We start from the raw sequence: 57671 nt of genomic DNA on the forward strand, positions 1-57671 counted from the left end.
GCAATGCTCGTTCGGCCGGCGATGCGGCCGCGTCGCGCGATCGCGGTGCCGCCGCCGGGCGTCCGCGCACTCCCGCCCCGAAGCCGAAGAAACGCAAGACCCCGCCGACCGTGCTGAGTTTCGCGAAGCCGGCCCGCCACCAGCATGTCGAGATCGAGGAAACGGGTCCGAAGAAGCTGCCGTGGGGCGAGGGGGAGCGGTTGCAGAAGGTACTCGCCAAGGCGGGTGTCGCCTCCCGCCGCGCCGCCGAGGAACTGATCGAGCAGGGCCGGGTCGAGGTCGACGGCGTGATCGTGCGCGAGCAGGGCCTGCGCATCGACCCGGAGACCGCGGTCGTGCGGGTCGACGGCGTGCGCGTCGTGGTGCGCGACGAGCAGGTCTATCTGGCGTTGAACAAGCCCAAGGGGTTCCAGTCGACGATGTCGGACGAGCTGGGCCGGCCCTGTGTCGGCGACATCGTCGCCGAACGCGTGATGGCGGGGCAGCGGCTGTTCCACGTCGGCCGCCTCGACGCCGACACCGAGGGGCTGCTACTGCTCACCAACGACGGCGATCTGGCGCACCGGCTGATGCATCCGTCCTTCCAGGTGTCCAAGACCTACCTCGCGACCGTGCACGGCGAGGTGCAGCGCGGAGTCGGCAAGCGGCTGCGCGACGGTGTCGAACTCGACGACGGTCCGGCCAAGGTCGACAAATTCCAGGTGCTGGAGGTCGGCGAGGGCAAATCGCTGGTCCGCGTCGTGCTGCACGAGGGCCGCAAACATATCGTGCGCCGGCTGCTGGCCGAGGTCGGCCATCCGGTGGTGGCGCTGGTGCGCACCCATATCGGGCCGGTCGCGCTCGGCGATCAACGGCCGGGCACCCTGCGGGTGCTGGGACGTGACGAAATCGGGAAGTTGTACGAGGCGGTGGAGTTGTGAGTGGTGTGGACATGCTGGACGATCGGATCCGAGGAGGCCGCAACGTGGTGGAATCCGGCACCGATGGCGATGTGACCGCGAACTCGGCGCTCGTCGTCGCCATGGACGGCCCGTCGGGCACCGGCAAGTCGAGCGTGTCGCGGCGGCTGGCGACCCGGCTGTCCGCCCGCTACCTCGACACCGGCGCGATGTATCGCGTGGCCACCCTGCGCGTCCTGCGCAGCGGTGTCGAGCTGACCGATCCGGCCGCGATCGCGGCAGCGGTCAAGGATCTGCCGTTGACCATCGGCACCGATCCGAGCCACGAAGTCATCGAACTCGACGGTGAGGACGTGTCGGCCGAGATCCGCGGCGACGCGGTCACCAAAGCGGTGTCTGCGGTGTCTGCGGTGCCCGACGTGCGTACCCAGCTGGTCGCCCTGCAGCGTGAGATCGCGGCCACCTCGGGGCGGATCGTGGTCGAGGGCCGCGATATCGGCACGGTGGTCCTGCCCGACGCCGATGCCAAGATCTATCTGACCGCGTCGGCGCAGGCCCGCGCGGCGCGGCGCAATCAGCAGAACATCGCCGAGGGACGCGGTGACGACTACGAGGCGGTGCTGGCCGACGTCCAGCGGCGCGACAACCTCGACTCCACGCGGGCGGTGTCGCCGCTGCGACCGGCCGAGGACGCGGTTCAGGTCGATACCAGTGATCTGACGATGGAGCAGGTGATCGACGAGCTGTACCGGGTTGTGGCACAGCAGATTACGGTGGGAGAGCGTAGATGAGCCCGAGTGTGACGCCGAGTTCGAACTCCGACACCGTTGCCGGGGACGGCATCTGGACCGACGAATCCGATTGGGAGATCGCCGATCTCGAAGGCGATGCGGAAGCCCACGAGCATGTTCCGATGCCGACGCTGGCCGTGGTCGGCCGCCCGAACGTCGGCAAATCGACGCTGGTGAACCGGATTCTGGGTCGTCGCGAGGCCGTCGTGGAGGATGTTCCGGGTGTGACCCGGGACCGAGTCTCCTACGAGGCGAGCTGGGCCGGGCGCCGATTCCTCGTGCAGGACACCGGCGGCTGGGAACCGGACGCGAAGGGGCTGCAGCAGTCGGTGGCGCGCCAGGCGGAGCTGGCCATGCAGACCGCCGACGCTATTCTGCTGGTCGTCGACGCCACCGTCGGTGCGACGGCGACCGACGAAGCGGTGGCAAAGGTGTTGCGGCGCTCCAAGACTCCCGTGATCCTGGTCGCGAACAAGGTCGACGGCGAGAAGGCCGAGGCGGACGCGGCGGTGCTGTGGTCGCTGGGTCTGGGCGAACCCCGGATGGTGTCGGCGGCCCACGGTCGCGGCACCGGTGACCTTCTCGACGATGTGCTGGACGTCCTGCCGGAAACACCCCGCGAAGGGGGCGGCGGCGGGGGACCGCGCCGGGTGGCGCTGGTCGGCAAGCCCAATGTCGGCAAGTCCAGCCTGTTGAACAAGTTGTCCGGCGACGAGCGCTCGGTGGTGCACGATGTCGCCGGAACCACCGTCGATCCGGTCGACTCGCTGGTCGAATTGGGCGGCAAGACCTGGCGTTTCGTCGATACGGCCGGACTGCGGCGCAAGGTCGGCTCGGCCGACGGGACCGAGTTCTACGCCTCGCTGCGCACCAAGGCCGCGATCGAGGCCGCCGAGGTCGCGATCATGCTGATCGATGCCTCCGAGCCCATCACCGAACAGGACCTGCGGGTGATCGGCATGGTCGCCGATGCCGGGCGGGCCCTGGTGCTGGCCTTCAACAAGTGGGATCTGGTCGACGAGGACCGGCGCTACCAGCTCGAGCGTGAGGTCGAACGCGAACTGGTGCGGGTGCCGTGGGCGCAGCGGGTCAACATCTCCGCCCACACCGGCCGTGCGGTCCAAAAGCTGGTTCCGGCAATGGAAACGGCCTTGGCCTCCTGGGATCAGCGCATCCCGACCGGCCGCCTGAACACCTGGCTCAAAGAGGTCATCGCGGCCACGCCGCCGCCGATGCGGGGTGGCCGGTTGCCGCGCGTGCTGTTCGCCACCCAGGCGACGACGCGTCCGCCGACCTTCGTCCTGTTCACCACCGGATTCCTGGAGGCCGGCTACCGGCGCTTCCTGGAGCGCCGACTGCGCGAGGAATTCGGTTTCGCCGGTTCTCCGGTGCGGATTTCGGTCCGCGTTCGGGAGAAGCGGGATCGCTCGAAGCGGTAGGGGAGTCTGTTCGGTGCGGGCCGAATCCGGCCCGCACCGAACGTTTTTCCAGATGGTCCACCGGGCGTGGTGCCCGGTCGAGCGCGTGTCGGCATTCCTACGCGTACCCCGGGGCGCCGTTCATTACCCCACGGCCATATGCGCATCAAAACATGTGTCTTCCGCCCGTCGCGCCGGCCGGTCGTGTCGCCACGCTTCGAATACCGCAACGAGGGGGGAGCCCTCGCCTTCACTCGGTACCGGTTGTCGCCACAGCCTTCAGGCGGTGCCAGCGAGACGCGTTGAGGATGTAGCCCTCTTCACACTGCGGATTTTCCGGGTGCTCAGCGCCCGACGGTCGACCGCACCTCGAATTCCCGGTTCCACCCGTGCCGCCGGTCCGGTCGCGCTACGGTGAATCCGCTTGGCCCACAATCGAAGAGGTTTGCCATGTGGAGCATCGCCGTCCTGTCGGTCATTGCCGCCGCGCTCATCGCCGCCGGATTCTCGTCGTCCTTCCCCGACAAGTAGGCTGCGCGTCTCCGCGCGGCCCGGGCGGCCGCGATGAACGAAACACGCTGCGGGCCTGTGGCCGGCCGTGCCGGGCCTGCGACAGCAGTGCCGGGATGTGCGACGATGCCGACCGCAGGGCCAGAAATCCGGCCGTCAGTCCGGCGAGTTCTCGTCGAGCCGCGCCGCGATGATCCGGATCGCCTTCGCGAGCTCTCGCCCACGCGGGACGCTCTGCGCATCGATGAGCTGATGCGCTGCCAGCCCGGTCAGTAATACCTGACAGAACGCGCCGACCGCCTCGGCGTCGGTAGTGGGACGGGTCGCCGATCCGGCTGCGGCGGTATCGGGTTCGTCGATATCTTCGATCAAGCGGGCCAGGCCGGAACGCGCTTCGCCGAGATTCTGCGCCAGCCGCTCGCGAATCTCCGGCCGGGCGAGCGCATCGAACGTGGCCGACCACAGGCCGTGGTGGGTGGCGATGCTGTCGATCACGGCATCCCAGCGCGCCTCGAAGCGGGGAGCGCCCGCCTCGGTGGCCGGCGAATCCGCCACGGCCGCAGTCAATTCCGCACCCCATTCGCGAGTGGCCTGTGCCAGTGCTTCGCCGAGCAGGACGTCCTTCGACCCGAAGTGATAGCCGATCGCCGCCATGCTCACCCCGGCGGCGGTGGCGATATCGCGCACCGTGGTGCGGTCGTAGCCCTTGTCGAACAGGCATTGCTGGGCGCCGGCCAGTAGATCCTCGCGATTTCCCATGCCCGTCATCATAGCGCAATCGCCTTAGACATTTGTCTTGCGCAGTTGCGCAAATCGGTTGTACGGTTGCCGCATGCAGCAGATGAGCAACCGCACCGTCCTGATTTCCGGCGCCGGCATCGCCGGCCCCACCCTCGCCTTCTGGCTGGCGCGGTACGGGTTCGAGCCGACGGTCGTCGAGAAGTCGCCGTCGCTACGAGCCGGTGGCCAGGCCATCGACGTCCTGGGAACCGCGACCGAGGTGGTTCGACGCATGGGTGTGCTCGACCGGGTGCACGAGCGCGGCACGGGTAAGCGCGGAACCTCCTATGTCGATGCGGACGGACGGGTGCGCGCGAGTATCGACAGCGCGACGTTCAACGGGGTCGGCGCCGACGGTGACACGGAGATTCAGCGCGGCGACCTGGTGGCGGTGCTGTACGAGGCGACCCGGGACGACGTCGAGTATCTGTTCGGCGACTCGATCGCCACGCTGACCCAGGACGACGACGGCGTGCACGTCGTCTTCGAGCGCGCCGAGCCGCGCACCTTCGACCTGGTGATCGGGGCCGACGGCGTGCACTCCGACACGCGCACACTGGTATTCGGGCCGGAGTCTCGGTTCCTCCGGCACATGGGGTACTACATCTCGATCTACGCCATTCCCAACGTGCTCGACCTCGATCACTGGGAACTCGACTACAACTCACCGGGCAAGATCGCCGGCAGCTACAGCGCCCGGGGAAATACGGAGGCCAAAGCGATCTTCGCGTGGGCGTCGGAACGGCTGGACTACGACTATCGCGATGTCGAGCGGCAGCGTGAGATTCTGCGCGAGGCGTTCGCGGGGGAGGGCTGGGAAGTTCCGACCCTGCTCGAACTGCTGCCGTCGGCGCCGGATTTCTACTTCGATGCCATGGCTCAGGTGCGGATGCGGACCTGGTCGTCCGGCCGGGTCGCGCTGGTCGGGGATGCCGGCTACTGCGCCTCACCGCTGTCGGGCCAGGGGGCGGACCTCTCACTCGTCGGCGCGTACATCCTCGCTGCCGAGCTGGCTGCGTCCGGTGATCACCGGGTCGCCTTCGCTCGATACGAGCAACGGATGCGGCCGATGGTGGATGCCTGCCAGAAGTTCGCCGAGGGCGTGGGCGCCTGGTACGCGCCCGCGAGCAAGGCGATGATCGCGTTCCGCAATCTGAACGTGCGGATGTTGCGGTTTCTGCCGTGGCGCGGCCTCATCGGCGGGGCGCCGCAGAAGGTCGCGCGCACCATCTCGCTGGACGACCCGGGCACCCGGCTGCCGGTCGGGGCCTGAGTCGGTTTGTCGGTTATGCGGAACCGGTTGGTCGGAAATAAACATCACATTTCGGTAACGGGACTCCGTGTGCGCTCGATACGGGCATGACATGCGCAGTGCGGCGAACCCGGTGTGGGCCGGGGGTCGGGGCGGCGGCAGTGCGCACCGTCGCGGGCCGGATGGGGGTCACGAACCGCGGCGTTCGATCACGAAAGGTGCTGTTACATGCGAAGATTGCGTCGTCGGCCGAGATCCGGTCGCGCCGGGGCGAGCCTCGGGCGGACCGTGCTCACCCTCGCGCTGGCACTGTTCGTGCCGCTGAGTGCCGCGTTCTCGGGCCAACTGCCGCGCGCGGCCGCCGCCTTCGACCCGTCCGGATTCGATTTCTGGGTCGATTCGAGTATGGGGCCGGTCAAATCCCGGATCTTCCGGGCCGCAGACGGCAATACCGACCGCGTCGTCTACGCCCTCGACGGCATGCGGGCCCGCGAGGATCTCAACGGCTGGGAGATCGAAACCGATATCGCCCACCTGCTGACGTCGTGGAATATCAACGTGGTGATGCCGGTCGGCGGACAGTCCAGCTTCTATGCCGACTGGAATGCGCCGTCGAGCTTCCTGGGCGTGCCGCCCGGCGCGGGATCCTCGTCCGGCTCGTCCTCGGGATCCGGTGCACTGCAGGCATTTTCGGCCGGTCCGGGAAAGTCCTACACCTACAAGTGGGAGACCTTCCTGACCCAGGATCTGCGCACCGCGCTGCGCGATCGACTCGGCTTCCGTGCCGACCGGAACGGCATCTTCGGTCTGTCGATGGGCGGTAGCGCCGCTCTGACGCTGGCGGCCTACCACCCCGACCAGTTCAGCTTCGCCGGATCCTTCTCCGGCTACCTCAACATCTCCGCGCCGGGGATGCGCGAGGCGATCCGTGTGGCGATGCTCGACGCGGGCGGGTACAACGTCGATTCGATGGCGCCGCCGTGGGGGCCGCAGTGGTTGCGGATGGATCCGTTCGTGTTCGCGCCCAGGCTGATTCAGAACAACACCCGGCTGTGGATCTCGGCCGGCAGCGGATTGCCCACGGCCACCGACGGGCCGAATATGGGCACGGTCAACGGGATGGGACTCGAGGCGCTCGCGCTGGTGAACACCCGCTCGTTCCAGGTGCGGATGGCCTCGCTCGGTGCGCAGAACGTCAGCTACGACTTCCCGGCGTTCGGTATCCACGCATGGAACAACTGGCGGGACGAGGTGTATCGGATGACTCCGGACCTGTCGGCGAACATCGGCTGAGGTGCGGGGGGCCCGACCGGAAACGGGCGGTGCGCGTTCACCATCCGAGGATGTGGCCGAGCCGCTCTCCTTCGACCAAGAGGTAGAACAAGCCGTAGTACAACGTGAGCATCACAGCATTGTGCCCTGCCGCGGTGTCAGCCGAGGCGGAGATCGGCGAGTCCGATCCCACTGACCGGTCGTGCTCGGTCCCACTGACCGGGCTCGCCGATATCTCCCCCTTCCGGAATGTGACACGGTTCACGCCATCTTGTTCACCTGTCCCTCCGGAGGGCCCATGTCCACCTCCCTCGAAGCGACGACACCGTCGGAGCCGGCCGATACCACCGGCCGGCTCGACGGTGCGTCCCGTCTGCGCATCTTCACCGTTCTCGCTGTGATCGTGCTGTTCACCGAGGTCGCCCCCATGCAATTCGTCATGGTGTCGGCGGCCCTGCGCCAGATCGCCCCGACCTTCCCCGATCAGGGCGCCAACATCAATTGGGCGATCATCATCTTCGGCGTCATCGGCGCCGCGGCCTCCCCGCTGATCGGCAAGATGAGCGATATCTGGGGCAAGAAACGCATGTTCCTGCTCTGCGGGGTGCTGTTCCTGATCGGCTGCGCCCTGTGCGCCGTCACCAGCAATTGGATGCTCTTCCTGGTCGGTCGTGGTCTGCAGGCCACGGCGATCGCGACCGCGGTGATCTCCTACGGCCTGATCCGCGATCTCATGCCGCGCAAGTACGTGCCGATCGGACTCGGCGTCGCCTCCACGGGGCTCGGTGTCTCGGCGGTCGCGGGCCCGCTCATCGGGGGGTACATCGTCGATCATCACAGCTGGCGGGCGATCTTCTGGTTCCTGTTCGTCTTCACCGTGGTGATGCTGCCGCTGGTGGCGCTGATCGTGCCGGAGTCGCGGCTGCGGACGCCGCAACGCCTGGATGTGGTCGGCGCGGTCCTGCTGGCATCGGGTGCGGTGCTGACGCTCATCTACCTGGACAAGGGTCAGGACTGGGGCTGGTCGAAGCCGTCGACGCTGGCCTGGCTGGTCGTCGGACTGCTGCTGCTCGCCGCCTTCCCGATCGTGGAAATGCGGGTGCGGCAACCGATCATGGATATGAAGCTGCTGTTCCACCCGCGCGTGAGCATCGTGTTGTTCGTCGCGCTGCTCGCCTCGTTCACGATCGGCTATCAGGGCTACGCGGTCGGCTATATGACGCAGTCGCCGCCGGCCTCGGACGTCACCGCGGGGATCGTGCAGGGCACCCTCGCCGAGATCCATGCGCAGACCGGGCAAACCCTGCCGCCCCAGGCCGTGCAGGTGGCCCTGAACCCGGGCTACACCTACGGTGACAATCTGACCCTGCTCGGCTACGCGGTGCACGTCGCCCTGGCCCAGGCGGTGATCGGGATGCTCGCCGGGCTGATCGCGGGATTCTGGATCCGGCGCTCCGGCGCCCGGCTGCCGCTGATGTCGGCCCTGATCGTCATGGTGCTGAGCGGGGTCGCGTATGCGGTCCTCGATCACGGCTGGAGTGTCATCGCGTTGATCAGCGCGGTCTACGGCCTGGCCTTCGGCCTGTACTACGCCGCGACACCCAACCTCATCGTCGAGGGTGTGCCCGCCGAGCAGCAGGGGATCAGCGCCGGCATGCTCGGCGTGATGCAGTCGATGGGTGCCGCGATCGGGATCGCGGTGGCGACCGCCTTCCTCAACGCCAATCCGGTCCGCGCCGACATCTCGGTTGCCGGAAATCATGTGGCCACCAAGGAAATTCCGCTGCTGTTCGCCGACCGCGGCTACGAGCTGGGCTTCTACTTCGTGGCCGCGGCGGCGGCGATCGCGCTGATCGGTGTCGTGATCATGCGCCACGGGCGCACCGCCGCCACCGGCGGTACCGCTTACTGATCGGACCCCGAGCGGTGCGGTGCGCGACAGCGATCACCGCACCGCTCGCCGGGTTCGAAAAGCTCAGCGGCCGTGCGGGTTCGGCAGAATGCCCGCCGGATCGACCGGGACGGCGCCGGGTTCGGTGAGTTCCCGGTCGAGCAGATCGGCGATCAGATCCGCGTGCACGGGATGATGGAAATACCAGCCCTGGGCGGTGTCGCATCGCAGCCCGAGCAGCCGGTCGGCCTGGTGCCGGGTCTCCACACATTCGGCGGTGACACTCAACCCGAGGTTGTGGCTCAGATCGATGATCGTCTCCAGGATCAGCAGATCGCTGCGGCCGACCGTGCCCGCATTGCGGATGCGGTGAATGAACGGACCGGCGAGTTTCACCACGTGCAGCGGAAGCTGGCCGAGATAGGCGAGATTGGAATACCCGGTGCCGAAATCGTCGATGGCGATCCGGATTCCGGATTCGGCGAGGGTGTGCAGTGCCTGGAGCGGTCGTCCGATGGCATGCATGAACGTGCGTTCGGTCAGTTCCAATTGCAAACGGTCCGGCGGGATTCCGGTATCGGCGACCACCTTCTGCACCCGCTCCAGCCAGGCGGGATCGGCCACCTCCTCCGCCGAGACGTTCACGCTGACCACCGGTGCCCGGTCACCGAAGCGGTCGTACCAGCGCCGGCCCTCCCGGCAGGCCTGTTCCAGTACGACGGTGCCGAGCGCGATGATGTGGCCGCCACCCTCGGCCAGGTCGATGAACCGTGCCGGGCTGAGGATTCCGAGCTGCGGATGATGCCAGCGCACCAGGGCCTCCACCGCGACGGGACGGTGATCACCGAGATCCACGATCGGCTGATAGTCCAGGAAGAACTCGCCGCGCGCCAGCGCACCGGGCAGATCGGCGAGCAGTTCGGCGCGGGTGTGTTCGCGCCGACGCCGGCTGGGGTCGAAGACGGCGTACCGGCCGCGGCCGTCGGTCTTGGCCCAGTACATGGTGGAATCGGCGGCCTGCAGCAGCTCCTCGGTGGTGGTTTCCGCGGCCTGCTCGGAGATGACGCCGATGCTCACGCCGATCCGGAGCCGGTGCCCGTCGATATCGAACGGCACGGTGAACGCGTCCAGGACCGTGCGGGCGAGGTCGATGAGTTCGCGCCGGCGCCGGGTGCGGGGGACCAGGATGACGAATTCGTCGCCGCCCATCCGGGCGACCAGGTTGTTCTCGCCGACCGCGCACGCGCACAGCCGCGCCGCGGCGCGGGTGAGCAGTTCGTCGCCGATGGCGTGGCCGAAGGTGTCGTTGACGGCCTTGAAGTGGTCGAGATCGACGTAGCACAGGCCGACCCGCGCATCCGGGTCGGCGAACGCCTCGGTGAGGGCGTCGAAGAAGCGGGATCGGTTGGCCAGGCCGGTCAGCGGGTCGTGGTGGGCGCGGTAGCTCAGCCGTTCCCGCAGTTCCCGTTGCTCGGAGATGTCCTCGACCAGCACCAGGGTGTATTGCGGGCGGCCGTGCTCGTCGCGGATCAGTGAGACGTTGATATTCGTCCACACGGTGTGGCCGTCGCGATGGCGATAGGCCTTCTCCATCTGGGCGTGGTCGTGCTCGCCGCGCAGCACGCCCGCATACAGTTCCCACATGCCCGGCGGATCGTCGGGGTGGGTGAGGTCGGTGACCTCGAGTTCGTACATCTGCTCCGGTTCGTAGCCGAGCATCGCGGCGAAGGCGTTGTTGACCTCGATGATCCGGCCCGTCATATCCGACAGTCCGGTACCGATTCCGGCCTGGGAGAACACCGCCCGCAGCCGGGCTTCGCTGGCGCGCAACTGCTCCTCGACGATGCTGCGTGCCGCGATGTCGGCGCTGCGCACACTTTCCTGTTCGCTGAGCAGCCAGGCCCGGAAGGCGCGGACGTACCCGGCGGCGAAGGCGCCGATCAGATCGGCGGTGCGGCCGGAGGGTACGTCGAGTTCGGCGAAGTAGGTGGCGAGCACGGTCATCGTGCGGCCGAGCACCTCGTCGCCGACGAAATGAGCGCGGGCCAGATCACCGCCCAATTCGGCGACCCGCTCGATACCCCCGGATTCGGCGGCGTCGAGTAATCCGCCGGCCAGGGTCAGCAAAAGCTGGTGGGCTTCGGACACACTCATGGGTACGACGTGATCGCGGACCCCGCCGCCGAGCGCTGTCGCCCATCGGTGCGCCAGGTCGGCGTGCGGACCGTCGTGTTCGGACCCATCCCACGCCATGCCGATGATGGTAGCCGGGGCACGGACTTCATGTGAACCGCGGGAGTTTCGCACAGGTGTCGAATACGATTGCGTTGCTTCGCCTTCCGGCGGGCGGGATTTCGGCGCGGGGACGGCGAGACGTGATCGAGTGGCTGGTCCGGGCCGAGTGCGGTGGCTCCGCACGATACAGAGAGGTTGCGATGACCAGACCGAGTTGGGCGCCCGAAGGTATCGACCTGGATCGGCCCAGCGCATCCCGGGTGTACGACTATTTCGTCGGCGGGATGCACAATTTCGAGATCGACCGGACGCTCGCGCGCCAGATCGAATCCTTCACACCGAACGTCGCCGAGACCATGCGCGCGAACCGAGACCTGTTGCGCCGCTGTGTGCGTTACCTCGTCGATGCCGGAATCACCCAGTTCCTCGATCTCGGCTCCGGCATTCCGACCGTGGGCAACGTGCACGAGGTGGCGCAGGCCCGGAATCCGCAGGCCCGGGTGGTCTACGTCGATATCGACCCGGTCGCGGTCGCGCACAGCCGGGCGATCCTGGACGGTAATCCGCATGCCGCGGTGGTCCACGCCGATGTCGCCGAACCGGAGACGATTCTGGCCGATCCGCTGGTGCGCGAGGTACTCGATTTCGATCGGCCGATCGCCGTATTGCTGTTGGGGGTGCTGCATTTCGTGCCGGACGAGGCTGATCCGGGCGGGTGTGTGGCGCGGTTGCAGCAGGCGGTGGTGCCGGGTAGCTATCTGGCCATCACCCACGCGACCGCCGACGGGCAGCCCGCCGAAGTGCTGGAGGCGCAGAAACTGTCGGGACGCACGTCGACCGAGATCGTGCTGCGCGACAAGGACCATATCGCCGGATTCTTCCACGACTGGCCGCTGCTGGAACCCGGACTGGTCCATCTGCCGCTGTGGCGGCCGGACAACCCGGCCGATGTGGGCCCGCATCCCGAATTATCCGGAGCCTATGGCGGTTTGGCGTTGCTGAGCTGAGCCCGACTGTAGGGTGTGAGCGCCCGTTGTGAATATGGAAGGAATGCGGTGCGTACACCTTTGCTGATGGTTGTGTTCGGTCTGGCGCTGGCGGCCGGCGGGACGACTGCGGTGGCCGCGGCGGCCCCGGTTCCCGCTGCTCCCGGCGTCGTGCACGCCGTGTCGGAGCCGATCGTCGTCGGGACCGATGGCAACGGCCAGACCACGACGCTGTCGGTCGGTGAGGAACTGGCGGTGGCGCTGCCGGACAACCCGTCGAGCGGCTACGTCTGGCAGATCGGCGAGGTCGATCGTGGGGTGCTCAGCCAGGAGGGCGACCCGGTCTTCCGGCCGAACAGCCCGGTTCCCGGCGCTCCGGGAACCAGCGTGTGGACCTTCACCGCCGCGCGTTCGGGCAGCACCACGCTGAGCCTGGTCTCGGTGCGGCCGTGGGATCAGGGCAATCCGGCGCAGCGGTTCTCGATGACGGTCACCGTCCGGTAGTACCCCTCACCGACCGGCCCGCCACCCTAGGGTGGCGGGCCGGTCGTCTTTGCCGAGTTCCGGGAATCCCAGCGGCGCAGACGACTCGGTTCGGGCGATGAAGGGTTGAAGGCGCGGCTACACCGGCGAGTCGGACGCGGATGCTACGCCGCTTTCGGTGAGCCGCCCGTCGGCCAGCCGGAGCCGACGGCTCACCCGCACCTCGGCGAGGAACCGCTCGTCGTGGCTCACCACCACCAGCGCGCCCCGGTAGGCGTCGAGCGCGCCGACGAGTTGCCCGACACTCACCAGGTCGAGATTGTTGGTCGGTTCGTCGAGTAGCAGCAGGTGCGGTGCGGGCTCGGCGAACAGTACGCAGGCCAGGGTGGCGCGCAGCCGCTCCCCGCCGGAGAGCGCGCGCACCGGTAGGTGCGCTCGCGATCCGCGGAACAGGAAGCGCGCCAACAGGTTCATCCGCTCGGCCGCCGGCAGGTGCGGTGCGGCCCGAGTCAGATTCTCGGCCACCGTGCGGTCCGGGTCGAGCAGATCCAGCCGTTGCGACAGGTAGGCGATCCGGCCGTCGGCGCGGGTGACGGTCCCGCTGTCGGGGGTGAGCTCGCCCTCGACGAGGCGCAGCAGGGTCGACTTCCCGGCGCCGTTGGGGCCGGTCAGCGCGATTCGTTCGGGTCCGCGAATGGTCAGGTCGGCGCCCGGCCCGGTGAACAGGTCGCGGTCGCCGAAACGGAACCGGATCCCGTGGGCGGTGAACAGCGTGCGTCCCGCCGGAACCTCGGTATCGGGGAGCTGCAGCACGATCCGCTGCTCCTCGCGCAGCGCCCGGCCCGCCTCGTCGAGGCGGTTGCGGGCGGCATCCAGACGCGCGGCGTGGGTGTCGTTCGCCCGGCCGGCCGACTGTTGCGCGTTGCGTTTCATCGTGCCCGCGAAGATTTTCGGCAGACCGGCACTGCTCAGGTTGCGCTGGGCGTTGCTCGCCCGGCGTGCGGCTCGTTCGCGCGCCTGCTGCAGTTCGCGTTTCTCGCGCTTGACCTCTTGTTCGGCGCTGCGGATATTCTTCTCCGCCACCGCGCGCTCGGCGTCGACCGCCTGCTCGTAGGCCGTGAAATTGCCACCGTAATAGCGGATTTCGCCATCGTGCAGCTCGGCGATGCGGTCGGTGCGGTCGAGCAGTTCGCGATCGTGGCTGACCACCAGCAGGCAGCCGTTCCAGTCCGAGAGCACGTCGTAGAGCCGATGCCGGGAGTCGAGGTCGAGGTTGTTGGTCGGCTCGTCGAGGATCAGGACATCCGGGCGGCGCAGCAGTTGCGCGGCCAGGCCGAGCGAGACGACCTGCCCGCCGCTGAGGGTGTGGAGTCGTCGATCGAATGCCACGGCGCCGAGCCCGAGCCGGTCCAGCTGAGCGCGGGTGCGTTCCTCGACGTCCCAGTCGGTGCCGATGGTGGTGAAGTGTGCTTCGTCGGTATCACCCGATTCGACGGCGGCCAGCGCCGCCAACACCGGCGCGATGCCGAGTACCTCGGCGACGGTGAGATCGCTGGTGAGGGGCAGATTCTGGGGGAGGTAGCCGAGAACGCCGGCCACCGTCACGCTGCCGGAGCGGGGCGTCAGCTCGCCGGCGAGCAGCCGCAGCAGGGTGGTTTTGCCGGCGCCGTTCGGGGCGACCAAGCCGGTGCGCCCGCCGGGCACGCTGAACGACAGATCCTGGAATACGGGTGTGTCGTCCGGCCACGCGAACGACAGATTCGACACGACGATGTAGGTATCGGACATTAGGGGACCTCGGAAGGCTGTGCGGCGCAACGCGATGCGCCGAGGCTGGACGAGTGAACGACGACATGGCCACGGCGGCGGCGCCGTCTGCGCCTACCGGTGGCCGAGGGGGCCGGAGCTATCCGGAGATGTCGAGTTCACCAGCCATGTGTGGTCTCCTTCGTTGCCGATTCGGCCCGACCATAGCAGGCCGGTGCTGCCGCCGTCACCACGGTTTCGGGCGGACGTCCGCGAAGGAACCGTTGACAGGTGGTGACGGCCGGCCTAATCTTGACACTGTCAAGATTAGGCCCGACTCAGGAGCACCACCATGGCGCCGCTCATCGTTCTCGTCGTCGTCACCGCGCTGGCCCGGCTCGCCGGTGTGTTCGGCGCCGGCTGGCTGGATTCCTGGCCGCACGCGCTCCGGATCGGGCTGGCCGTGATGTTGTTGCTCACCGCCACGGCCCACTTCCAGCAGCCGCGGCGGGACGCGTTGATCGCGATGGTGCCGCCGCGGTTGCCCGCGCCGCCCGCCCTGGTCACCCTGACCGGGGTCCTGGAGGCCGCGGCCGCGGTCGGATTGCTGATCCCGCCCCTGGCGCCGGTTGCCGCCGCCGGTCTGGTGGTCTTGCTGCTGGTGATGTTCCCGGCGAATGTCCGAGCGGCCCGCGGGGACCTCGGAATCAAGACGATGCCGCTGCCGTTGCGGACCGTTGTTCAGGTGGTGTTCGTCGCGGCCGCGGTCGTCGCCGCCTTCTGACCCACTCCGGTGCCGGCAGGGGCGAAACCGGCAGGGCGACCACGTCCGGGCGATACGGTGGTCGCCGGTCGCTGGGACATGTTGTCGTCGTGCCGGATTCGGTAACCGTCCGATCAAGGGCGCTGCGGCAGCTTGCCGGTCGGCCATCGGGCGTAGGTGTGTTCCGGTGACACCGTGATCACGTCGGTGATCTCGACAAGTTCGGGCGGTATGACCCGGTCCGCGAAATGTGCGGCGGACGGGACGATTACGGCTTCGGCATCCACCTTCACGACGACGTCCATGAGGCGTCGGATCGGGTCCACGGTGAGCTCGCTCGCCACGATCGTCTTGCTCAGGTTGTAACCCAGACGCCGTGCCAGGGAACGTATATGCGCCTCGTCCCACCGTTGTTGCTGCCGTGACACATCTTTTCGGAGATATCCGAGGGCCACGAAGGTCATCTCAGTCCGTCCTCGAGGTCGACCGCGCCTCAGGTGGCGGACCGGCCGGGTCGGCGGCCGGTCCGAACCGGGCGACAGTGCGGAGGTCCTGCGTCGGGTGATGCAGGGGCTGAAACATCCAGCATCTTTCTAGCAAACATGACTCTACCGGCGGTTTTTCGGTTCCGACAACTACCCGATCAGCTGTTCCGTCGTCCGGTGTCCGCTCCGGTTTGCTGAGCCGGGAAACCCGTGTGTGCAGGTCGTGCGGCCGTCTCGGGGGTGCCGTGGCGGATCCGTGCGGTATAGGCGCGACGACCGCGGTCATCTGCATCGCCGGTTCCTGTCCGGTTGGATTGGCTTCCCTTCGGCAAATAACCGCCCGCTCGACGCTCGGTCACCGCCGAATCCTCGTAAGCCGCTGGGCTCCAATCGGACTCGCGTGCCGAGCCGAGGAACGTCCTCGGGCGGCGGGACCGCGAGCCCGGCTCAGGGGACGGGCGCGGTGAGCATCGCACCGAGCATCACGATGATCTCGTCCGCGGAATCGGTCACACCGGCGTCGTCGGTCTTCTTGCGTTCCCATTCGGCCAGCAGGGCGAACATCGCGGTGGCGACCGCGCCGATCCGTCGCCGGGCGGCGGCGGGGTCGGTGGTCGGGATCGCCCGGGTGAGCTCGCTCAGCACCCGCGGCCAGACCGTCCCCTGGGTGCCGTCCAGATCGGTGGGCAGCAATAAGGCGGCGGCCTGTAGGAAGCGGGCGTAGTAGTCGCTGTCGACCGACATCAGCGGCAGGACCAGCACCCGCAGGAGCGCGTCGACCTCGCCGCGATCCTCGGGCGCGAGTGCGGCCAGCATCGCCGCTCGCTCGTGCTCCATCGGCCCCAGCCGGCGCTTCACCACGGCGTGCACCAACTCGCGTCGATTTCCGAAGTGATAATTGACCGCGGAATTGTTTCGTTGTCCCGCGGCCACCGCGATATCGCGCAGGGGCACCCGGATCCCGCGCTCGGCGATCAATCGTTCGGCGGCGTCGAGGATGTCGGCGCGAGCCTGTTCGCTGCGGGTCACCGGGTTGCGGTTCGCTCGCTCTGATCCGGACGCCCGTGCGCACGGGTCTTCACATACTCGTAGAATTCCCGCATCGGCGCCCCGATTTCGGCGAGCTCGAGGTAAGGAACTCCGGCGGCGGCTCCGTCGACATACGCGAATCGCATTGTCCCACCGACATTTCCGTCCTGAACCACCGGAAGCCCGCGCGCGCCGGCCTCGGCGACGGCGGCGTCGAAATCCTCGGGTTCGAAACAGATGTGATGCAGGCCCGGGCCACTGCGCTCGAGAAATTCGGTGTAGATGCCGGTTCCGCGCACCGGTCGAATCAGTTCGAGCTGCATATCCGCCAGGTACGACAGCGAGATATGCGCGGTGAAATCGGCGGGCTCACCCCGATATCGGCACATGTCCGGACCGAACTCGGTGTCGGGCAGCCGCGTCCAGGTACCCGCGCCGAATCCACCGAGCAACCGCTCGGAGGCCTCGATATCGGCGGTCACCCAGGCGATTTGAGTTATCGGGCCGTAGCCGAGCCCAGTCATGCGCACTCCTTGTCGTGGGTGGTCAACCGGCGGTCTTCCCGTTGTCGGCGAGATAGACGGCCCCGTGGACGGACGCGGCATCGTCTCCGGCCAGGAACGCGATCACCTTCGCGACGTCGCCCGGGTCGCTCAGTCCGCGTGGTGCGGCCACGCGCATGACCAGATTCGGATCGGCGCCCTCGGGCAGAACGAATTCGGTGACCTGCGGAGTGAGCATGCCGCCCGGACAGACCGCATTGACTCGCAATCGATCCGCGGTGTACTCGACAGCCAGCGCCCGGGTCAGCCCGATGAGTCCGTGTTTGGCGGCGCAATAGCCGGCCGAATAGGCTTGGCCCTCGGTGCCGGCGATCGAGGCCACGTTGACGATATTTCCGGCCACCGACAGCAGGTGGGGTAATGCGGCGCGGCACAGATAGAACGGCGCGTTGAGGTTCACCGCGAGATCGTGCTCCCAGTCGGTGTCGGTGACCTCGGCGGTGTGGCGCATGCGGTGAAATCCGGCGACATTGATCAGGGTATCGATCCGGCCGAATTCCGCGACGCAGTGCTCAACCACCGACTCGCACGCCGCCGAGGTGGTGATATCCGCGATCGCGTAGCGCCCGCCGGGGACGTCCGCGAAGGTCGCGGCCAGTCGTCCCTCGTCGCGCGCGACACCGAACACCAGGGCGCCGCGCTGGGCGAATACCCGCGCGACCGCCGCCCCGAGACCGGACGAGGCGCCCGTCACCAGGGCGACTTTGCCTGCGAGATCACTCATTTCGTCTCCTGACCGGGTGTCGCGGGATGCCCGACGGTCGGCGAGCGCGCACCGCCGGCCACCTTAAGCGATTTTGCTTAATTCGTCGACGGCCGGAACGCGGTGCGTGTTACGTTGCCGCCGTGACGAAGCTGATCCTCGCCCTGCACGGCGCCGACCTCGGCTCGCGACTGTGTGAGTCGTCGTTTCGGGAAGCGCTTGCGGGCGTGGGCGCGACCGCTGTGCAGGTGAATCTCGACGACCCCGAGGTGGCATCGGCGACGCTGCGGTTCGGTCCCGCCGAGCAGATCACCGCGCTCGTCTCGGTCTGGACCGCGGGCGATCCGGCGCGCATCGTCGAAGCCGTTGCCGAGGCCGCCGGCGAACCCGTCCCGCACGCGTACCGGGTCAGCGAGCGGGTGCGGCTCGACCCCCTGCCCGTTCCGGACGGCACCCGCTCCGACGTCCTGGCCAACGTCGCGCTGCTGCCCCGGCCGGCCACGATGTCGCGGGCGGAATATCTCGAGTACTGGCACGTCCACCACACCCCGATCGCCATCCGAACCCAGAACACGGCCGGCTACATCCAGAACACCGTCGACGAGGTTCTGACCCCGGGTGCGCCCGATGTGTCCGCGATCGTCGAGGAACATTTCCCGATGGCGGCCATGAGCGACCCACACGCCTTCTACGGCAGCCGCGGTGACGACGCCGAACTCGAGCGCCGCATCACCGAATTGATGGCCAGCTGTGCACGTTTCGGCGCCGACCAGGGTTTGGACCTGGTGCCCACCAGCCGGTACTACTGGGCTTTGTGATCACCGATCGCCGCGCGGGGGAGTGGTGGGCGCCGATGCTAATTCGCTTGCCGTCGCGCCGGCTCGGCTGTTCGATCGTGCGATGTGGAACGGTTTCTGATCACCGGCAGTTCCGGTCACCTCGGCGAAGCGCTCGTTCGCACGCTGCGCGAGCAAGGGCAGGCCGTCGTCGGCTACGACCGCATCGATTCGCCCTACACCACCTTCGTCGGTTCCATCACCGATCGTGAGCTGCTGCGCCGGGCACTCGACGGCGTGACGCGGGTCGTGCACGCCGCGACCCTGCACAAACCGCATATCGGATCGCATCGGCGCGAGGAGTTCCTCGACACCAATGTGAACGGAACCCTGGCCGTGCTCGAGGAGTCGGCGGCCGCCGGCGTCGGCGGTGTGGTGTTCACCAGCAGCACCAGCGCCTTCGGACGCGCACTGTCCCCGGCGGCCGGGTTGCCCGCGGCATGGATCACCGAGGACGTCCGCCCGGTCGTCCGCAACATCTACGGCGCCACCAAGGTCGCCGCCGAAGACCTGTGTGAACTGGCCGCCCGTGATCTCGGCCTACCGGTGGTGGTGTTGCGCACCTCGCGGTTCTTTCCCGAAGAGGACGACCGCGACGAGGTGCGTGCCGCCTACGACGACACCAACCTGAAGGTCAACGAATTCCTCTATCGCCGTGTCGATCTCGCCGACGCCGTCGACGCTCACCTGCTGGCCGCGCGGCAGGCGCCGGTGATCGGTTTCGACCGGTTCATCATCAGCGCGACCACCGCGTTCTCTCCGGAAGATCTGACCGAGCTGGCCACCGACGCACCGGCAGTGGTGGCTCGCCTGTTTCCCGATATCGCCGCGGATTACGAGCGGTGGGGATGGCGCATGTTCCCGGCGATCGACCGCGTCTACGTCAACGAACGCGCCCGGAAGATACTCGGCTGGTCACCCCGCTACGACTTCCGCACCGTCGTCGACCTCGTGCGCGACGGGGCCGTGCCGTGCAGCCCGCTGGCCGCCGCCGTCGGCCGCAAGGGCTACCACTCGACCCCGACCGGGGTGTACACCCGCTGAGGTTCAGCAAAGGTGCCCGGCGACGACCGCCCAGAAGGTCCCGCGATCGATGGTGTCGAAGTCCCAGTCCTCGACGAGGGAGTGCAGGGTCGCCACGATGCCCGGGACATCGAAATCGTCAGCCTGTGCGCTGCCGCCGGACTCCACCATGCCGATCACGTACTTGGTGGCTGTTTCCATCGTGAACATTCCGTGCTCCCCAGATCTCTGCCACGCGAATACGTCCCTACTCGCGCTGTTGGGCCCCGACCCGGCGAGCAGACGCTGGAGTCCGCTGCCGCATCCGAGCTTATCGCACCGACCGGTTGCTTTCGACCGGGATCGACCGAAAGTCGGTGCGCGACAGTTTGTTAGGGACACCGGCTGGATTCGGTCGGTTCACCTCCGGTGCGCTACCCGGGTTTGACCGCGGTCAGAACACCCGTCGAGGGCGTGATCACGCGGTAGGCGATCTCGCCGAAACCGATTTCCTGCAGCGTATTCCGGTACCGGCGAATATCGATCTCGGCCGGATCCATGTGCCGGCTGAGCAGTCGGGTCACCCGGCCGTGGATGCCGACCGGTGCCATATCGGCGAGCAGAATCCGACCGCCGGGCCGCAGCACCCGCCACATCTGCGCCAACGCCCGCGCCCGGTCGTCCTCCGGAATATGGTGCATGGCGAAGGTGCAGGTGACCACATCGAATGCCGAATCCGGCAGGTCCAAGGACTGCGCCACGCCCTGCTCGAAACGGCAGTTCGTCCGGTGGCCGGTGCGCGCGCGGGCGTAGTCGACCATTTCCCGCGCGGCATCGATGCCGAGCACTTCGCCCGCCGGGCCGACGCGGTCGGCCAGCGCGAACGCCAACGTGCCCGGTCCGCTCGCGACGTCGAGCGCCCGCTCGCCCGCCCGGACCCCGCCGGCGGCGGCGACCGCGGCCGCATGCCGTGTGCGTCTACCGCCGAAGAAGACGGTGGTGAACGCGGCGTAAGCCCGCGGATTCGTGATCAATATGCCATGGGATTCTTGTTCGATTCGGAACATGTGTTCATGATCTGGTGGAGCCGCCCCGGCACACCAGAAGCAAAACCCTCGAATCCGTCCGATAGCGCACATCCGGAGCCGAAGTGTCCGATAACGACCGCCGCGTCCGCCGCACCCGCGCCGCCCTCCACCGCGCCCTGATCGAGCTCATGATCGAGCGCGGCTACGACCGAATCACGGTGCAGGACATCCTCGACCGCGCCGATATCGGCCGCTCGACGTTCTACGCCCACTTCCGCGGCAAGGACGACCTGCTCGTGGTAAGCGGAACCGAATTCCTCCGCGCCGCGATCACCCAGCGCCCCGGCGACCCCATTCGCACCCTCTTCGACCTGGCCGACGGTCACCGCGAGGTCTATCAGGCCCTGCTCGGCCGAAAAACCACCATGACCGTCGTCCGCGGCACCCAGCACATGCTCGCCGACATCCTCGCCGACCGGGGCACCGAAGAACCCACCGCCACCTTCCTCTCCTGGGGCCTGGTCGGTCTGCTCGGCGCCGTCGCCGAGGGCCGCATCACCGCAGTGGACGGTTACGCGACGATCCGGCAATCCGAGGCCGGCTGATCGCCGCGGCGAACCACCGATACCGCTGCACCCCAACGACTCTGCACCGGTCCCCCGGATCGCCGGCCGTCGGCCATATCCATCGCACCGCAGGTGCGAACGCGGTCAGTGGTCGGTCCGTCGTGACAGTTCCGAAATGCGCCCGCTACCCCCGGCCCCGGCCCTCCGTACAGCCGATTTGGTCCGACCCCGGGGGTATGGGGTAATCTCTTCGAGCACCCGCAAGCGGGAGCAACGGGCTGTGGCGCAGCTTGGTAGCGCACTTGACTGGGGGTCAAGTGGTCGCAGGTTCAAATCCTGTCAGCCCGACCAGAGCCGCCTTACTTGAACTGGCGTCCTTAAGAACGCCAGCCAAGCTGGGTGGCTCAGGGTGAGCTTGGGAAGCCTCCGCATCGCGGGGGCTTCTTTCGTGTTCGGGTGTGGGTGGTGCGCCGTGTGGGGTGCGGCTGCCGGTCGGGTTGATGCCTGTCGTTGTTGAGTGGTCGGGTGCCAGATAGATCTGTTGGGTCTCGGCGATCTCCTCGAACAGGGGTGTGCGTTGGTCGTCGACGACTTCGGTGTCGTCGAGGTAGAACCGCTCGAAGAAGGTTTGGTTGAGGTGGCGGCGGGTGTTGTTCTTGGCGCCCTCCGCCAATCCCGTTCGATCGCGACTCGTCCCTGCGAAGATGGGAGTTGTCGGGGTGAGGGGCTAGGGTTTGGCGGCAGGATTCGACGAGCGAAGGGGAGTTCATGGCCGGTCGGCTGACGCTGTCATGGGTCAACAAGGACCAGGCGCTCGTGCCCAACGAGCAGAGCGGGTATAGCTGGGTCGACCGTGACGATCCGCGCGTCACAGAGGTGCGCCTACTCCAACCGGCCGGGATCTTCGGTGATGCCAGTGGTACGCCGGATGACAACCTGCTCATCCAAGGTGACAGCTACGACGCGTTGCACGCCTTGACCCGAATTCCCGAGTATGCCCAGCGCTATCGCGGCAAGGTCAAGCTCATCTACATCGACCCCCCGTTCAATACCGGCCAGGCGTTCGAGCATTACGACGATGCCCTGGAGCACTCGGTGTGGCTCGGCATGATGCGCGAGCGGCTGCTCCTACTTCGCGAACTGCTGGCCGAAGATGGCTCCATCTGGGTGCATCTCGATGACGCGGAGATGGCGTACTGCCGCGTATTGATGGACGAAGTTTTTGGGCGTGGCGCATTTATCGCCACCGTCCTGTGGCAGAAATCCTATACCCGAGAAAACCGCACTGCTATCTCGGTGGGGCATGAGTACATACTCGTCTATTCGCCCATGGGCTTGAACTGGAAAGCAGTCAGAAATCCGTTACCTTCCAGCGAAGAGCAGCTTGGTCGATACGTAAACTTTGACAACGATGCTCGCGGCCCTTGGAAGCCTACCCCAATGCACGCCAAAGCGGAAAAAGGCCGACGGCAGTCTCAGTTCTACACTGTTGTGACTCCTTCGGGGCGTGAGGTTAACCCGCCCCCTGGGACGTGTTGGCGATTTACTCGCGAACGGTATGAGGAACACCTCGCCGACGATCGCATCTATTTCGGCAAGAACGGTGATGGTGTACCCACGCTCAAGAAGTTTCTCAACGAGGTGCAGAGCGGACTTGTGCCAAATAGCTGGTGGACGCACGACGAGGTGGGCACTACCGGAACTGCGAAGGCGGAAATAGTCGCCTTATTCCCATCTGGTACTCCTTTCTCTACGCCTAAACCGGAACGCCTGATGCAGCGGATTATTCACGTTGCGACCAATCCGGGAGATCTCGTGCTCGACTGCTTTGCAGGCTCAGGCACCACTGCTGCTGTGGCGCACAAAATGGGCCGCCGATGGATTGCCTCCGAACTTTCATCCGACACTGTTAACGTCTTTACACAACCGCGTCTGCAGAAGGTGACCTCGGGCGAAGACAATGGAGGAATTTCAGGCGACGTAGGCTGGACCGGCGGCGGAGGCTTCCGCACGTTGCAGGTCGGGCCGCCCCTCTACGAACGCGCCGGTCGGCATCTCCTCCTGGCCGAATGGGCCAAAGGCGATGACTTCGCCCAAGCTGTCGCTGCGCAACTCGGCTTCACTTTCGAGATCGACGCGCCCTTCCACGGCCGTAAAGGACGCACCCGGCTGGCAGTGCTCGACGGGGTGGCAGACGATGTGGTCCTGCGGGCGATCGCCGCACAACTTGGTGAGGATGAGCGGGTGACCGTCGTCGCCAAGGCGACGGCGCCCGGCGCGGCGGAGGTGCTGAAAGACCTGAGCCGCGGGTCGCGACTGCTCAAAGCACCACAAGATCTTGTTCGACAGGGGAAGGTTGTTCGATGACGTGGCTGCCCTATGACGATGCCCTGATCGAGGAGATCAAGGCACGCATGGACCTGCGTAAACCCAATGCGCGTGGACTGGCCAAGGTTGCCCAGGCGATTCAAGACGGTGATGGGCGCGAGGTGGTGTGCGATCTTGCCACCGGCGTCGGCAAGACCTACCTGGCCGCCGCGCTGGTCGACTACCTGGCGGCGCAAGGCGCGCGCAACATCCTGATCGTGACGCCTGGCAGCACCATCCAGAGCAAGACGATCGACAACTTCACCCCGGGCCACCCCAAGTTCGTCGCAGGCGCCGAGTACGAGCCGACCCTGATCACGGCCGAGAACTTCTCGCGCGGCCAGGTCGGCGACGCCCTTCACGATCCGACCGTGCTCAAGGTCTTCATCTTCAATGTCCAGCAGCTGACCAAGCCGGGCATCAAGACCTCGCGCAAAACCCGGGAGAACGACGAATTCATCGGGCAACCGCTGTACGAGCACCTGCAGAGCGTCGACGACCTGGTGGTCATCGCCGACGAGCACCACGTCTACCGCGAAAAGGCCAAGGCGTTCGGCGCGGCTGTCCGCGAGCTGAATCCACGGGCGATCGTCGGCCTGACTGCCACACCCGACGAGGCCGACCGCGACAAGGTGGTCTTCCAATACAGTCTGGCCGAGGCCATCGCCGATGGCCTGGTGAAGACGCCGGTCATCGTCTACCGCGAGGACGGCCAGAAGGACATCGAAACCCAGCTGTCCGACGCCTGTCACCTGCGCGCCCGCAAGGAACAGGTGTGGCACGCCTGGTCCGCGCAAAAAGAGCAGCCCCGGATCAGTCCTGTGCTGTTCGTGGTCTGTCAGGAAATCCAGGATGCCGAGCACGTCGCCAACGTGCTGGCGCGCGACGGCTACTTGCCCGGCGACGGGCAGGTGCTCCTGATCACCAGCCAGTCCAGCGACAAGGCGCTGGCCGAGCTGGCCGCCGTCGAATCGCCGGACTCGCCGGTCCGGGCGGTGGTCAGCGTCAACATGCTCAAAGAAGGCTGGGACGTCAAGAACATCGGCGTCATTGTCGGCTACCGGGCACTGGCGTCGAGCACGCTCACCGAACAGGTGCTCGGCCGCGGACTGCGCTTGCCCTTCGGAGCGCGCGTTGGCATCGCCGCGATCGACCATGTCGAGCTGGTAGCACACGACTCCTACCGCAAGCTGCTCGCCAACAAGAATGCCCTCCTGGAGCAGCTGGTCCCGCCGGCACCTGAGGTGTCCCCGACGCCCCCAGCGCCGGACGGCCAGCCGCTGCCGCTGCCGTTCGGTGAGCAGCAACCGGGGCACTCCGAGATCGCGGAGAATGGCGAGCTGCACTTGGTCGGCCCGGCCCGGATCCAAGACGGCGAAGTCGTCGATGGGGCCGAGTTCCTGATCTTGTCCTCGATCGAAGCCACAGCACAGCAGCTCAACAAGGACCAGGCAGCCGCCAGCCAGGTGCTGTACAAGGTGAAGAACGCGCCGTCGATCATCTTCCCGCGACGCGAGCGCGAGCTGGCGCCGGTCGAATTCTCGCTCGGCTGCATCGAGAATGCTGCCGCCCAGGCGATTGGCGCCACCTTCCAGCATGAATTTCCGGTGCACCTCAAGCGCCAGGCACTGATCGCCGAGCGGGACATGCAGGGCAAGGCCGTTGTCCGGACGCAGCAGATCGACGACGAGGATGCCACGCAGCGCTACGTGCCGGTCTCGGACGTGCGGCAGGAGCTGGAGGACGGCATTCTGAACCTGGGGCTTGTTCCCGCCCAGTTCAACGAACTCAACGCCGCCGCCCGCGTGGCCCGGGAGTTCCTGCTGGGCGCGGGTGTCACTGACGAGAACGATGAAGCGCTCTGGAGTTTGCGCCGGACCGATCAGGCGGTCAAAGCCATTGCGGAGCTGATCAAGACCAGCTACAACAACCGCCGCCTGCATCCGAAATGGTCGTTCAAGCCAGTCGAGGTGCCGATTCGCCGGTCGATGCCGAGCGACACCGATACCCGCTGGACCGAGAAGTTCAACAAGAACAAATGGTATGGCGACTGGGACCGGTCCATCCAACCCTATGCCAATTTCGATGCCAAGAGCACCGAGTTCACCCTGGCCCACATGTTCGACAGTTCGCCCAATGTTGATTGGTGGCTGCGCATCTACGAGCCCGGCGACGTCTGGATTGAACGCGACAATGGCAAGAAGTACTACCCGGATTTCATCGTCCTGGACAAGGCCGGCGTCTATTGGGTCGTCGAGGGCAAATCTGATGCCACTGCTCGGGACCTTGACGTGCTGGACAAAAAGAAGGCTGCCGAGGAGTGGGCGCGTTTCGTCCGGGACGACGGGCGGTTCGGGGTGTGGCGGTACGTCTTCGCCACGGAATCTATTATTAGGTCCGCGAAGACGTGGGAAGAGCTGGTCACCAAGGCGAAGCCGGAAATGTAGGCTGACTGGTCCGCTACATCGATAGAGTTACATCCGCTGCATCGAAGCCGCGCTGGTGGAATCATGTTCAAACACCAGAGCCCGTTCGGCAGCATCGACGAGCTGGTCATACGTGATGACTTCAACCCGGTTGAGCCCTGCGGTGTATTGTCGCAGGGTTCGCGCGACAACCTCGCGTTCGGCATCGGCGGGGCGGTGGTGATCAGAGTGACCGATTACCACAGTCGCAAATATGCGACTCATGTCGTACCGTTGGCCAAGTTCATTGTTATACATCGTCGAGAGCCCACTTCCGTGCTCATCGAAGCTACGAAGGTAATTCATGGCCTGCGCGGTCGCCTCGTGTACCGCAGGGCCGACAATCCAATGATTGCGATGCCGAACAAGGAGCTTGTCGATATCTGGGCCTTTTAGCTCCACGATATGCAGCGTGCCATCAGCACCGAGGAGTGGGATATCTGTTTGGTCGAGCGGGATGAACGACCGCCGATCAGCAACTCCTACATAGCGCCCGCCGAATATCCAATATGCGTCGCCGATCAACCTTTGGATTTCCGTTTCCGTGGCCCCGGGCCTATCCACAAGTCGACGCAACTGAGCGACCAGCTTACGTCGGCTTTCGAGCACGACCGACTGCGCCGCAGACCTTCCTATGTCACTACTTGCGATGAGGCTGACGATCTCGGCCACATTGGTGTGCTGGACCAATGCATCCACGATGACCTGTGGATTAACATGACTGCTTTCCAGCAAATCAACCAGAGCGGCGCCGGGCGAGTCTATGTCAACAACCTGGTAGCGACCGGTGTGGGCCACTTCTGTGTGCAGGAAGGCAAGTAACCTCGCTATCTCATCGTTTTCGCAGAACCAGTCATTCTTGTCTGCTGTGAAATCGCCGTAGTCAACTGCCCTGTTACCGCGGACGTCGATCGTTCGGAACCGAAGGGTCCGCTTCTTGACCTCGTTATCGCTCGGGTTGCCGTAGTAGCTCAGATCGACGGTCTTCATAACGTCTCGGCCCTTCTTGATGACCGCGCCTCGTTGACCTAGCTGCGAACGGCGAGGACCGTTAAGCCACATGAGAAAGCCAGCTTCATGGTCGACCGGCTTGCTTGTATCGCTCATGAACCCTCCACTGGGTCCTATCGACAGGCTATGTGACGTTGCAGGTCATTATGCCATCGAGGGCGAAGGCGATACTCAAGATGACGACAGCCGCTGTTCGCGCCACTAAAACTCGGTGGGTCGGCACTGATCACCAATTCAGTTTGGCCACAACGGGTTGCAGTATTACTCCGATCTGATGTTCCCCCGGTTTGCCGGGTCGGTTTGCTCGACTCTTGGTCACGATGTCGTCGAAGGAGACTTGTTCGTGCCCAGGCGTTATCTCGAGGAGTTCCGCCGCAAGGTGCTGGACCTGATCGCTGCCGGTCGCCCGGTTGCGCAGGTAGCAGCCGATTTGGGGATCAGTGACCAGACGATTTATGTCTGGCGGAAGCAGGAATTGATCGATACCGGCCAGCTGCCGGGCGCGACCCGGCTGGAGCAGACTGAGTTGTCGGCGGCGAAGCGTCGGATCCGGGAGCTCGAGCAGGAGGTCGCGATCCTGAAACGCGCCCGTGAACTGCTGAAAGAGCAGGGAGGCGACCCAAAAGGAGATACGCGGCCATAGCCACCATCGCGAGCGAGGGCTTGCCGGTACAGGCCGCGTGCCGGCTCCTGGATGTGTCCGAATCCGGGTTCTACGACTGGCGATCCCGCCCGCCCTCGCAGCGGGCGATCCGCCATGCCTGGCTGATCGACCAGATTCGCGCCGTCCACACCGCCTCCCGCGGCACTTACGGCGTCCCGCGGGCGCACGCCGAGCTCACCCTCGGGCTCGGAATCCGCGTCGGCTACAACCAGATCGAACTACTCATGGCCCGTGCCGCGATCAAGGGCTTGCCAGGAGTGAAACGTCCGCGACCCAAGCATCAGACCCCGACCGCCGGTGATCTGGTCAACCGCGACTTCACCCGAGCATCACCAAATCAGTGGTGGGTCACCGATATCACCGAGCACTACACGCGCGAAGGCAAGGTGTATTGCGCGGTCGTGCTCGATGTCTACTCGCGCCGGGTGGTCGGCTGGTCCATCGACTCGACCCAAACCGCGGCACTGGTCGCCAACGCCCTGGGCATGGCCATCTCCAATCGGTCACCACAGCCCGGAACGATCATTCACTCCGACCATGGCGTTCAATTCACCTCCTGGGCCTTCACCGACCGGGCCCGCAAGTCCGGGCTGGTGCCCTCGATGGGCTCGATCGGCGACTGCTACGACAACGCTGTCATCGAATCCTTCTGGGGCAGAATGCAAACCGAGCTACTCAACCGGCGAAGGTGCAAGACCCGGATCGAGTTGGCCAACGCGATCTTCGAATACCTGGAGATCTTCCACAACCGCCGACGCCGTCACTCCGCCCTGGGAATGCGAACCCCGATCGAATACGAAATGATGCAACCATCCATCCAACCCGTGGCCTGAAGTCCAGCATCCCGACTCCACAAACCGGGGGAACATCACGCTCTCCGGACTAGCAGGGGAACCTCACATCACCTTGAGGTCGGGTGCGGGTCGCGACATGAGCGCTCGACGTCGCTTGCCAGGGGGATGGGACCACGGGTTCGCCACGGGTATGGGACCGTGTTGGCTGGTCGCGGGCCGGGTGGCGATCGTGACGCACGGTCGAGTTGCTGGTCAATCCGGTGGGGCAGACATCTGCTTCAGACGTCGTATGGCCATGCGGTCGCCGGCCTCGGCCATCGTGCGGACCTCGGCTATCCGGCCGAGCCGGATCAACTGCGCTATGCGCTCGGAGTGCGCGTAGAAGCCGTTGTCGGGGTCGCTTTCCATGGCTTCCAGCTCGGCGAGCCCGGTCTCGTGTTCTCCGCGGCGGAAATGCAGGTGCGCCAGCCATAGTCGGGCGCTTGCGTCCTCGGAGGCCTCCGCGCGCAAGCGGTCGATGTTGTCGGAGCGGACCAGATATTCCATGAGTGTCGTCGCCGCGCGGCCATCACCACCGCGCGCCAGGAGCCGCAGGTCATCGACGCGGTCCGCGTCCACCATGATCTCGATCAACCGGATGAAGGCGCAGCGGTCGCCGTTGTTGTAGGCGAGTTCGCGTAACCGTGCTTCATCGGCGGCTGCTTCGAGCTGGTCCATTGCCCGCGTGCAGGCCGAGGTGGCCTCGGGTGTGCCGTGGATGTCGTATCGGTGAGCGGCACCGTAGTACGACCATCCTGCCCATTGATCGGCTGTGTCGGTGCTGTAGCGGCGCTGTATCACGGCCTTCATCCTTCCCCTGGTCTGCGCACCGCGGTTGTGCCATCACAGTGATCAGCAGGTGGCGGCGGCGGACCATGGGGGCGATGGTGCCCAGGACTGCAGGGCTGGGTCAATCCGATTTGCGCATCTCGTCTTCGTAGCCGCGCCCAGCCGCGCGCAGCGGAGCCGTTCGAACGTGTGTCGGCACGCTCGGTGTGGAGGCTACGGGTGTGCGGCGGACCGTAAGGCGTTGGCCAGGAAGGTGTTTCCAACCCGACCGGCCCCCTGCTCAACACGTTGTAGGTGTCGGCGAGCAGCCGCAGCGAGCACGGTTCGGTCCAGGGTTCGCGGTCGAAACCGACCGCGGTGGACCCGGTACGCTCGGCCGCTCCCTCCTGACGTGCGAGCCCAGCGGTACCACGGTTGCTCATGCCCATCAGCTCGCCGAGCTCCACGCACGACTCCACGGCCTCGTGTACCGGGTTCAGCGGTGCCCACTCGAACTGCTTCGTGACCGCCGGATTCGAGTGGCGGCTGAGCCGTTGGGGCGTTAGAGCGGTCGTTCGGCCGGCTGGCCGAACACGGCGAACGGTCCGCGACTACGAAATGCGCCGACTATCGCGAGTCGATCGAGTATCTGGCCCGCCATCCACGCTCTCATCCGGCGGCCGGCCCGCGAGCGCGGGCCGGCCACCTGATCTTTTATGAGGGTGCCACTACGTACTAACGACCCGAGCCGCTCTCGATCAGCTCTCGCACGAAGCAGAAGGGGCAAATGGGGTCGAAAGGAGCTGTCGCCTGTGTTCGAGCAGCACGTTCAGGTTCCTGCGCCGGCCTGTCCGGAGCTGCCACCGCAATCGCCGGCTGTAGACCGAGTGTCACAGAGATCGCTCCGGCGGCAATGATTTTCGGCATGACACGATGCATGAGAGCCTCCACTCTGGTGAGATGAGCGCCCACAAGTCTCGCAACCGAGTCCTGCGCGCCACAAGTTGATGATCGAGAACCGTTGAACCGCAACACGGGGGACCGGTGCGGGTTCGCGCGGTTGGGTGGTTGAGGTGCGGGTGTTTCGAGGGCGGTGAGGTGCCGGATCAGTCGGAATCCGGCGAACTCGAAATCCGGAAGTAACCCGCCCTCGAAACACCTCACCCGGACGGACAGCGGATGTGGTCGAATGATGGCGCGGGCGGCCATCGCCTCGTCTGCGAATTCTAGTGAATTACGTTATGGTCCAGCGGTAATTCTCCAGACAATGAAGGAATTCGGAGGCCCGGCCGCCATGCCGTTGAACCCCATCGAGCAGAACGAGTTGCTCGGCGAAATCACCGAGATCCTCATCTCCGCGGCGCCGCCGAACTGGGAACGGCTGATCTTCGACTTCATGGCCATCGGCACGCATGTGAACGTCGGGATGGGTGCGGCACTGGACAACGGTGCCCGGCAGTCGGTGCCGGCGCCGCGCGAGCTGTCGAAACCGCTGTCGAAGCTGCGTCGTGGGATGTATGCCGAGGGACTCGGCACGTGGTACTCGATGAGTATGGTGATCGACCGGCCCGACCGGTTCCATGCGCGCTTCAACCGGGACGACGAGCCGCCGTTCCAGACATTGCCCGCTCCGGACCAGTACGCACTCGACCTCGAGCGCTTTCCGCGCACACCGGACAATCTGCCGGACTGGTTCCGGGCGAAGCTTCCCTCCTGACCTGAGGACCCGGAACCCGGCGCTCGGCGCCGACTGAGAACCTGAGCCGACGGGCGTCCGAGAGTTTCGCGGGCGGCTTCTCACCCACATTCGGTCAGCCGCCCCAGCATCTTGGCGCCGGACGATGCCGTTCTGCACGCGCGCACCTGCCTCGTGGTGTTATGGGCGACTCCAATTGCCCTCCGGCAGAACCGCGTCCGGATCCATCCGAAGCGCTCGGGGGGAGCGGGACTCGATCTGCGGAAATCGGCTTCGGGTTCACACGGTGGCCCCGGCGGCCCGGTTTCCCCGCCGCCAGCTCGAAGGCGTGGCGTTGCGGGCTCGTTTGAAGGCGACGCTGAAGGCGAACGGATCGTGATATCCGACGTTCTTGGCGACGGTGGCGATGGGAGTGGTGGTATCTCGCAATTGGTCGGCGGCGAGGGTCATTCGCCAATTCGTGAGGTAGGAGATCGGTGGTTCGCCGACGACAGCGGCGAACCGTGCCGCGAACATCGCACGTGACATGCCGACCTCGGCTGCCAGTTTGCCGACGGTCCACGGGAGTTCGGGATGTTCGTGCAGCAGGTGGAGTGCGTTGCCGATGGCGGGATCGGCCAGCGCGCGACACCACGCCGGCAGGCTCGCGTCTCCGTGTGCGCACCACTCGCGGAGGGCGACCACCAGGAGCAGGTCCAAGAGCCTGCGGAGAACGGCATCTTGACCGGGGTCGGTGAGGCGCGCCTCGCGGGTGAGCAGTTCGAGCACCGGCGCTGTTCTCGATCCCGCGGGCACGACCACGAGTTCGGGAAGCATATCCAGCAGCCGAGCAGCGACGTCGCCGCGGAGGTCGTAGGCGCCGCGCAGCATGATGGACGCCTCGGGGGAGTCGGCTCCGAAGGTGCGGCCGGCGACGCCCGCGTGGTCGGCGGGTACTTCGTCTGCTCCGGCGATGTACTTGTGGCCGTTCCGGATGATGTACTGCTCCGGCGTATCCGGGCTGTCGGCGATCGTGTAGCGCGCTGTCCGGCTGATCAGGGCGACGTCACCGGCTTCGAGACGGGTCGTCGCGTCGGCGCCGGGGAGTCGGACCGAGGCCGGCCCGCGCAGTGTCGCCACGAGGGTGAGCGACGGTGCGTCGGCGTAGGTCATCGACCACGGGGGTGGGTGGATGAGTTGTCTTACCTGCGCGTCAGCGGCATGAGCACGGAACAACAGATCGCTCAGAACGTCCACGACCACACGTTAGACGTTCACAAAGAAATCCTCGACGTTCACCCATGGATCGTCCGACAGTTGTCGGATTGCATGGTCGTCATGATCTCTACGCACAGCCACGGAGAGCGTTCGGGAACGGGCTGGATCGTGCTGGTGTTGATGTGCCTGGCGCAATTCATGTGCGTGCTGGACGACACGATCGTCAATATCGCGTTGCCATCTGTCCAGGCCGAGCTCGGGTTCTCCGGCCCCAGCCTGCAGTGGGTGCTCAACGGCTACTTGCTGACATTCGGTGGGCTACTGCTCGTGGCCGGCCGTGCCTCCGACCTGTTCGTCCGGCGTACTGTTTTCCTGACCGGACTGTCCGTGTTCGGACTGGCCTCACTGACCTGCGGGCTCGCCGCGAGCCCAGCGATGCTCATCGTGTCCCGCATCGTGCAGGGGGTCGGGGCCGCGATGTTGTCGGCGTCGGCGTTGGCCATTCTCACCGCGACCTACACCGGAGCGGCGCGGGGTCGCGCATTCGGTGTGTGGGGCGGGCTTTCCGGCGTAGCCGGCGCGGCCGGTGTCCTGCTCGGGGGATTGCTCACCAGTGCCGTCAGCTGGCGCTGGGTGTTCCTGGTCAATATTCCGGTGGCGCTGGTGGTCGGTGTTCTCGTTCCGCGAGCCGTCGGTTCCGCGCGCTCGATGGTGCGTCCGGCGCTGGACCCGTTGGGTGCCGTCACGGTCACCCTCTGCCTCGGGTTGCTCATATTCGGTATTGTCAGCTCGGAGCAGTCGGGCTGGGTTTCGGTGCCGACGCTGTCGACGCTGGCCGGGGCGGTGGTTGCGCTCGGGGCGTTTCTGCTGATCGAGAGAATCCACGAATCCCCGCTCGTCCCCCTCGGAGTATTCACCCGCCGCAATGTCATCGGCGGCGCGATCTGCGCGCTGCTGCTGGCGAGCACGATGCTCGGCACCTTCTTCTTTCTTTCGCTCTATCTCCAGCAGGTACTCGGCTTCAGCGCCATCCGGAACGGGATCGGGTTCCTGCCCTTCGCGATTGCGGTCGTGTTCTCCGCCGCGATGTCCTCCCAACTGGTCGTCAAGTACGGGTTCAAGCCACTTCTCATGGGCGGCTTCGCGCTTCTCGTTTTCGCCCTGCTCTGGCTCGCGCAGATCGGCCTCGACGGCAACTACTGGACCGATGTCCTCGGCCCCGCCCTGATCGCCGGACTCGGCCTCGGAACAGTGCTGGTCAGTTCCGTCACCGCCACCACCCATGACCTGAGCGGCGACGGGGAACAAGGACTCGCCTCCGGACTGGTTACCAGCACCAACCAAGTCGGTGGCGCACTCGGCCTCGCCATCTTGTCGACGGTCGCCTTCGCCCGCGCGGAGCACTCTTCCGGTCCCGCCGCGGCACCGGAGTCACTGCTCGCTGGGTTCCAGCTCGCGTTCTCGGTGGCGGCGGGGTTCGCCTTCCTCGGGTTCGTGGTCGCGGCCGCGGTCACCACCCGTACAGCCGGACAGGCCCTCAGTGAAGCGCAGCAGATGGCGCGTCATTGACCGCAGGCCGGTCACGGGGTGTACCTCGACATCGAGTAGCGAGCACGAATGGAGTGGTCCCGGCCGCGGCCCGGGGACGTGCGATGGAAGGTCCCTGTGGGCGCGGTCGGTTCGCTTCGGCGGCCAGGTCGGCGAGGAATTGCGGGAACCACGTCCGCCGCGCCGGCTTCCGAGTCGGTCTCCACGGCGACGACACCGGGCCTGGGCTTGGCAGGAAACGACTTTCGCGGCTGTCGACGGCCGTCGTCAGCCGCAGGAGATCGTGCTGATCAGACCATCGGAGGTGAACGCGATCGCGATGCGATGGCCCTGCGGTGACAGTGCGGTGATCGAATCCGGGGTTTCGTCCGGTGTCATCCCGTAATGGGAGAGGAACCCGCGAACCACGCGCCGGTGGTCGGCGGGAAACACCTCGGTGGCTGTCAGAAGGAGTCGGGGGGCGGCGACCGGGTCGAACTCGTCGGCGGGCAGTCGGGGGTCGTCGAGGTGGTAGTAGGCGGAACCCTGTCCGTCGTTGATCCGGCACGACTTCACCCCGTTACCTTCGAGCAGGGCCGCGGCGGCGATGGCCATTGTGGACGCGGCCTGATGTGGGTCGCGGAACCGGGACAGGTCGAGGCGGCCGACCGTGAATTCCGGAATATCGTGCAGCTCACCGTATTCCCGGATGCGGCGTAACGGCTCGACGGCAGGATGGTCGGGTGTGAAATTCGGGTTCGCCCACGCCCACAGCCACGTCCGGGTCGAATGGCTGTAGCTACCCAGTACTGTCACGCCGTCGTAATCCGTGGGGCCGACAGTAAGTTTGCGCCCGGTGCCGTCGAAGATCACATCTCCGTGGTCGAGGGTGGCGTTGAGGATATTCTGGCGATGGATCGCAGCGGCCGATGTGGTGGCGGCGAACCGATCGAATTCGACACTGAAATTGCTGAGGCCGTCGATGAATTCGCCCCAGAATGCCGCCTTGGCGTTCTCCCCGCGTTGCCGATAGAGGTCGGTCAGCTGACTCGCCGCCTCCTCGGAGCCGACTTCCGTCACAGCGCGCCGGAACCAGTGGATCGCAGCGGTGATATCGCCCCGGTCTCGATGCACAACGCCCAGCGCATACGCGGCCCTCGGGTGCAGGCATTCGGCCGCGCGTCGCCAGGCTGCCAGGTGACCTTCGCTGTCGCCCAGGTCCTGCCGTACGAAGCCGAGATTGAACGCGGCGCCGCCGTTTCCCCGCTCCGCCGCTCGTCCGTACCAGATCGTCGCGGACTCGGGGTCGCCTCCGTCGTCGTACAACCGGCCCAGGTTGAAGGCGGCTTTGTCCGCACCCATCTCCCATGCCCGCGTGAAGCAGGCGATTGCCTCGGCGTGATCGCCTCGATCCTGCCGCAGGATTCCGAGATTCAGGAGGCTGTCACGGTGACCGTTGTCCGCGGCTCGCCGGTACCAGTGCTCGGCCGCGATCAGGTCGTTTCGGCGCTGTTCGAGGCAGCCGAGTTCGAATGCGCTGTCGGGCACCCCGAGTTCCGCGGCCCGACGTACCCATTCTTCGGCTCCCGCATCGTCACCGCGTGTCGCCAGCAACATGCCCAGGTCGTGCGCCGCAACCGGGTCTCCGGCTTCGAAGGCTTGCCGGAACAGTTCCTCGGCTTCCGCCGCTCGCCCTGTTTGTTCGGCGTGACGCGCTCGTTCGCGCAGCTCCGTTGCTTCCACGGGGTGATCTCTTCCTTCCACGGGGTGATCGCTGTCGTCCGGCTGTTGTCTGTGGTTGCCACGATCGCTGCCGTGGTCGGTGACGGGTGTGTCGCTGTCCGTGCGGGCGAATTCGGCGAGCAGGGCGCCCAGTCGTCCCGTTGTGTCGTGCTGGGCGCCGTGGATGTCCCCGGCCCGCGACAGAGCTTGTTCGCACTCGGCGATGGCATCCTCGGTTCGGCCGGCCGCCTGCAGCGCTGTGGCGAGATCACCACGGGCGTCGAGGGTGTTCGGGTGGTCGGGACCCAGGGTGTTCTCGAGCTGCGAGACGGTGGTCCGGGCATAGTCGATTCGCACATTCAGCAGAGCCGTGCTGTCGGGTTCGAGCAGTCGTGCATAGGCGGCGGCGGTTTCGGCGTAGGCGGCACGGGCTTCCTCGATGCGGCCCACGGATTCGAGGACTTGCCCCAGGCTCGCGCGCATGACGTGCGGATCGGGATGGTCCGGGCCGGCGATCCGGGTGTAGTCGTCGATGGCGGCGGTGTGGCAGGTGATCGAATCGTCCGGGCGGCCGGCCGAGCTGTACGCGCGTGCCAGGCTGTACCGGACGACGCTGGTGTGGACGTGATCGCGGCCCAGAGCGCGTTCGTACTCGGCCAGGGCGGTCTCGTAGGCGGTGACCGCGTCCTCGATTCGACCGGCAGCTTCGTACGCGCGCGCGATATGGCGGTATGTCACAAGGGTTTCGGGATGGTCGGGGCCCAACGCTTCGCGGCGGGCACGCAGGTTCGCCGCACGCATCTCGATCGCTTCCGCGAACATGCCCGCAGCCTCGTAGTCCTCGGCCAGACGGTCGCGAGCCGCAACGGTGTCCGGATGGGCATGACCGAGGTGCTGGGTGCGGGCGGCGAGGACCGCTGAGTCCAGCGGGATCAGGTCGTCGATCCTGCCCGCATCGCGGTAGCAGTCCGCCAAACCGATGCGGGTCTCGAGGGTGAGCGGGTCGGTGGGGCCGTTGACCTGTTCCCGAGCGGTGAGGGTGGCCTCGAAATGGGCGATGGCTCGGTCGAGTTGCCCGATGCTGTGGTAGGTGCGAGCCAATTCGTGGCGGATCGCGAGGGTATCGGGATGGTCGGTACCCAGGAGTTCCTCCGATCCACCCAGCACGACTTCCGACAGGATCGCATGTGTGCGATCGAGCGCCGGGCTCGATACCGCGGTCGCGATGAATTTCTCTGCGGCGGCGAGTAATTCAGCATCCTCGCCGGCGCCGTGCCGCTCCAGGGAAGCGGCCAGTGCGCTACGCTCGGCATCCGAAGCGGCGGCATGCTCGACCGAAATCGGATCGACGCCCGGGTAGTCGCGAGTGATTCGGTCCCGCAGCACGCGGTACGCCTCGGCGACCGCCGGGGCGGTCGTGTCAGCATCTCCGGCCGCGCCGGCAGTGACGGCCAGCGCGATGACTTCGTGGGGATTCATGTCTCGGGCTTCGGCTTTCTCGGTGGAACTTGTCACGAACGCCCCTGGCCGCACGGTAATTCGGAGTGGCCCGCGGTAACTCGGATGTCGGTCGTCGGCCTGTCGAACCTACCGCGGGGCGTCGTCGCTCGGTTGGTTATTGACTATATAGTCATTAATTGTTGACTTTATGGTCAGTACGCTGGCCGGGTCGTCGTGGTGCATCTTGGGCAGCGTCGAGCGTGTGGTTCCGGAATACCTGGCGGCCTCGCGAAGCGGTCGTCAACGGCACGGTGTGGTGGTATCGGCGCCGATCGGGAGGGCGGCGCGTTCGGCCCCGGTGTATTCGCGATCGCTGATCGCACAGAGGCGGGCCAGCGCGTCCGCGCGGGTCAGATCGATCGTCGCCGGGCCGTCCTGTGACATCAGCACCATCCCGGTCGGTGCGCCGACAGCCTCGAGCCCCGGACCTGGAGGGTGGAAGTCGAACAGCCGGCCGCGGTCGGCATCCCAGATCTCGATGGAATCGGACTTCGCCGCGATGATCAGCCCATTCGCGGTGTTTCCCTTGACCGATCCGGGGTCGGGGACAGGGTGTGTCGGCGTGGTCAGCGCGCCGGTGTCCAGATTCCAGATTTTCTGACCGACATAGATTTCCGGCCTGCCTGGTAGGTAGCGATAGGTCGGCATCGGGCTCATGGTTTCCCGGCGCCAGGACCGCAACTCGCGGCGTTCGCGGATATCCCAGAGCGACAGGCCGTCCGGGGACATCAGGATGATCTGCTCCGGGTGGTCGGAGCGCTCCACCGCCTTACCCGCCTGCGCCAGTATGGACAAATCTTCCGGGTTCGCGAATACCGGGAGCGGATTCCCCAGCGGCGTGCCGTCACTGATCCGCCACCGCGTGAGGAGTCCGGCGTAGAACACGGTGGCCTCGTCCGGCCCGGTCACCATGACGTCCTTGCCCGTCACGGGGCCGGTCGCCCGGAGTTCGGTCGGAGCCGGGAGGTTCATGGCCCGGACCAAGCGGAGGTCCTGCGTTGTGTAGACCCGCAATTCGCGTGCCTCCCCGACGGCGAGCAGGTAATCCCCCGTCTTGGTGAAAGCGAAGGATATGTCGTTGTCGCCGAGGTCGATCTCGCCGGGCAGGGTGCCGATCGCGGCGCCCGTTATCCGGGATTGCTCGGGCCGCAGGCGTACGACGTCGAACCATCGCCGCCCCGCGGAGGACCTGTAGAAGGTGAGGACCGTCTTCCCGTCCGGAGCCCAGATGAGATCACCGGGGCGAGGTTCGCTGAATTGGCTGAGGTTTTCGATTCGGATGGCCGGCTTGTACCGCAGCAACCCGGTGGGGTACACCACGTCCACCTCGGGACCTGCCGCGGTGGGACGGATGACGAAGCCGTCTCGCGGCGTCGCGGGCAACTGTTGGTAGCGGAACAGTTCGCCGGTGCGCAGGTCGACCACGTAGCTCATGCCGAATGCGTCGCCCACGGCCGAATCCGTCATCGTCGCGTAGCGCTGAGTCTGATCGACGACCGCGGTCTCGCAGATCGCCGACGGTACCCGGAATCCGGGTGCGCACGCTGCCGTCTTCCGGGTCGGACACCACGAAATCGCTGTAGGGGCCGTCGGCCGGGGCGGTAGTGCAACCGATGATGGCACCGATCGAACCCCCTTTGCCGCGTGGCAATCGGCGCAGGACAGCACCGGAGGCGATGTCGCGCAAGACATTCACGGGCCCGGTCTCGGCCGTCTGTTCGACGAACCACACCGCAGCGCGGTCGACGTGCCGGGGCAGGACATCCGTCGGTTCACCGGTGGAGAACACGGAAAGCCGGATCGGGTGCGCGGTCGAGGTGTCGTAGACCTCGACGAGGTCGGGGCGGTTCGTGTGCGTGTCGCCGCGCCCCGGATCGGTGCTGATCACCAGGCGGGAACCGTCGTCGGAGAACGCCGCCATCGTCGACCACTCACCGCCCGCGGTGCCCGGTTCCCGGATGGTGGCGGGGCCGCGGCGCTCGTGTGGCCACCACACGGTGATTTCGCCGTTATCGGTGATCAACGCCGCCCGACTGCCGTCGGCGCTCAGCGCGGCGGCCGTCAGGTGGGTCGACGCGGGCACCGGCAGCGCCCAGGACTTCGGACTGCCGGACAGAACGTCGGTCCAGATCGTGGCCGTACCGTCTTTGCCGCCCACCAGGAATTCCGTACCTTCCTTGTCGGTGGCCAGGTGATTCGGAGCCGACCACGGGCCGGGTGAGAACGAGTCGACTCCGGCCCACGACACCTGCTGGCGCAGCAGTGCCGCCTCGATCTCGGGACGTCCCGGTGCGTTTCGGGCTGCGGCCTGCGCGAATTGGAGCGCCCGCAGCGGGTCCCGGTCGGCGATCCGAATCGACTCCTGCGCCAAACTGATACCCGCCGACAATCGCAATTGCTCAGCGCGCTGCAGACTGCTGCGGTAGGCCAGTACCGCGGTGGTGGCGGCGACCAGGGCGAGCACCGCCACCACTGCGGTGACCGCACGCCAACGCCGCACCTCCCGGCGGCGCATTCGCCGGCTCGCCTGGATGAACGAGCGATCCGCCGCCGGGATATCGCCGGACCGGCCGGCAAGCCACTCCTCGGCCGTCGACAATGCGCTGCCCCGCAGCAACGCGCCGGTATCGCGTTGTGTCGCTTCCCAATTCCGACGCTCACCATCCACACGCTGCCGCCACGCGCGGAAATCACGGTCGCGTTCGAGTCGTTCGCGCAGCTGCGGCCAGTTGTCGATCAGGGCCTGATGGGCGAGCTCCGCTGTTTCCGTCCCGTCGGACCGGCGGCCGACGACGATGAGCCGATCTCTCGCCAACTGTCCTGCGACACTGCGTAATTCGGGGAAGTCGCGAAGCGAAGCGACGGAACGGACGAAGCCGTCACCGGTGGCGGCCGGCACGGCCAGCATCAGCAGCAGGCGCCACGCGGCCTCGACAGTCTCGGCCTCGCCGAAACCGGCGAGCGCGCGTTCGGCGCGGCGGGTGATCGAGCCACCGACCTGCCCGGTGCGCCGGTAGTCGGCCAAGGTCAGCCGGCCGCCGCTGCGCTGCTCCCACAGTTCGGTGAGCATCGACTCCAGCAGGGGCAGTCCGCCCGGTTCATCGGCGGTGTCGTCCACCAGGCGCTCGACCAGCTCCGGATCGAGTTCGGCACCGGGCGCATGCGCGGCCGGGCCACGAACAACGTCCCGCAGCTGGGCCCGGCCCATCGGAGCCAGCGCGACGGTGGCGCCGTCCAGGAGATGCGCCAGGTCGTCGTCCACCAATTCGTTGAGTGCCTCCCAGCGCAGGGTCAGCACGACGCGCAATCGGCCGCCTGCCCTGTCGGCGGCCGCAACGAGCTCGGCCAGCCAGCGCAGCAGTGCGCGGGCCGATTCCGGAGCGGTGGCCGCTACGTCTTCGAACTGGTCGGGGCATATCACCAAGCCCTCCGCCGGAATACGGCCGGCGAATTCGGCGGCGGCCGAGGCAGGGTCTACGGATTGCTGTGCGACCCGTTCGGCGAGTTCGGTCACGGCGACGGTCAGAGCGTCGTCCGATTTTCCGGCCTCGGCCACTCGGGCAGATCCGTCACCGGTGAGGCGAAAAGCTGCTACGCGCCAGCCGTTTCGCCGTAACCTCGGAATCACTCCGGCGTTCACCAGGGACGATTTCCCGGTGCCCGACACGCCCGCAACGGCCACGACGGCTCGTCGATCCACGGCGGCGAGCACCCGCTCGATATCGGCGTCGCGGCCGAAGAACAGATGCGCGTCGTTCTCACCGAATCGTTCGAGACCACGATAGGGATTCGGCAGCAGCGTCGGATCGATGCCGAGGACCTCGGCGATCGGGATCATGAACGCGGTGCCCGTGTATCGTCGTCGATCCGACGCCACGGCCATCCCGACCACCGCGGCCGAGCCGGCATCCCATACGGCGGCGCCGCTGAAGCCGGCGGTGATCGGCTGTCCGCCGGGCGCCGCCTGCAATTGCAGCCAGCCGACGCCCTGGGGTGCCCGGAACTCGCCCGCTACCCACACACCGTCGTCGTGTTCGATCGGGAACCCCAGCATCCGGAACTCCCGCCCCCACGGCTCGTCGGCCCGCCAGAACGGTGGTGCAGCGACTGTTTCGGGTACCGGTTCGCTCAACTCCAGCACCGCCACATCGCCGGCGCCCGTCGCGGTGATCGGTGCCCAGTGGGTGACGCGCGCGGAAACGAACGTGCGCGGCGATCGCAGCGGAAAGTCGATCGCGACCGCTGTCGCGGGCTGCCGCGCATCTGCCGGATCGAGGCCGAGCGCGTCGGAGATCACGTGAGCACAGGTCGCCACCAGACCGGGAGCGATCACGAACCCGGCGCCGACCACGGTGCCTGATTGCGAGAAGACCCGGACTACGGAGGATTCGGCCCCCTCGGTTCCGGGCGCCGTCCGTGTCATATCGATCGGTCCTCCCTACCGTTGCCGAGACGGCGCTGGGCGGACCGCTCGGCAGGGGACGATGCTACCGGCGAAGGCCTGGTACCCGCAGTGCTGCGCTGCTCGACAAATTTCTCCGTCGCCGGCCCCAACCTTTTCGCCGTGTCGGCAGTTGTCCTCGATAAGCCTCCTCGATAAGCCAAGGAAAGGAAGACCTCATGCACCAGCACCTGCAGCCTGGGCAAGCCCCGCAGCCGAGCGCCGGATCGGCCACACCCTGGCAGATGCCGCGATCGGTCCGGGCCGCGCGAATCATCATCTTCGCGATGGCGGCGATCGGACTCGTGGGTACCGTCGTGCTGATCGCGAGCGGCGATCCCTTCGCGGCGGGCGGGAATACCACCGGCTATTTCTTCTTCTGGGTACTTGCCGTACTCGCCTGCTTCTTCGGTTCCGGTCGCGGCGGGGTGCGGGCCGCGGCAACGACCTTCGCGATTCTGGAGATGTTGATGGCGCTGGGGTCCAGCGGTTTCAACAGCGGTGCCGCGGATTCCCGCTCCGGTGGCGGCGAATTCTTCATTCGGCTCTCGCCCGGGCCGATCGGGGTGATCGTGGCGATCGTCGTCATCGTCCTGCTGTACCAGCGGTCGGCCGCTGCGTGGTTCGGACGGCCGCGGGCACCGCGGCGGTAGCCGGCCCGGCATGAGGGGGCGCTGCCGCAGCGGCAGCGGTCCTCTCGCGGCACCCGGTCTCCATCGTTGCGCTCGATCGGTATCGTGTCGGTACCACTAGTGTGCCGCCCTGGCGGCAACGAACGACACGGGCGAAATGATGGACCTGGAACACGAACACAGCGGACCGTCGGACACTGCTTTGACGAAGCTGCTGGGCGTGATTCTGGCCGACTGCGCGCGAGATCCGCTGTCCCTGCTCGCCGTGCAGTCCGGAGGATCGGCTCTGATCCGAATCGGACGCGGCGCAAACGCGCCGGCCCGCCCGGACTTCGGTGAACTGCTGCTCGAAGCGGTCAACGGAGCCGGCGACGCGCTACTGGCCTGGGCCACACGGCAAGTCGGTAACCGCGCCGATGCCGAAGACATCGTCCAGACAGCCCTCATGCGGGTGTATGCCGCCTCCCCGGACATCGACGACGCCGAGGAACTGCGGGCCTATCTCTGGACGACCGCCAAGAATCTGGTGCGCGATGCCTGGCGGCGGTCCTCGAACGATCACTCCGAGATCCGAGCGGACAGCGATGAACGGATGTTCCAGCTTGCCGATCGAGCCGGATTGCCGCTCGACGACATTGTGGCCTTGCGTCACACGCTGATCGCGGCGCTCAACGCGTTGCCCGCCCGGGAGCGCGAGGCCGTCGTGCTGCGCGCATACGAAGGCAATACGTATGCCGAGACCGCACGGATCATGGGTGTTACCACGGGCACCGCCAAAGGCTATGTCCACGACGGCCTCCGGCGCGTCCGTGCCCAACTGGATGCCGCTGCCTGACGCGAAGAAGACGAACCGAAACGGATAGGTACGTCGTACGGCACCCGTGGACGACCTATCGCATACCGATGCGCCGGTGCTGGTGATCTGGTCTGCTCGGCCACGCCACCACTGATCGAATTGAGCCGCCTGTTTTTCACGGCGAGCTCGGAGCTGAGGGGTAATGGAACAGCAAATGTTGCGCGGAGTCGAGCTACACGGCTCCGTAGCGACCGCATTGCGGACGGCCGGGGCGCAGGTATCGGGGCGCCCGATCGATACGCGCGACCTTCTGGTCGCTCTGATGCGAGTCGACGCCGGTGAGTGGGGGCGATTGTGGTTGCACTGTGGTGACCCGGACCAGATCGCCGGAAAAATCGTGCTCGACCCGGCCACCGGAAGTTCCGCATCCTGGGAGGGCGTGCCACTGACCGACAGTTGCGCAACGGCTCTCGACATCGGTGTACGACTGGCTCATCGCTACCACATGTGGCCGCTTCCCGCCGGGCTCTTGGCGCTGGCATTGGTCGCCGACGAGAGCACCGCGGCCGCCCAGGCGCTCGGTGAGAACCTGGACCGCGCCGAATTGCTGCAGCTGTTGCAGTCCGACATTCTGGGAGTGTCGCTCAGCGGGATCGATACGGTGTTGCCCGCTGTGGTCGCCGAGTCGAACCGGCCCCGGCAGGACAGTGCTTCGCGGCCGAGTTCCTCTGTGTCGCAGTGGTTCCGCAAGCACGCGTTGATCGGATCTCTCGTCCCGATCGGCATCGTGGCGGTGGTGGTCACAGTGGCGATTGCCGTGTGGCGCGATGAATCCGAAAACCCGCAGCATGTGGGATCGGCCGCCGGGGTGCAGTGGGCCGACTGCCTGAAGCGCGACGCCGACTCCTTCCGCCCGGTCTCGTGCACCGCCGCCGATGCCGCCTATGTGGTGCTCGACCGGGCCGGCGACGGGCAACCACACAAGGACTGTATCGATGTCGCGGGCACCGAGTACGCCTATTACGAAGGGGGCAGCTACGTCTGTGTCGCTGCCAAGGGCACGGATGTCGAGCACGCCGTCAACACGGCGCAGGAAGGGGATTGCCTGACCGGTGGCGAGGGCTCGGGCGTACAGCGGGTGGACTGCACCGATTCGAGTGCCGCTTACCGCGTGCTCGCTCGCCGCGGTGCGGGCACGATTGCTACGGACATGGCGTGCGGAGGAGTCAAGGGGACCGAGCGCACCTACACCTACATCCTGAAGAGCGTCGACGGCGTCGCGCGCGGACTGGGGACCGGGGTGGCCTTCTGTCTCGCGGCCAAAGGCACCGATACCTCGCGTACCGCCGACAACGCTCAGGTCGGCAGTTGCTTGAAACGAGCCGGGGGGAACGATGTGCAAGTGGTCGACTGCGGCGCTCCGGACGCTGCGTACAAGGTGTTGCGTACCGGGCCCACATCCGCCTTCTGCACGAGTCTGTCCGGCGTCATCGCGACGTACTCGTACAAGCGTTCCGGTGACATCTTCACCACCTATCTCTGCTTGGGCTCGGCCCACTGATCAACCGAGCTGGATGCCGGCCATCAGGCGTGTTCTTCCGCGAGTGGGCGGGGCGACGGGACGCTTGACCGTGCTTGCTTCGCTCGGTCACCGAAAGGATTCGAAACATGCCGGATTGGCCTCAGCTGTCCCCGCAGGAGCAGGATGAGCTGCTCACGGAGATCACTCGCATGTTGGTGGGGGCATTGGCCGCCACCGGCTGGCAGCGGCTGATGATCGACTATTCCGTGGTCGGACGAACCGTCGATGCCGGCATCGGTCTGACCGATGCGAGCGGGCGGATGCGGCATTGGGAGCCGCCGACCGAGGTGTGGCGGTTGTTTGCTCGGCTGCGCAAGGGCATGTACCAGCAGGATCTGGGCGTGTGGTTCGGCTGCCGACTGACCATCGAGCCGCCGTCGCGGTATCACATCCAGTACAACCGGGAGGTCGAGCCTCGCTTCCCCACGCCGCCTTCCCCGGACGACTTCCTGCTCGAGGAGCGACGGTATCCGCGCAAACGAGAAGCTATGCCCCAGTGGTACGCCCGGCAACTCGACGCCGCCCGGGCTCGCCGATGACGGTGCCGGCGATCGTCGCAGACGCGGTCGGCGACCCCACGACGGTGTGCAGTGTGTCGGCGGTGCTCCGACAACCGGCAACCGGTCGACTCATCCCGGCGGGCTGCTGTCGGTGTGAGTCGTTCGCCGTGGGTCGTGGGTGGCCGTCCCAGGGGCGGCGGGCCGGCCGGGCGCCGTCAACGCCCTTCGGACCTCGTCCCAGGTGGTCGAATCCGCCAGTGTCACGTTGACGCCGGGCACCGGACGGCCGTCGAACCAATGAACCTGCTGGTCGTCATCGATGCCGGCGCCCTGCCCCCAGAACACCGCCTCCACATCGGCGACGAGACCCGCGAACAAATTGTGGAAACCTGTCGACTGGTAGAACAGGCCATGGGTTGTCGTGCTCCAAGACCAGACATGCAAGCGCGCGGCACGGGGGTCGCGATTCGACACGAAATCGACCCGCAGGTAGACACCGACCGAGCTGGTTCCCGCGGGAACGAGCAGGCCCCGGTCGCGTTGTTCGTCTACGTCGAAGTTCCATGCGTACGAGAGACCTTCATCGTCCAGGTCCGCACGGTGCTTGTAGAATTCTCCGTCGACTTCGATGAGACCGCACGGAAACTCGTCGTCCAAGCGGTTTATTCTTGCTATTTCCCAGTCGATGTCGACATCGAGGGACAACCACATATACATCGAATTCTCGCCGTCATATTTGACGCCGGTGAACGGCAACGTTATCTGCTCGCCGCCGGGAAGCTGCACGACAGTTCGAACCGAGGGGCGTGAGGCGTGTTCGGCGAGCCGGCGAAGTGCCCGGACGACGTTACTTTTCGGGACGTAGATGTCGTAGAAAAAGCTCATCCCCATTGCTTGCGCGCCTTTCGGTCGGCCTCGTGTCCCTCGAAAATCAGCGCCACCGCCTCAGCTGTGCAGGCACCCCACGGCAGGGCCGATTCGACACTGCTCGATGCCCTGCTCTGCCGGATGGTCGGCGCAGGGCGGCGCGATCTTGCCGGAGTGAGTTTCGGGGAAGGTATGCGGCGAAGTATCCGGAACGGCTCATTTCGCACGGAACAGGCGGAAGGCGAGTATCGCGAGCAGAACCAGGCAGAGCGTTTGTTCGACAACCATCCACAGCGGTAGCGGAAGGAAGATCAACACCACGGCGAAGGCGATCAGCAGTACCACGACGACGATGCGCAGCCGCAGCAGCGCGCGCGGGTCGCCGGCGTCGGCTCGGCGGGCGATGACGTAGGTCAGGATCGCGGTGATCGCGACGATGACGCCGCGCACCCATGCCTGCTGGGTGACCTGCGCGGGCGCCAGCGCGGACAGCACGGCGAGCGCGACCACGGTCGCGACGCCGAGGGCCAGATAGGTTGCGGCGAGCCGGGATACGGTCATCGCCTGCCGGGTCTTCGTGGACGTGTTCACTGTTGTTTCCCGTCTGTGTTCGCGGTCGCTCGTTCGATGAATCGGACGATCTCGGATAACAGGTGGTCGATGTCGGCGGCATCGGTGTGGGCGAGGTATGACGCGGTGGCGTCGACGATCGCTCGGATGGCGGCCGCGGCGACGAGGGAGTCGAAGGCGGCGAACTCGCCGGAACGCTGCCCGGCGGCCAGCAGCTCCGCCAGCGGTTCGACCAGATCGGGTACGCGGGCGCGATGGTGGGGTGCGTTCTCCAAGATGCGTTGCACCGCACGGATGTGCGCCGCGTGGGCGCGGATGAACTCCAGGTTCGCCCGCAGCCGCGCCGTGAGTCGCTCACCGGCCGGCCCGGTGTCCGGGGTTCGCTGCGCCATGAACGCCGCGCCCTGGGCATAGAGCGCGTCGACGACGGCCGCGCAGATGCCGTCCTTCGTCCCGAAGTGATACAGAACGGTGCCCTTGATCGTATCTGCTTGGCGCGCAATGCGATCCACCGATGCTGCCGCGAAGCCCTCGGTATCGATCACCACGATCGCGGCCGCGACGATGTCCTCGCGTCGCGCTCGTTGGGTACGGGTGAGGTCCGTCTTGCCACCAGCCACGCAACGAGCTTACCAAAGGGTCAAAAATCTGACTACATGGTCAGAATGTGGGGCATGACTTCAGGCGGACATGGGGACACAACGTGCCGCTACGAACATCCGGGGAGATCCCTGATCCTCCCCCGAGAAAGGCACCATCACAGCCGGCCCACCGCACCGACGCCGCGAACCTTCCGACCCCGATGGGATGTGCCGCCGATTTCCCCGAGCCGCCGCCGGGCAGTCGTCTCCACACGCGCACAGGTAGCTGTCTCTGCGGCGAACAAGGTGAGGCGCGATCGCTACGCAGCGTCCGGAATCCGACCGATTCGAATACTCTGGTGGCCGTCCGAACGCCATGTCGGCGAAGCGGTTCGCCGAGGCCGGGGAGTGTAGATGGATTTCGAGGAGTATCGCCGGCACGATGCCACCGGCCTCGCCGAACTCGTTGCGAAAAAGGAGGTTACGGCCGGGGAACTGCTTGCCGCGGCGCGGGAGCGGGCTGCGGAGGTGAATCCGCGGATCAACGCGATCATCGCCGATGTTCCGTGCTCGGCGGATTCGGAGCGCACGGGGCCGTTTGCCGGGGTTCCGTTCCTGATCAAGGATCTCGCGATGGACTATGCCGGGCTGCCGTCCTCGCAGGGGTCGCGCTCGTGGCGGACGACCCCCGTGCCCGAGCACTCGACGATCGTCGAGCGGTGGCTCGATGCCGGCCTGATGATCTTCGGCAAGACCAATACGCCCGAGTTCGGTGCCAAGGCGATCACCGAGCCGGAGGTGTGGGGGCCGACCCGGAATCCCTGGGATCTGTCGCGGACGCCCGGTGGGTCGTCGGGAGGTTCCGCGGCGGCGGTCGCGGCGGGCATCGTTCCGGCTGCCGGCGCGAACGACGGCGGTGGTTCGATTCGCATTCCGGCAGGCTGCTGCGGACTCGTCGGTCTGAAACCGGGACGGGGTGTGACCCCGATGGGGCCGGCGGTCGCGGAATTCATGCACGGCGCCGCGGTTCAAGGGGTCGTCACGCGTTCGGTCCGCGACACCGCCGGGTTGCTCGACGTGATCGTCGGAGGGGAACCGTCGGGGCCGTTTCAGCCGGCAGTCGCCGGACCCTATCGCGATGCCGTGGGCCGCGATCCCGGCCGGCTACGGATCGGCGTGCGCATCCCCGCCGCCATCACGCCCGACCCCGATCCCGAGGCTTACGCGGCGGTCGAGACGGCCACACGCGTGCTGACCGACCTGGGCCATCGGGTCGAAATCCTGGAGGAGGCACCCTTCGACGACGCTGCCCTGGCCCACGAGTTCCTGCTCGCCTGGTTCGTCTACATCGCCTACGAGGTTGCCACCGCACGTCGGCTGACCGGTTGCGGCAACGAGGGTTTCGAGCGTGACACCCTGGTGATGGCCGCGTTGGGCAACGCCACCCGAGGCCCGGAATACGTCGCCGCCGTGGAAGCCCGGCACGGCCATGCCCGCCGCCTGACCGAGTACTTCCGGACCCACGATCTGCTGCTGACGCCCACGATGGCGACACCGCCCCCGAAGATCGGTGAGTTCGAATTGCCGAAGTCGCTTCGCCGCGCGACCGACGCGATTCTCAGGACCCGCACCGCGGGTCTACTCAAATACACCCCTATCGTCGACGACTTGGTCCGGAAGAATCTGGGGTGGGTGCCGTACACCCAGCTCGCCAATATCACCGGCAGACCGGCGATCTCGCTGCCGCTGCACTGGACCGGCGACGGGCTTCCGCTGGGGGTGCAACTCGTGGCCCCCTTGGGTGGCGAGTCGACGCTGATCGCAGTCGCCGCCCAGGTCGAGCAGGCGGCGCCGTGGTTCGACAAGGTCGCTGAGCTGTAAGGCGGCCCCTCGACCTCGTGGGCCGGGCCGCTCATGAGGTCGGCGAGGTGCGTCCCGGTATTCGCGTGGGCGCGGTGCGTGCGCCTCCCGAGCGGTTGCGGCGACAATGGGCAACTGTGGAGGCGACAAGCTGTGTGCTGGCCAAATACGGTGAGATCACGCTCAAGGGCCGCAACCGTTCGCGGTTCGAGCGGACGCTGCTGACGAACCTGCGCGAGAGCCTGAGCGACCTCGAGGTTCGGATCCGGCGCCGGGGTGGCTTCCTGGTGGTCTCGAGCCACGACTGCGCGGGGGAGGAGCTGGCCCGGCGGTTACGGGACGTGATGGGATTCAGCGTGGTACAGCCCATGCTGCGGGTGCCGTGCTCGCCGGAGGCGGCGGCCTCGGCAGCGGTGGAGTTGCTGCGGGCGCGCGGCGGCGAACACAGCTTCGCGGTGCGGGTGCGTCGGCGCGGCACTGCGGTGGCGATGTCGTCGGACGAACTGGCGGCCTACATCGGTGCGCGGGTGTGCGGGGAACTGGGCCGTACCGTGGATCTGCGGACACCGGACACCACGGTGTTCGTCGAGGTGGACCCGCGCGAGATCTTCGTCGGCCTGCACCGCCATCCCGGCCAGGGCGGTCTGCCGGTCGGCGCGACCGGAGCGGCGCTGGTCCTGCTGTCCGGGGGCTACGACTCCCCGGTGGCGGCCTATCGGGCGATGCGGCGTGGATTGCGATGCGATTTCGTGCATTTCACCGGTGCGCCGTTCACCGATGCCGCCTCGGCCTACAAGGCCTACGCCCTGGCCTACGAGCTGACCCGCTTCCAGCCACATGCGCGCTTACATCTGGTCCCCGTCGGCCACGCCCAGAAGGCACTCGCGATCGCCGGCGCCGGCCCGCTCCAGACGATGGCGCACCGCCGGCTGTATCTGCGCCTCGCCGAACGCCTCGCCACAGCGGATCAGCGGGTGCTCCTCACCGGCGACAGTCTCGGGCAGGTGGCCAGCCAGACCCTGGACAACCTGCTGACCGCCGACCACGCCTGCGCGTTGCCGGTGCTGCGTCCCCTGATCGGATGGGACAAGCAGGAGATCCTCGACGAAGCGCGGCGCATCGGTACCTTCGACATCTCCACCCTGCCCGACCAGGATTGCTGCCGCCTGTTCACGCCGCCCTCCGTTGCCACCCGCAGCACCCCGGCCCAGTTCGATCCGATCGATACCCGCGCCGACATAGAGACCCTGATCGACGACGCCCTCACCCGGACCCGCACCCTCGCCGTGCAGCGGGCGGCCGCCCCGCCCCGGCACCGCGCCGCCGGCTGAGCGCCGTCCCGGAGAGCCCGGGGCGAACCAGCGCTGGTCGGCCCGCGATGAAACAACAGGGCGGCCGCCATGGTCGGGTGGATGCCGGTGGCCGGCGGGAAAGTCAATGCGGCGGAAGCGGTTTCTGGCCGAGGAACCGTTCTCCGTCGGCCGCGCCGGTGCGCACCGCGGCGAATCCGCGGTCGATCATGTGTCGTTCGTAGTCGGACAGCGCGGTGTGCAGATCACCGTCGAGCGCCGCGGCGGCCAAGGCGCGGGCCAGGTCGGCGGCATCGCGCAGCGCCGTACACGCTCCCGACCCCGAGGCGGGGCTCATCGCGTGGATGGCATCCCCGAGCAAGGTGACACGGGTGGTGTCCCAAACCGGGATGGGGACGCTGCTCCGCAGCGGCAAGGCGAACAGTGTCGACGGATGGCAGTGCGCGACGATCTCCCGGACCCGGGGATGCCAGTCCCGCACCGCAGCGGTGACGATCTCGTGCAACCGCTCGCCGTCGGCGCCTCGCAGCGAGTGTTCCGCCGCGCCGAACCACTCGCCGCGGGCTCCGAACGAGCAGGTCATGTAGCTCGACCTCGGTGCGAGCAGCGACCCGGGAATCAATCGGGCCGCCGCCGCGGCGGGGTTGTCGGGAAAGTCGACCGGTGCGACCCCGACGAACGAGCCGTCGCCGCCGGTGATCGTCGTGAAGACCCCGAACATGCGGTCGTCGAACAGATCTCGGGTGCGGTCGGTCAGCGGAATCGCGCCGTAGAACTGCCAGACCCCGGTGTCGACGATCCGGGCATGAGGAAGATATCGGCGGCGGACAACGGAATTGATGCCATCGGCACCGACCAGCACATCGCATTCGACCGTGTCGCCGTCGGCGAGGTGTACCGCGACTCTGCCGTTCTCTGCGGTCTGGTATCCGGTGACCGGTGTGCCGAAAACGACGGAATCCCCTATCCCGATCAGGAGTATCGCGCGTAGCGTCAGCCGATCGACCGCGAACGCAGGTCCGTCCGTCTCGCGGACGAGCAATTGGTTCAGATCGCGATCCAGGAGGGTGAACCGCGGCCGCGGGGTCCCGGTGGTGGCGATGAACAGTTCGGCTGGTCCCGGCGGCAGTACGGCGAGCACCGCATCCCGCGCCGCGGCATCCAGGTGCAGCCGATAACCCTGGCGACGTGAGTCGAGCGCGGGGTCGCACTCATAGACGGTGGCGGCGATGTTCCGGCGGCGCAATGCCTGCGCGAGTGCCAATCCGCCCAATCCGGCGCCGGCGATGACCACAGTGAACTTCGACATGACGAGTCCCTTCGCATACACATGAAATGGAAGGGACGCCCAGGTCACACCCGATCAGATGCGGTGTTCAACGGTCGATCGCCGCCGGGACTAACCCATACCCGGCCATGTCTTCGTGCGTCCGGACGTCAGTGTATCGGGCCGGACCCGGTCCGCGCAGCGGTCGTCACCCGAGCCGTGGGCGCGCGGTCCGTCAGTGCCCTGGGCCGGGTTCCGATGGTGGGCGATGCTGAGCCCACGGCCGCAACCGCTCGAATGTCGCTGCCGCACCGAGGACTTCGGCATCGAGATCGCCGGAGCGGTGACGAGGCGATGGGGCCGTGGACGACGAACGTCACGAATCGGCTCGCTGTTCGGGGTCTGCGGCTTCGACCCTGGGGCGTCGCTATCGCGCGCTTCGCTGCGCGAACCACCGGTCGGCCGATTGCCGGCACAGCAGTGCGATGACGATGATCGATGCGATCAGGCCGAACGGCCCCGGCCACCAGTTCAGCAGCTCCGATGCGGAGCCGGCAGTCCCGAGGGCGTTCTCCGTCGCGACCGATGTCGTCACGAACTGCAGCGCAAGGAGAACGGTGGTGCTGGCTCGAATTCCGGTGCCGCCGTGTGGAAAGAGCAGGAACACGGCGGCCGCGACCCAGAAGAAGGAGTACCCGCAGGCCTCGGTTCCGGCCACGCCCGCTTCCTGAAAGGGTGGAATGCCGCAGGTTCCGAGCACGCCGATGCCGGCGCAGCCGCAGACGATCGATCGCGCCGCGCGCACGGCGACCGGCGGACGTGACGTCCGGTCGCTCCGCGTCATCATGGCCTCTCGTCTTCGGTGCCCGGTCGTTTCGCCGCCGTCGTTGACGGCGGATCGGTGATGCACCGCTGAGCATCGCCCAGTAGGTAGTCCGGCCGCATCGGTCGGTGATCGCTGCCACGTAGGTCGCGAGCACACCGGCGGGCCGGTGCGGGATTTTTGTGCCTGCTGCCGCCGCACTCGTCGCCAGCTCGGTGCCGCTGTTCCGGACGTTTCGAACCCACGGACCGCCGGAGTCGGCCGGCGTGCCCGGGCTGGGGTCAGGGCACGGTGATCTCGGTACTCGGGACGGGGAGGCTCAGCCGGTCACTGGTGAGGGTGAGCGCCACCCGGCCCGGCCCGCTCGGCAACTCGAACTGTTTCGAATGCACCTCGAACGAGTTGTTTCCGATGAGCAGGTCGGAGAATGCTCCGGTGGCGCCGCTGTCCAGGTTGCGCCAGCCAACCGTTACTCCCACCGCGCAGGGCTGTCCGAAGGTCGGGGTCCAGCTGTCGAAGGTCACCTGACCCGAAATGATTCCGCTGCGGTCGAACGCGGGTCCGGCGAAAGCGTTCACCCCGCCCCAGCAGATGCTGCCGAGGGTCTGCACCGTGGGGAAGGCCGTCGATTGGGCAGCGGCCGGTCCCGCGATTCCGAGAGTGGCTCCGGTGAGTGCGGCGATTGTCGTCGCACCGCCGACCATCCTCCGTATACGCATTCGGTCCCTTTCTCGTATCCGATATTTCGCCGTGGTGATGCTGTGCCGCCCGGCGTCTGTGGGGTCGCGTCGAACGCGCTTCATTGTCGATGGATAGGTAGATTCCGTGCATCGGTAGCCGATCGGGCGCGAGATGGAACTCGATGCGATGGCGCGCATGGTGCGACTACCCTGCTCGCTGTGGTGGCACACCGTCTTCCGGATAGCGGGATCTTTCCCGCGACGGCCGGTGATTTCGTTGGGCGAGAACGCGAGCTGAACAGAATCGCCACCTCGTTCTTGTCCGGCACTCGGCTGATCACTTTGATCGGCTCCGGAGGAATCGGTAAGACGCGGTTGGCGGCCGAGGCTGTGTATCGCTTTTACAAGGCGAGGCGGGTCGAGGCCTATTGGGTCAGGTTGGCGCGGTTGCCCGCCGGGTCCGATGCGACCGCGGTCGCGGACGAATTCGCGCACGCCGTCATCGATGTCGACTTCTCGGACCGGTCGACCTGGGCGGCGCTGGTCGAGACATTGACCCGCACCGACGGGGCGCACCGCACAATCCAGACGATCCTGGTGGTGGACAATTGTGAGCATGTCCTCGACGGTGCGGCTCGGGTCATCACGGGTCTGCTGGACGCCGTACCCGGATTGACCGTGCTCGCCACCAGTCGCGAGCGGATCGGCTGGGTCGACGAACAATTGGTGCCCGTCCGAGCACTGTCACACGAGCAGGCACTGACCCTGTTCCGAGCCCGTGCCGAGTTGACCGGCCACCCGGTGGAAGGCGAGGAGGATACGGCGATCGCCGGTTCGATCTGCCGGCATCTGCACAATCATCCCCTCTACATCAGGCTGGCCGCGGCCCGGCTGACGCGGCAGTCACTCGCGATGATCCTGTGCGATCTGAGCGGCGAGGAAGGAGACCGGCGGCTGCGATGGTCGACCGGCCCTCGGTTCGGTGCCGACGAAAGACATCGGCGCATCCACGATGTCATCGCGTGGTCGTTCGAGTTGTGCCGCGACGACGAGCGGTTGTTGTTCGAGCGGCTGGCCGTATTCGCCGCCGGTTACGACGATAATCCGGAGGACTCTCGCGCCACGGGGCACGACGTGGGCGCCGAGCTGGAGGCGATCACGGCGGTGTGCTCGGACGGGGACGGCTCCGGGATCGCACCCGAGGCGGTCGAAGGATTGCTCGAGCGGCTCGTCGATCAGTCGCTGGTCACCATGCATCGCACTCCGACAGCCATCCGGTATTCGCTGCTGGAGACGCTGCGCATGTTCGCCGCGCAACGGCTGCGTGCGCGCTCCGACGGCAACGAGTGGGCGCGGTTGTCGGCCGCGCATCGCCGGTACTACCGGGACCGGACCGTTCGGGCCGCGTCCGAGTGGTTCGGCCCGGCCGAACAGCAGGTGCTGAACTGGGCACGCGCGGCGTGGGACAACCTGCTCACCGCGATGGACAGCAGCCTCGCCACGCCGGGGGAGTCGGCAATCGGGTTGGAGATCGCGGTGGGTCTGATCGCGCTGCGCCTTCCCTTCTTCACCGGGTCCCTGCGGGAATGCCGCCGATGGGCGTTGCGGACCGTGGCCGCCACCCGGCAACTCGATCCGCAGCCGGCCGAATTGCAAACCGCCGCACTGGCTCTCACCGCTTGGGTGACGATGTGCCAGGGCGTGCACGACGAAGCGGCGCGGCTGCTCGAGGAATGCGTCATGGTCTGCGTTTCCGACGAGCAGGCCCTTGCGGAGTGGCGACGGGACCCGGTAGCGGATCAGGGACTGCCTGCACCGGTCGATTTCGCGCGGGGCGCCCAGTTGCTGTTCGCCGGCGATCCGCGTTCGGTGCCGGTGCTGGGACGCGCGCGGGAGAAGTTCGGCGACTCCGGCGATGACGGATCCGCGGCGATGAGTGAGCTGTTTCGGGCGCTGGCCGCCGGGCTGCTCGGGTCCGCGTCCCAGGCGCTGGAGATCGCGCGGGCGTATCTGGACCGCGCCGGTCGTTCCGGTGCGGCCTGGACCCAATCCTGGGCCGAGTTGGCGTGGATGGTCGCGCTGATCAAGCACGGCGATCCGCACGAGGCGTTGTCGGTCGGACGGACAACGCTGACGAACCAGCTGGCGATGGGAGACCGCTGGGGGGCGATCTGGGCGGTCCATTTCCGGATGTGGGCGCTGGCGCGCGTCATCGAAGACACCGGCGCCGACTGTGGGTCTCAGCCCAGCGCCCCCGTTCTCCGCGTGGCGTCGGAGATCGCCGCCCTGGCCGGCGGCGCGCGGACGGTTCGCCGGCAGCTGGGTGTGAACATCGGCAATCTCGGACCTTTCGCCACCGAAACGGAAGCCGCGGTGACGATCGCTCGACGTGCGCTGGGCGACAAGGCATTCGCTGCCGCGGAGCGCGAGGGCTCGATGCTTCGCGTCGAGTCCGCCGAGGTCGCGCGGCTCGCCCTCGGCACTCTGCCGTTGAACAGCCTTTCGGTCGACCATCCGATCCGACGGAACCGGCCCTCCCGGTGGAGCGAATTGTCGGCGGCGGAACGGGATGTGGCCGTCCTCGCTGCCGCGGGCTGGGCGAACACCGCCATCGCGGCGAGCCGGGGCAGTTCGTTCAAAACCGTCAACGCCCAGGTCGCCTCGATCTTCACCAAGCTGCAGATCAACTCTCGCGACGACATCCTGGCCTTCGTCCCCGCCGAGGCACGCGACGAGGTCGCCGACGCCGCGGCTCGGAAACCGCAGAGACGGCGAGCGAGGTAGTTGCTAGCAGCCCAGCTGCCGGGCGAGATCCTCGAAATCGTAAGCGTTCAGGTCGAATTCGTCGGAGAATTCGGTGTCGGCGCCGCCGCCGACGCCGAATTCGAGCGGTCTGGCCACGAAGGCGGTGCGGAAGCCGAGCGCGCCCGCGGCCCTGATGTCGTATTTGTGGCTGGCGACCATCATGATCCGCGCCGGTTCCAGTCCGAGATACCGTGTTGCCATGGCGTAGATCGCCGGGTCCGGTTTGAAGACCCCCGCCATCTCGGCCGCGAACACGGCATGCCAGGGCAGGTCGCCCACGCGCGTGATCGAGACGACCGCATGCACGTCGGCGTTGGACAGCGTGGCCAAGGTGAACCGGCCGCGGAGCCGGTTCAGGCCGGGCACGGTGTCGGGCCAGGGCCGTAAAGTGCTCCAGGCACAGGCGATTTCGTCGCGTTCGGATTCGGTGAGTGCGATGCCGCGCTCGTCGAGCAGCTCGCCGAGGGTGGCACGGTAGATGCCCGAGACCGAGATCCACGGGTCGCCGGCCGTGCGTGGGCGCGAGGTTTCGCGAAAGTAGGCGGCTCGCCAGTCGGTGACGAACGCCGCCCAGTCGACATCGGGAAATCGATCCCCGGCGACGCGCGCGGCCGCCGAGCAGACGGTCGTGTGGAAATCGGTCGCGGTCCCCTGGACGTCGAAAAGTAGGGCCTCGACCTGTTCGACAGCCGGCATCCGGCACCCCCTCACCATCCGCAATCCCTGCGGATCAGCGCGACTCCGCCACGGTAACGTCGAGTGCCGGTAGCGTCAATTCGCGGTGGTGCCGAACCCAGTTTCCGCCTCGCCCTTACTGTTTCGCCGTGGCAACCGACAAGGGCTCGGTGCGTAGTTCGATCACGCGCGTTCTCGACGGCCCGAGGTCATCTCGGGCCGTCGGCCTCCGGACGCAACAGCCCGAGCGCCCGGCCATCGCCGAGACCTCTTTCGGCGCACTGCCCGAATATCACTGCCGTGCGGCCACCACCTCGCCGGCAACCTCGAGGAAGTTCGGGTCGGTGACGGCCGGGACGAGGATGAACTCGTCGCATCCGGCCTGTTCCGCGCCGTCGAGAATCTCGGCGAGCACCTCGGGACTCGACGCGCGCGCCGACGCGGCGACCATGCCGGCCAGGTCGGGCCCGAGGAAGCCGAGGTAGCGAGCGGTGAAGGAGCGCAGCGCCTCGGACGCATTCGTGACGCCCAAAGCGGTGAAGCAGCCACTGATCTTGCGTGGCTTCGTCGTACGACCGGCCTCGGCCCAGCACCGGTCGGCGAGATCGCTCACCGTGGCGATCTCCTCGGCGTCGCCTCGGATACTGAATCCGGAGATGCCGTCGGCCCATCGCGCCGCCCGGCGCATCGCCCTCGGCCCCATCGCACCGGCGAGGATGATCGGCCCACCCGGCTGCACGCACGCCGGCCCCACCGGGTCAGCGCCCTCGAACGGGGGCTCGCCGGCGAGCAGTGACTTCAGCTCGGCGACCTTGTCGTCGAGCTGCTGGTGCCGTCGCGTGAAATCGGCACCGAGAGCGCGATAGTCGTGCTCGCGAGCGCCGACGCCGACGGCTATCTCGAGGCGGCCGTTCGCGATCTGATCGAGGGTGCCGATCTGCTGGGCGACCATCGCCATCGGGTGCTGGGGAAGCACCCAGAGGTTCGCCAGCACCTGCACTCGCTCGGTAACCGCCGCGCAGGCACCCAGCGTCGCGACCATCTCCGGATTCGAAAACGTCACCCGCTCACCGACGGAAACGCTCGAGAACGGGCCCGCGTCGATGCGCCGGGCCCAGTCGACCGTCGTACCCGGCCCGTAGCCGGGAGCCATCTGCGGAAGTGCGACACCGATTTTCATGTGGCGACCCTCTCAGACCCGACGTCTCGAGTCGAGATAGTGCCATCGCGAGGCGGGTTCAGCCGTTCTTGAAAGGGTTGAGGGTCTTTCCGGCGAGGTAGCCCAGGTGGATGG

The 57671-nt window shown here is 66.8% G+C and carries 48 protein-coding genes, 1 tRNA gene and 1 pseudogene (1 of these 50 running past the window's edge); 25 read left to right on the forward strand and 25 right to left on the reverse strand.

The window, feature by feature from the left end; genetic code table 11:
- From ON37_RS29135 to der, 3 genes are all read left to right on the forward strand, one after another.
- The coding region (locus ON37_RS29135; protein ID WP_245553564.1) for a pseudouridine synthase at window positions 1-920 on the forward strand (920 nt) is incomplete at its 5' end.
- 101 nt (window positions 921-1021) lie between these two features.
- A complete protein-coding gene (gene cmk / locus ON37_RS29140; RefSeq protein ID WP_245553567.1) occupies window positions 1022-1690 on the forward strand; it encodes a (d)CMP kinase in 669 nt (222 codons plus the stop codon).
- A complete protein-coding gene (gene der / locus ON37_RS29145) occupies window positions 1687-3129 on the forward strand; it encodes a ribosome biogenesis GTPase Der (RefSeq protein ID WP_040724077.1) in 1443 nt (480 codons plus the stop codon). Before cmk ends, der begins: the two co-directional genes overlap by 4 nt.
- A 645-nt stretch (window positions 3130-3774) precedes the next feature.
- Here the strand turns inward: der and ON37_RS29150 are convergent.
- Window positions 3775-4377: a TetR/AcrR family transcriptional regulator gene (locus tag ON37_RS29150; protein WP_040724079.1), complete on the reverse strand. Its 603-nt coding sequence runs from the start codon at window positions 4375-4377 to the stop codon at window positions 3775-3777.
- A gap of 73 nt (window positions 4378-4450) precedes the next feature.
- On the opposite strand from ON37_RS29150, the gene ON37_RS29155 reads away from it, so the two are divergent.
- From ON37_RS29155 to ON37_RS29170, 3 genes are all read left to right on the forward strand, one after another.
- Entirely contained in the window at window positions 4451-5671 is a 1221-nt protein-coding gene (locus ON37_RS29155) for an FAD-dependent monooxygenase (protein WP_210742162.1), read from the forward strand.
- A 207-nt stretch (window positions 5672-5878) separates the two neighbouring features.
- Window positions 5879-6943: an alpha/beta hydrolase gene (locus ON37_RS29160; RefSeq protein ID WP_040724080.1), complete on the forward strand. Its 1065-nt coding sequence runs from the start codon at window positions 5879-5881 to the stop codon at window positions 6941-6943.
- Window positions 6944-7220: 277 nt separating this feature from the next.
- A complete protein-coding gene (locus tag ON37_RS29170; RefSeq protein ID WP_040724082.1) occupies window positions 7221-8834 on the forward strand; it encodes an MFS transporter in 1614 nt (537 codons plus the stop codon).
- A 63-nt stretch (window positions 8835-8897) separates the two neighbouring features.
- Here ON37_RS29170 and ON37_RS29175 read toward each other — a convergent pair whose 3' ends face one another.
- Window positions 8898-11066: a putative bifunctional diguanylate cyclase/phosphodiesterase gene (locus ON37_RS29175; protein WP_083893378.1), complete on the reverse strand. Its 2169-nt coding sequence runs from the start codon at window positions 11064-11066 to the stop codon at window positions 8898-8900.
- 182 nt (window positions 11067-11248) lie between these two features.
- Here ON37_RS29175 and ON37_RS29180 point away from each other — a divergent pair, with 182 nt between their 5' ends.
- Together ON37_RS29180 and ON37_RS31385 are read left to right on the forward strand one after the other, a co-directional pair.
- Window positions 11249-12055 carry an SAM-dependent methyltransferase gene (locus tag ON37_RS29180; RefSeq protein WP_040724140.1) on the forward strand — a complete coding sequence of 269 codons (807 nt, stop codon included), beginning with the start codon at window positions 11249-11251 and terminating at the stop codon, window positions 12053-12055.
- A gap of 48 nt (window positions 12056-12103) precedes the next feature.
- Window positions 12104-12538: a protease inhibitor I42 family protein gene (locus tag ON37_RS31385; RefSeq protein ID WP_168441303.1), complete on the forward strand. Its 435-nt coding sequence runs from the start codon at window positions 12104-12106 to the stop codon at window positions 12536-12538.
- Between the two features lie 117 nt (window positions 12539-12655).
- Here ON37_RS31385 and abc-f read toward each other — a convergent pair whose 3' ends face one another.
- On the reverse strand, window positions 12656-14305 hold the full coding sequence (gene abc-f, locus ON37_RS29190) for a ribosomal protection-like ABC-F family protein (protein WP_040724083.1): 1650 nt from the start codon (window positions 14303-14305) through the stop codon (window positions 12656-12658).
- A 310-nt stretch (window positions 14306-14615) separates the two neighbouring features.
- On the opposite strand from abc-f, the gene ON37_RS29195 reads away from it, so the two are divergent.
- Window positions 14616-15047 carry a DoxX-related protein gene (locus ON37_RS29195; RefSeq protein ID WP_040724084.1) on the forward strand — a complete coding sequence of 144 codons (432 nt, stop codon included), beginning with the start codon at window positions 14616-14618 and terminating at the stop codon, window positions 15045-15047.
- 113 nt (window positions 15048-15160) lie between these two features.
- Here ON37_RS29195 and ON37_RS29200 read toward each other — a convergent pair whose 3' ends face one another.
- From ON37_RS29200 to ON37_RS29215, 4 genes are all read right to left on the reverse strand, one after another.
- Complete coding sequence (locus tag ON37_RS29200) at window positions 15161-15490, reverse strand: hypothetical protein (protein WP_040724085.1); 330 nt, start codon at window positions 15488-15490, stop codon at window positions 15161-15163.
- Window positions 15491-15958: 468 nt separating this feature from the next.
- Window positions 15959-16540, reverse strand: a complete 582-nt coding sequence (locus ON37_RS29205) for a TetR/AcrR family transcriptional regulator (RefSeq protein ID WP_040724086.1) — start codon at window positions 16538-16540, stop codon at window positions 15959-15961.
- Window positions 16537-17064, reverse strand: coding sequence for a VOC family protein (locus tag ON37_RS29210; RefSeq protein WP_051032278.1), 528 nt, complete (start codon window positions 17062-17064; stop codon window positions 16537-16539). Before ON37_RS29210 ends, ON37_RS29205 begins: the two co-directional genes overlap by 4 nt.
- 22 nt (window positions 17065-17086) lie before the next feature.
- Window positions 17087-17827, reverse strand: coding sequence for an SDR family NAD(P)-dependent oxidoreductase (locus tag ON37_RS29215; protein ID WP_040724087.1), 741 nt, complete (start codon window positions 17825-17827; stop codon window positions 17087-17089).
- Window positions 17828-17949: 122 nt separating this feature from the next.
- Between ON37_RS29215 and ON37_RS29220 the strand changes: the two genes are divergently transcribed.
- Entirely contained in the window at window positions 17950-18624 is a 675-nt protein-coding gene (locus ON37_RS29220) for an EthD domain-containing protein (protein ID WP_040724089.1), read from the forward strand.
- Window positions 18625-18708: 84 nt separating this feature from the next.
- On the forward strand, window positions 18709-19686 hold the full coding sequence (locus ON37_RS29225; protein ID WP_040724090.1) for an NAD-dependent epimerase/dehydratase family protein: 978 nt from the start codon (window positions 18709-18711) through the stop codon (window positions 19684-19686).
- Between the two features lie 3 nt (window positions 19687-19689).
- Here ON37_RS29225 and ON37_RS29230 read toward each other — a convergent pair whose 3' ends face one another.
- Window positions 19690-19875 (reverse strand): hypothetical protein, encoded by a 186-nt coding sequence (locus tag ON37_RS29230; protein WP_040724091.1) that lies wholly within the window; start codon window positions 19873-19875, stop codon window positions 19690-19692.
- Window positions 19876-20078: 203 nt separating this feature from the next.
- Window positions 20079-20711, reverse strand: a complete 633-nt coding sequence (locus ON37_RS29235; RefSeq protein WP_040724092.1) for a class I SAM-dependent methyltransferase — start codon at window positions 20709-20711, stop codon at window positions 20079-20081.
- 83 nt (window positions 20712-20794) lie between these two features.
- Between ON37_RS29235 and ON37_RS29240 the strand changes: the two genes are divergently transcribed.
- The gene (locus ON37_RS29240; RefSeq protein WP_040724093.1) at window positions 20795-21277 is read left to right on the forward strand and encodes a TetR/AcrR family transcriptional regulator; all 483 of its coding nucleotides are present in this window, start codon (window positions 20795-20797) and stop codon (window positions 21275-21277) included.
- Window positions 21278-21512: 235 nt separating this feature from the next.
- Window positions 21513-21589, forward strand: a tRNA-Pro gene (locus tag ON37_RS29245).
- On the opposite strand, the gene ON37_RS32220 is transcribed toward ON37_RS29245, so the two are convergent.
- Complete coding sequence (locus ON37_RS32220; protein WP_083893380.1) at window positions 21552-21911, reverse strand: hypothetical protein; 360 nt, start codon at window positions 21909-21911, stop codon at window positions 21552-21554. The genes ON37_RS29245 and ON37_RS32220 overlap by 38 nt on opposite strands.
- Before the next feature lie 95 nt (window positions 21912-22006).
- Here ON37_RS32220 and ON37_RS29250 point away from each other — a divergent pair, with 95 nt between their 5' ends.
- On the forward strand, window positions 22007-23605 hold the full coding sequence (locus ON37_RS29250; protein WP_040724095.1) for a site-specific DNA-methyltransferase: 1599 nt from the start codon (window positions 22007-22009) through the stop codon (window positions 23603-23605).
- Window positions 23602-26052, forward strand: coding sequence for a DEAD/DEAH box helicase (locus tag ON37_RS29255; protein ID WP_040724096.1), 2451 nt, complete (start codon window positions 23602-23604; stop codon window positions 26050-26052). Before ON37_RS29250 ends, ON37_RS29255 begins: the two co-directional genes overlap by 4 nt.
- Before the next feature lie 27 nt (window positions 26053-26079).
- On the opposite strand, the gene ON37_RS32225 is transcribed toward ON37_RS29255, so the two are convergent.
- Complete coding sequence (locus ON37_RS32225) at window positions 26080-27177, reverse strand: Shedu anti-phage system protein SduA domain-containing protein (protein ID WP_083893381.1); 1098 nt, start codon at window positions 27175-27177, stop codon at window positions 26080-26082.
- Window positions 27178-27424: 247 nt separating this feature from the next.
- Here ON37_RS32225 and ON37_RS29275 point away from each other — a divergent pair.
- Window positions 27425-28578, forward strand: a pseudogene (locus tag ON37_RS29275) (IS3 family transposase).
- Window positions 28579-28791: 213 nt separating this feature from the next.
- Here the strand turns inward: ON37_RS29275 and ON37_RS29280 are convergent.
- Window positions 28792-29256, reverse strand: a complete 465-nt coding sequence (locus tag ON37_RS29280) for a hypothetical protein (RefSeq protein ID WP_157171695.1) — start codon at window positions 29254-29256, stop codon at window positions 28792-28794.
- 1357 nt (window positions 29257-30613) lie between these two features.
- Between ON37_RS29280 and ON37_RS29285 the strand changes: the two genes are divergently transcribed.
- The gene (locus ON37_RS29285) at window positions 30614-31063 is read left to right on the forward strand and encodes a hypothetical protein (RefSeq protein ID WP_051032281.1); all 450 of its coding nucleotides are present in this window, start codon (window positions 30614-30616) and stop codon (window positions 31061-31063) included.
- A 258-nt stretch (window positions 31064-31321) separates the two neighbouring features.
- Here the strand turns inward: ON37_RS29285 and ON37_RS29290 are convergent, their stop codons facing one another.
- Window positions 31322-32278 (reverse strand): AraC family transcriptional regulator, encoded by a 957-nt coding sequence (locus ON37_RS29290; RefSeq protein ID WP_040724149.1) that lies wholly within the window; start codon window positions 32276-32278, stop codon window positions 31322-31324.
- An 81-nt stretch (window positions 32279-32359) separates the two neighbouring features.
- Between ON37_RS29290 and ON37_RS29295 the strand changes: the two genes are divergently transcribed.
- Window positions 32360-33808, forward strand: coding sequence for an MFS transporter (locus ON37_RS29295; protein WP_157171696.1), 1449 nt, complete (start codon window positions 32360-32362; stop codon window positions 33806-33808).
- 246 nt (window positions 33809-34054) lie between these two features.
- Here the strand turns inward: ON37_RS29295 and ON37_RS31390 are convergent, their stop codons facing one another.
- From ON37_RS31390 to ON37_RS29310, 3 genes are all read right to left on the reverse strand, one after another.
- On the reverse strand, window positions 34055-37003 hold the full coding sequence (locus ON37_RS31390) for an SEL1-like repeat protein (RefSeq protein WP_157171697.1): 2949 nt from the start codon (window positions 37001-37003) through the stop codon (window positions 34055-34057).
- A gap of 225 nt (window positions 37004-37228) precedes the next feature.
- The gene (locus ON37_RS33595) at window positions 37229-38308 is read right to left on the reverse strand and encodes a hypothetical protein (protein ID WP_168441302.1); all 1080 of its coding nucleotides are present in this window, start codon (window positions 38306-38308) and stop codon (window positions 37229-37231) included.
- Complete coding sequence (locus tag ON37_RS29310; protein WP_040724101.1) at window positions 38223-41411, reverse strand: nSTAND1 domain-containing NTPase; 3189 nt, start codon at window positions 41409-41411, stop codon at window positions 38223-38225. The genes ON37_RS33595 and ON37_RS29310 overlap by 86 nt, the downstream gene beginning before the upstream one ends.
- Before the next feature lie 197 nt (window positions 41412-41608).
- Between ON37_RS29310 and ON37_RS29315 the strand changes: the two genes are divergently transcribed.
- The 4 genes from ON37_RS29315 to ON37_RS29330 all read left to right on the forward strand — a co-directional run bounded on the left by ON37_RS29315 (window position 41609) and on the right by ON37_RS29330 (window position 44978).
- Entirely contained in the window at window positions 41609-42082 is a 474-nt protein-coding gene (locus ON37_RS29315; RefSeq protein ID WP_157171698.1) for a hypothetical protein, read from the forward strand.
- A 136-nt stretch (window positions 42083-42218) separates the two neighbouring features.
- Window positions 42219-42896: an RNA polymerase sigma factor gene (locus ON37_RS29320; RefSeq protein WP_051032284.1), complete on the forward strand. Its 678-nt coding sequence runs from the start codon at window positions 42219-42221 to the stop codon at window positions 42894-42896.
- A 163-nt stretch (window positions 42897-43059) separates the two neighbouring features.
- Entirely contained in the window at window positions 43060-44418 is a 1359-nt protein-coding gene (locus ON37_RS29325; protein WP_040724105.1) for an LppU/SCO3897 family protein, read from the forward strand.
- Window positions 44419-44525: 107 nt separating this feature from the next.
- Window positions 44526-44978 carry a hypothetical protein gene (locus tag ON37_RS29330; RefSeq protein WP_040724108.1) on the forward strand — a complete coding sequence of 151 codons (453 nt, stop codon included), beginning with the start codon at window positions 44526-44528 and terminating at the stop codon, window positions 44976-44978.
- A gap of 90 nt (window positions 44979-45068) precedes the next feature.
- Here ON37_RS29330 and ON37_RS29335 read toward each other — a convergent pair whose 3' ends face one another.
- The 3 genes from ON37_RS29335 to ON37_RS29345 all read right to left on the reverse strand — a co-directional run bounded on the left by ON37_RS29335 (window position 45069) and on the right by ON37_RS29345 (window position 46996).
- Entirely contained in the window at window positions 45069-45824 is a 756-nt protein-coding gene (locus ON37_RS29335) for a hypothetical protein (RefSeq protein ID WP_040724109.1), read from the reverse strand.
- A gap of 198 nt (window positions 45825-46022) precedes the next feature.
- Complete coding sequence (locus ON37_RS29340; RefSeq protein WP_085997420.1) at window positions 46023-46397, reverse strand: hypothetical protein; 375 nt, start codon at window positions 46395-46397, stop codon at window positions 46023-46025.
- Window positions 46394-46996 (reverse strand): TetR/AcrR family transcriptional regulator, encoded by a 603-nt coding sequence (locus ON37_RS29345; protein WP_040724110.1) that lies wholly within the window; start codon window positions 46994-46996, stop codon window positions 46394-46396. Before ON37_RS29345 ends, ON37_RS29340 begins: the two co-directional genes overlap by 4 nt.
- 375 nt (window positions 46997-47371) lie before the next feature.
- On the opposite strand from ON37_RS29345, the gene ON37_RS29350 reads away from it, so the two are divergent.
- Window positions 47372-48838 (forward strand): amidase, encoded by a 1467-nt coding sequence (locus tag ON37_RS29350; RefSeq protein ID WP_040724111.1) that lies wholly within the window; start codon window positions 47372-47374, stop codon window positions 48836-48838.
- 116 nt (window positions 48839-48954) lie between these two features.
- Window positions 48955-50148 carry a tRNA uracil 4-sulfurtransferase ThiI gene (thiI, locus tag ON37_RS29355; RefSeq protein ID WP_040724157.1) on the forward strand — a complete coding sequence of 398 codons (1194 nt, stop codon included), beginning with the start codon at window positions 48955-48957 and terminating at the stop codon, window positions 50146-50148.
- 103 nt (window positions 50149-50251) lie between these two features.
- Here the strand turns inward: thiI and ON37_RS29360 are convergent, their stop codons facing one another.
- The 3 genes from ON37_RS29360 to ON37_RS33375 form a co-directional block, all read right to left on the reverse strand.
- Window positions 50252-51436: an FAD-dependent monooxygenase gene (locus ON37_RS29360; protein ID WP_040724159.1), complete on the reverse strand. Its 1185-nt coding sequence runs from the start codon at window positions 51434-51436 to the stop codon at window positions 50252-50254.
- A 385-nt stretch (window positions 51437-51821) separates the two neighbouring features.
- Window positions 51822-52241 carry a hypothetical protein gene (locus ON37_RS29365; RefSeq protein WP_040724112.1) on the reverse strand — a complete coding sequence of 140 codons (420 nt, stop codon included), beginning with the start codon at window positions 52239-52241 and terminating at the stop codon, window positions 51822-51824.
- Between the two features lie 257 nt (window positions 52242-52498).
- Entirely contained in the window at window positions 52499-52936 is a 438-nt protein-coding gene (locus ON37_RS33375) for a hypothetical protein (RefSeq protein WP_157171699.1), read from the reverse strand.
- Between the two features lie 180 nt (window positions 52937-53116).
- Here ON37_RS33375 and ON37_RS29375 point away from each other — a divergent pair, with 180 nt between their 5' ends.
- Window positions 53117-55681: a helix-turn-helix transcriptional regulator gene (locus ON37_RS29375; RefSeq protein ID WP_040724114.1), complete on the forward strand. Its 2565-nt coding sequence runs from the start codon at window positions 53117-53119 to the stop codon at window positions 55679-55681.
- Between the two features lie 3 nt (window positions 55682-55684).
- Here the strand turns inward: ON37_RS29375 and ON37_RS29380 are convergent, their stop codons facing one another.
- The 3 genes from ON37_RS29380 to ON37_RS29390 all read right to left on the reverse strand — a co-directional run.
- Window positions 55685-56398: a haloacid dehalogenase type II gene (locus tag ON37_RS29380; RefSeq protein WP_040724115.1), complete on the reverse strand. Its 714-nt coding sequence runs from the start codon at window positions 56396-56398 to the stop codon at window positions 55685-55687.
- A 271-nt stretch (window positions 56399-56669) separates the two neighbouring features.
- Window positions 56670-57557, reverse strand: coding sequence for an LLM class flavin-dependent oxidoreductase (locus tag ON37_RS29385; protein WP_040724117.1), 888 nt, complete (start codon window positions 57555-57557; stop codon window positions 56670-56672).
- A 58-nt stretch (window positions 57558-57615) separates the two neighbouring features.
- Window positions 57616-57671: the final stretch of an SDR family NAD(P)-dependent oxidoreductase gene (locus ON37_RS29390; protein WP_040724118.1), read on the reverse strand. The gene runs 742 nt beyond the window's last position; only the last 56 of its 798 coding nucleotides appear in the window; the start codon falls outside the window, past its right edge; it ends in the stop codon at window positions 57616-57618.

This window comes from Nocardia veterana NBRC 100344 (genome assembly GCF_000308855.1).
GTDB lineage: Bacteria > Actinomycetota > Actinomycetes > Mycobacteriales > Mycobacteriaceae > Nocardia > Nocardia veterana.

Coding starts and splice junctions, on each gene's coding strand:
- cmk (WP_245553567.1), top strand. CDS start 1,022: ATGGACGGCCCGTCGGGCACCGGCAAGTCGAGCGTGTCGCGGCGGCTG.
- der (WP_040724077.1), top strand. CDS start 1,687: ATGAGCCCGAGTGTGACGCCGAGTTCGAACTCCGACACCGTTGCCGGG.
- ON37_RS29150 (WP_040724079.1), bottom strand. CDS start 4,377: ATGGGAAATCGCGAGGATCTACTGGCCGGCGCCCAGCAATGCCTGTTC.
- ON37_RS29155 (WP_210742162.1), top strand. CDS start 4,451: ATGCAGCAGATGAGCAACCGCACCGTCCTGATTTCCGGCGCCGGCATC.
- ON37_RS29160 (WP_040724080.1), top strand. CDS start 5,879: ATGCGAAGATTGCGTCGTCGGCCGAGATCCGGTCGCGCCGGGGCGAGC.
- ON37_RS29170 (WP_040724082.1), top strand. CDS start 7,221: ATGTCCACCTCCCTCGAAGCGACGACACCGTCGGAGCCGGCCGATACC.
- ON37_RS29175 (WP_083893378.1), bottom strand. CDS start 11,066: ATGGCGTGGGATGGGTCCGAACACGACGGTCCGCACGCCGACCTGGCG.
- ON37_RS29180 (WP_040724140.1), top strand. CDS start 11,249: ATGACCAGACCGAGTTGGGCGCCCGAAGGTATCGACCTGGATCGGCCC.
- abc-f (WP_040724083.1), bottom strand. CDS start 14,305: ATGTCCGATACCTACATCGTCGTGTCGAATCTGTCGTTCGCGTGGCCG.
- ON37_RS29195 (WP_040724084.1), top strand. CDS start 14,616: ATGGCGCCGCTCATCGTTCTCGTCGTCGTCACCGCGCTGGCCCGGCTC.
- ON37_RS29200 (WP_040724085.1), bottom strand. CDS start 15,490: ATGACCTTCGTGGCCCTCGGATATCTCCGAAAAGATGTGTCACGGCAG.
- ON37_RS29210 (WP_051032278.1), bottom strand. CDS start 17,064: ATGACTGGGCTCGGCTACGGCCCGATAACTCAAATCGCCTGGGTGACC.
- ON37_RS29215 (WP_040724087.1), bottom strand. CDS start 17,827: ATGAGTGATCTCGCAGGCAAAGTCGCCCTGGTGACGGGCGCCTCGTCC.
- ON37_RS29230 (WP_040724091.1), bottom strand. CDS start 19,875: ATGTTCACGATGGAAACAGCCACCAAGTACGTGATCGGCATGGTGGAG.
- ON37_RS29235 (WP_040724092.1), bottom strand. CDS start 20,711: ATGTTCCGAATCGAACAAGAATCCCATGGCATATTGATCACGAATCCG.
- ON37_RS29250 (WP_040724095.1), top strand. CDS start 22,007: ATGGCCGGTCGGCTGACGCTGTCATGGGTCAACAAGGACCAGGCGCTC.
- ON37_RS29255 (WP_040724096.1), top strand. CDS start 23,602: ATGACGTGGCTGCCCTATGACGATGCCCTGATCGAGGAGATCAAGGCA.
- ON37_RS32225 (WP_083893381.1), bottom strand. CDS start 27,177: ATGAGCGATACAAGCAAGCCGGTCGACCATGAAGCTGGCTTTCTCATG.
- ON37_RS29280 (WP_157171695.1), bottom strand. CDS start 29,256: ATGGACCAGCTCGAAGCAGCCGCCGATGAAGCACGGTTACGCGAACTC.
- ON37_RS29285 (WP_051032281.1), top strand. CDS start 30,614: ATGAAGGAATTCGGAGGCCCGGCCGCCATGCCGTTGAACCCCATCGAG.
- ON37_RS29295 (WP_157171696.1), top strand. CDS start 32,360: ATGATCTCTACGCACAGCCACGGAGAGCGTTCGGGAACGGGCTGGATC.
- ON37_RS29310 (WP_040724101.1), bottom strand. CDS start 41,411: ATGACACGGACGGCGCCCGGAACCGAGGGGGCCGAATCCTCCGTAGTC.
- ON37_RS29315 (WP_157171698.1), top strand. CDS start 41,609: ATGCACCAGCACCTGCAGCCTGGGCAAGCCCCGCAGCCGAGCGCCGGA.
- ON37_RS29320 (WP_051032284.1), top strand. CDS start 42,219: ATGATGGACCTGGAACACGAACACAGCGGACCGTCGGACACTGCTTTG.
- ON37_RS29325 (WP_040724105.1), top strand. CDS start 43,060: ATGGAACAGCAAATGTTGCGCGGAGTCGAGCTACACGGCTCCGTAGCG.
- ON37_RS29330 (WP_040724108.1), top strand. CDS start 44,526: ATGCCGGATTGGCCTCAGCTGTCCCCGCAGGAGCAGGATGAGCTGCTC.
- ON37_RS29335 (WP_040724109.1), bottom strand. CDS start 45,824: ATGAGCTTTTTCTACGACATCTACGTCCCGAAAAGTAACGTCGTCCGG.
- ON37_RS29350 (WP_040724111.1), top strand. CDS start 47,372: ATGGATTTCGAGGAGTATCGCCGGCACGATGCCACCGGCCTCGCCGAA.
- ON37_RS29360 (WP_040724159.1), bottom strand. CDS start 51,436: ATGTCGAAGTTCACTGTGGTCATCGCCGGCGCCGGATTGGGCGGATTG.
- ON37_RS29365 (WP_040724112.1), bottom strand. CDS start 52,241: ATGATGACGCGGAGCGACCGGACGTCACGTCCGCCGGTCGCCGTGCGC.
- ON37_RS33375 (WP_157171699.1), bottom strand. CDS start 52,936: ATGCGTATACGGAGGATGGTCGGCGGTGCGACGACAATCGCCGCACTC.
- ON37_RS29380 (WP_040724115.1), bottom strand. CDS start 56,398: ATGCCGGCTGTCGAACAGGTCGAGGCCCTACTTTTCGACGTCCAGGGG.
- ON37_RS29385 (WP_040724117.1), bottom strand. CDS start 57,557: ATGAAAATCGGTGTCGCACTTCCGCAGATGGCTCCCGGCTACGGGCCG.